The organism is Nocardia sp. NPDC049526, assembly GCF_044465765.1.
Lineage (GTDB): Bacteria > Actinomycetota > Actinomycetes > Mycobacteriales > Mycobacteriaceae > Nocardia.
The window spans coordinates 797,597-853,236 of the sequence record NZ_JBITMA010000003.1; the positions used below are offsets into that span (position 1 = coordinate 797,597).

55 protein-coding genes and 1 pseudogene are annotated in these 55,640 nt (G+C 65.1%); 36 read left to right on the forward strand and 20 right to left on the reverse strand.

The features are described from left to right. The 3 genes and pseudogenes from ACIBW7_RS13230 to ACIBW7_RS13240 form a co-directional block, all read left to right on the forward strand. Positions 1-210, forward strand: a pseudogene (locus ACIBW7_RS13230) (hypothetical protein); the annotation flags it as partial. 61 nt (positions 211-271) lie between these two features. Continuing rightward, the gene (locus tag ACIBW7_RS13235) at positions 272-1,654 is read left to right on the forward strand and encodes an MFS transporter (protein WP_397046478.1); all 1,383 of its coding nucleotides are present in this window, start codon (positions 272-274) and stop codon (positions 1,652-1,654) included. Between the two features lie 551 nt (positions 1,655-2,205). Next, a complete protein-coding gene (locus tag ACIBW7_RS13240; protein ID WP_397046479.1) occupies positions 2,206-3,018 on the forward strand; it encodes an SDR family NAD(P)-dependent oxidoreductase in 813 nt (270 codons plus the stop codon). Positions 3,019-3,171: 153 nt separating this feature from the next. On the opposite strand, the gene ACIBW7_RS13245 is transcribed toward ACIBW7_RS13240, so the two are convergent. The 8 genes from ACIBW7_RS13245 to ACIBW7_RS13280 are packed head-to-tail and all read right to left on the reverse strand — an operon-like array spanning position 3,172 to position 10,894. After that, positions 3,172-3,984 carry a carbohydrate ABC transporter permease gene (locus ACIBW7_RS13245; RefSeq protein WP_397046480.1) on the reverse strand — a complete coding sequence of 271 codons (813 nt, stop codon included), beginning with the start codon at positions 3,982-3,984 and terminating at the stop codon, positions 3,172-3,174. Next, complete coding sequence (locus tag ACIBW7_RS13250; RefSeq protein WP_397046481.1) at positions 3,974-4,915, reverse strand: carbohydrate ABC transporter permease; 942 nt, start codon at positions 4,913-4,915, stop codon at positions 3,974-3,976. Before ACIBW7_RS13250 ends, ACIBW7_RS13245 begins: the two co-directional genes overlap by 11 nt. Continuing rightward, positions 4,916-5,767 carry a metallophosphoesterase gene (locus ACIBW7_RS13255; protein WP_397046482.1) on the reverse strand — a complete coding sequence of 284 codons (852 nt, stop codon included), beginning with the start codon at positions 5,765-5,767 and terminating at the stop codon, positions 4,916-4,918. Beyond that, positions 5,764-7,137 (reverse strand): ABC transporter substrate-binding protein, encoded by a 1,374-nt coding sequence (locus tag ACIBW7_RS13260; RefSeq protein ID WP_397046483.1) that lies wholly within the window; start codon positions 7,135-7,137, stop codon positions 5,764-5,766. Before ACIBW7_RS13260 ends, ACIBW7_RS13255 begins: the two co-directional genes overlap by 4 nt. A 38-nt stretch (positions 7,138-7,175) precedes the next feature. Beyond that, positions 7,176-8,303, reverse strand: coding sequence for an ABC transporter ATP-binding protein (locus ACIBW7_RS13265; protein ID WP_397046484.1), 1,128 nt, complete (start codon positions 8,301-8,303; stop codon positions 7,176-7,178). Positions 8,304-8,311: 8 nt separating this feature from the next. Continuing rightward, positions 8,312-9,205 carry an alpha/beta fold hydrolase gene (locus ACIBW7_RS13270; protein WP_397046485.1) on the reverse strand — a complete coding sequence of 298 codons (894 nt, stop codon included), beginning with the start codon at positions 9,203-9,205 and terminating at the stop codon, positions 8,312-8,314. Next, entirely contained in the window at positions 9,202-9,726 is a 525-nt protein-coding gene (locus ACIBW7_RS13275; protein ID WP_397046486.1) for a YiiD C-terminal domain-containing protein, read from the reverse strand. Before ACIBW7_RS13275 ends, ACIBW7_RS13270 begins: the two co-directional genes overlap by 4 nt. Before the next feature lie 10 nt (positions 9,727-9,736). Then, complete coding sequence (locus ACIBW7_RS13280) at positions 9,737-10,894, reverse strand: acyl-CoA dehydrogenase family protein (protein WP_063046787.1); 1,158 nt, start codon at positions 10,892-10,894, stop codon at positions 9,737-9,739. Positions 10,895-11,038: 144 nt separating this feature from the next. On the opposite strand from ACIBW7_RS13280, the gene ACIBW7_RS13285 reads away from it, so the two are divergent. The 6 genes from ACIBW7_RS13285 (at position 11,039) to ACIBW7_RS13310 (ending at position 16,158) form a co-directional block, all read left to right on the forward strand. Beyond that, a complete protein-coding gene (locus tag ACIBW7_RS13285; protein ID WP_397046487.1) occupies positions 11,039-11,965 on the forward strand; it encodes a PDR/VanB family oxidoreductase in 927 nt (308 codons plus the stop codon). A gap of 94 nt (positions 11,966-12,059) precedes the next feature. Beyond that, on the forward strand, positions 12,060-12,758 hold the full coding sequence (locus tag ACIBW7_RS13290) for a hypothetical protein (RefSeq protein WP_397046488.1): 699 nt from the start codon (positions 12,060-12,062) through the stop codon (positions 12,756-12,758). Between the two features lie 265 nt (positions 12,759-13,023). Continuing rightward, complete coding sequence (locus ACIBW7_RS13295) at positions 13,024-13,623, forward strand: DUF4232 domain-containing protein (protein ID WP_397046489.1); 600 nt, start codon at positions 13,024-13,026, stop codon at positions 13,621-13,623. A gap of 155 nt (positions 13,624-13,778) precedes the next feature. Further along, positions 13,779-14,729, forward strand: a complete 951-nt coding sequence (locus tag ACIBW7_RS13300; protein WP_397046490.1) for a hypothetical protein — start codon at positions 13,779-13,781, stop codon at positions 14,727-14,729. Positions 14,730-14,749: 20 nt separating this feature from the next. Continuing rightward, complete coding sequence (locus tag ACIBW7_RS13305; RefSeq protein ID WP_397046491.1) at positions 14,750-15,085, forward strand: hypothetical protein; 336 nt, start codon at positions 14,750-14,752, stop codon at positions 15,083-15,085. A gap of 17 nt (positions 15,086-15,102) precedes the next feature. Continuing rightward, positions 15,103-16,158, forward strand: coding sequence for a DUF4185 domain-containing protein (locus ACIBW7_RS13310; RefSeq protein WP_397046492.1), 1,056 nt, complete (start codon positions 15,103-15,105; stop codon positions 16,156-16,158). A gap of 130 nt (positions 16,159-16,288) precedes the next feature. On the opposite strand, the gene ACIBW7_RS13315 is transcribed toward ACIBW7_RS13310, so the two are convergent. Beyond that, entirely contained in the window at positions 16,289-17,509 is a 1,221-nt protein-coding gene (locus ACIBW7_RS13315; protein WP_397046493.1) for an ROK family protein, read from the reverse strand. Positions 17,510-17,656: 147 nt separating this feature from the next. On the opposite strand from ACIBW7_RS13315, the gene ACIBW7_RS13320 reads away from it, so the two are divergent. From ACIBW7_RS13320 to ACIBW7_RS13360, 9 genes are all read left to right on the forward strand, one after another. Continuing rightward, positions 17,657-18,706 (forward strand): substrate-binding domain-containing protein, encoded by a 1,050-nt coding sequence (locus ACIBW7_RS13320; RefSeq protein WP_397046494.1) that lies wholly within the window; start codon positions 17,657-17,659, stop codon positions 18,704-18,706. After that, on the forward strand, positions 18,697-20,217 hold the full coding sequence (locus tag ACIBW7_RS13325; RefSeq protein WP_397046495.1) for a sugar ABC transporter ATP-binding protein: 1,521 nt from the start codon (positions 18,697-18,699) through the stop codon (positions 20,215-20,217). The genes ACIBW7_RS13320 and ACIBW7_RS13325 overlap by 10 nt, the downstream gene beginning before the upstream one ends. Continuing rightward, a complete protein-coding gene (locus tag ACIBW7_RS13330) occupies positions 20,214-21,254 on the forward strand; it encodes an ABC transporter permease (protein ID WP_397046496.1) in 1,041 nt (346 codons plus the stop codon). Before ACIBW7_RS13325 ends, ACIBW7_RS13330 begins: the two co-directional genes overlap by 4 nt. Before the next feature lie 19 nt (positions 21,255-21,273). Continuing rightward, positions 21,274-22,158: an SMP-30/gluconolactonase/LRE family protein gene (locus tag ACIBW7_RS13335; protein WP_397046497.1), complete on the forward strand. Its 885-nt coding sequence runs from the start codon at positions 21,274-21,276 to the stop codon at positions 22,156-22,158. After that, positions 22,155-22,766, forward strand: coding sequence for a bifunctional 4-hydroxy-2-oxoglutarate aldolase/2-dehydro-3-deoxy-phosphogluconate aldolase (locus ACIBW7_RS13340; RefSeq protein ID WP_397046498.1), 612 nt, complete (start codon positions 22,155-22,157; stop codon positions 22,764-22,766). Before ACIBW7_RS13335 ends, ACIBW7_RS13340 begins: the two co-directional genes overlap by 4 nt. A gap of 38 nt (positions 22,767-22,804) precedes the next feature. After that, positions 22,805-23,749, forward strand: a complete 945-nt coding sequence (locus tag ACIBW7_RS13345; protein WP_397046499.1) for a sugar kinase — start codon at positions 22,805-22,807, stop codon at positions 23,747-23,749. 10 nt (positions 23,750-23,759) lie between these two features. After that, a complete protein-coding gene (locus tag ACIBW7_RS13350; protein ID WP_397046500.1) occupies positions 23,760-24,515 on the forward strand; it encodes an SDR family NAD(P)-dependent oxidoreductase in 756 nt (251 codons plus the stop codon). After that, positions 24,512-25,657: a galactonate dehydratase gene (gene dgoD, locus ACIBW7_RS13355; RefSeq protein ID WP_397046501.1), complete on the forward strand. Its 1,146-nt coding sequence runs from the start codon at positions 24,512-24,514 to the stop codon at positions 25,655-25,657. The genes ACIBW7_RS13350 and dgoD overlap by 4 nt, the downstream gene beginning before the upstream one ends. A 186-nt stretch (positions 25,658-25,843) precedes the next feature. Next, entirely contained in the window at positions 25,844-27,706 is a 1,863-nt protein-coding gene (locus ACIBW7_RS13360; RefSeq protein WP_397046561.1) for an amino acid transporter, read from the forward strand. Between the two features lie 275 nt (positions 27,707-27,981). Here the strand turns inward: ACIBW7_RS13360 and ACIBW7_RS13365 are convergent, their stop codons facing one another. After that, positions 27,982-28,512, reverse strand: a complete 531-nt coding sequence (locus tag ACIBW7_RS13365; protein ID WP_397046502.1) for a CGNR zinc finger domain-containing protein — start codon at positions 28,510-28,512, stop codon at positions 27,982-27,984. Positions 28,513-28,550: 38 nt separating this feature from the next. On the opposite strand from ACIBW7_RS13365, the gene ACIBW7_RS13370 reads away from it, so the two are divergent. The 4 genes from ACIBW7_RS13370 to ACIBW7_RS13385 all read left to right on the forward strand — a co-directional run bounded on the left by ACIBW7_RS13370 (position 28,551) and on the right by ACIBW7_RS13385 (position 31,397). Further along, complete coding sequence (locus ACIBW7_RS13370) at positions 28,551-29,528, forward strand: EamA family transporter (RefSeq protein WP_397046503.1); 978 nt, start codon at positions 28,551-28,553, stop codon at positions 29,526-29,528. 113 nt (positions 29,529-29,641) lie between these two features. Then, complete coding sequence (locus ACIBW7_RS13375; protein ID WP_397046504.1) at positions 29,642-30,658, forward strand: NADP-dependent oxidoreductase; 1,017 nt, start codon at positions 29,642-29,644, stop codon at positions 30,656-30,658. After that, positions 30,655-31,095, forward strand: a complete 441-nt coding sequence (locus ACIBW7_RS13380; RefSeq protein WP_397046505.1) for a MerR family transcriptional regulator — start codon at positions 30,655-30,657, stop codon at positions 31,093-31,095. Before ACIBW7_RS13375 ends, ACIBW7_RS13380 begins: the two co-directional genes overlap by 4 nt. Before the next feature lie 95 nt (positions 31,096-31,190). Continuing rightward, positions 31,191-31,397 (forward strand): hypothetical protein, encoded by a 207-nt coding sequence (locus tag ACIBW7_RS13385; protein ID WP_397046506.1) that lies wholly within the window; start codon positions 31,191-31,193, stop codon positions 31,395-31,397. Here ACIBW7_RS13385 and ACIBW7_RS13390 read toward each other — a convergent pair. Beyond that, positions 31,377-32,270, reverse strand: a complete 894-nt coding sequence (locus ACIBW7_RS13390) for a LysR family transcriptional regulator ArgP (RefSeq protein ID WP_397046507.1) — start codon at positions 32,268-32,270, stop codon at positions 31,377-31,379. The two genes, ACIBW7_RS13385 and ACIBW7_RS13390, sit on opposite strands and share 21 nt — an antisense overlap. Positions 32,271-32,335: 65 nt before the next feature. On the opposite strand from ACIBW7_RS13390, the gene ACIBW7_RS13395 reads away from it, so the two are divergent. The 6 genes from ACIBW7_RS13395 to ACIBW7_RS13420 all read left to right on the forward strand — a co-directional run bounded on the left by ACIBW7_RS13395 (position 32,336) and on the right by ACIBW7_RS13420 (position 40,302). Continuing rightward, positions 32,336-32,965: a LysE/ArgO family amino acid transporter gene (locus tag ACIBW7_RS13395; RefSeq protein WP_387290526.1), complete on the forward strand. Its 630-nt coding sequence runs from the start codon at positions 32,336-32,338 to the stop codon at positions 32,963-32,965. 105 nt (positions 32,966-33,070) lie between these two features. After that, on the forward strand, positions 33,071-33,865 hold the full coding sequence (locus tag ACIBW7_RS13400) for a hypothetical protein (RefSeq protein WP_397046508.1): 795 nt from the start codon (positions 33,071-33,073) through the stop codon (positions 33,863-33,865). Positions 33,866-33,915: 50 nt separating this feature from the next. After that, positions 33,916-34,713: an N-acetylmuramoyl-L-alanine amidase gene (locus ACIBW7_RS13405; RefSeq protein WP_397046509.1), complete on the forward strand. Its 798-nt coding sequence runs from the start codon at positions 33,916-33,918 to the stop codon at positions 34,711-34,713. 116 nt (positions 34,714-34,829) lie between these two features. Further along, complete coding sequence (locus ACIBW7_RS13410) at positions 34,830-37,094, forward strand: MMPL family transporter (protein WP_397046510.1); 2,265 nt, start codon at positions 34,830-34,832, stop codon at positions 37,092-37,094. Continuing rightward, the gene (locus tag ACIBW7_RS13415) at positions 37,091-37,771 is read left to right on the forward strand and encodes a TetR/AcrR family transcriptional regulator (protein WP_397046511.1); all 681 of its coding nucleotides are present in this window, start codon (positions 37,091-37,093) and stop codon (positions 37,769-37,771) included. Before ACIBW7_RS13410 ends, ACIBW7_RS13415 begins: the two co-directional genes overlap by 4 nt. A gap of 173 nt (positions 37,772-37,944) precedes the next feature. Beyond that, positions 37,945-40,302, forward strand: coding sequence for an arylsulfatase (locus ACIBW7_RS13420; protein ID WP_397046512.1), 2,358 nt, complete (start codon positions 37,945-37,947; stop codon positions 40,300-40,302). A 75-nt stretch (positions 40,303-40,377) separates the two neighbouring features. On the opposite strand, the gene ACIBW7_RS13425 is transcribed toward ACIBW7_RS13420, so the two are convergent. From ACIBW7_RS13425 to ACIBW7_RS13435, 3 genes are all read right to left on the reverse strand, one after another. Further along, the gene (locus ACIBW7_RS13425; protein WP_397046513.1) at positions 40,378-41,316 is read right to left on the reverse strand and encodes a formylglycine-generating enzyme family protein; all 939 of its coding nucleotides are present in this window, start codon (positions 41,314-41,316) and stop codon (positions 40,378-40,380) included. Positions 41,317-41,530: 214 nt separating this feature from the next. Next, the gene (locus tag ACIBW7_RS13430; RefSeq protein ID WP_397046514.1) at positions 41,531-42,007 is read right to left on the reverse strand and encodes an anthrone oxygenase family protein; all 477 of its coding nucleotides are present in this window, start codon (positions 42,005-42,007) and stop codon (positions 41,531-41,533) included. Between the two features lie 9 nt (positions 42,008-42,016). Further along, positions 42,017-42,898 (reverse strand): SDR family oxidoreductase, encoded by an 882-nt coding sequence (locus ACIBW7_RS13435; RefSeq protein WP_397046515.1) that lies wholly within the window; start codon positions 42,896-42,898, stop codon positions 42,017-42,019. A 347-nt stretch (positions 42,899-43,245) separates the two neighbouring features. Between ACIBW7_RS13435 and ACIBW7_RS13440 the strand changes: the two genes are divergently transcribed. Beyond that, positions 43,246-44,199: a hypothetical protein gene (locus tag ACIBW7_RS13440; protein WP_397046516.1), complete on the forward strand. Its 954-nt coding sequence runs from the start codon at positions 43,246-43,248 to the stop codon at positions 44,197-44,199. 493 nt (positions 44,200-44,692) lie between these two features. Here the strand turns inward: ACIBW7_RS13440 and ACIBW7_RS13445 are convergent, their stop codons facing one another. Together ACIBW7_RS13445 and ACIBW7_RS13450 are read right to left on the reverse strand one after the other, a co-directional pair. Beyond that, positions 44,693-44,902 carry a DUF397 domain-containing protein gene (locus ACIBW7_RS13445; protein WP_397046517.1) on the reverse strand — a complete coding sequence of 70 codons (210 nt, stop codon included), beginning with the start codon at positions 44,900-44,902 and terminating at the stop codon, positions 44,693-44,695. Beyond that, positions 44,899-45,789 carry a helix-turn-helix domain-containing protein gene (locus ACIBW7_RS13450; protein ID WP_397046518.1) on the reverse strand — a complete coding sequence of 297 codons (891 nt, stop codon included), beginning with the start codon at positions 45,787-45,789 and terminating at the stop codon, positions 44,899-44,901. Before ACIBW7_RS13450 ends, ACIBW7_RS13445 begins: the two co-directional genes overlap by 4 nt. Before the next feature lie 326 nt (positions 45,790-46,115). Here ACIBW7_RS13450 and ACIBW7_RS13455 point away from each other — a divergent pair, with 326 nt between their 5' ends. From ACIBW7_RS13455 to ACIBW7_RS13465, 3 genes are read left to right on the forward strand one after another with little or no spacing between them, the layout of a single operon-like run. After that, the gene (locus ACIBW7_RS13455) at positions 46,116-46,469 is read left to right on the forward strand and encodes a hypothetical protein (protein WP_397046519.1); all 354 of its coding nucleotides are present in this window, start codon (positions 46,116-46,118) and stop codon (positions 46,467-46,469) included. Continuing rightward, positions 46,469-46,807 (forward strand): hypothetical protein, encoded by a 339-nt coding sequence (locus ACIBW7_RS13460; RefSeq protein ID WP_397046520.1) that lies wholly within the window; start codon positions 46,469-46,471, stop codon positions 46,805-46,807. The genes ACIBW7_RS13455 and ACIBW7_RS13460 overlap by 1 nt, the downstream gene beginning before the upstream one ends. A 6-nt stretch (positions 46,808-46,813) precedes the next feature. Continuing rightward, positions 46,814-47,149: a hypothetical protein gene (locus tag ACIBW7_RS13465; protein WP_397046521.1), complete on the forward strand. Its 336-nt coding sequence runs from the start codon at positions 46,814-46,816 to the stop codon at positions 47,147-47,149. A 243-nt stretch (positions 47,150-47,392) separates the two neighbouring features. Here ACIBW7_RS13465 and ACIBW7_RS13470 read toward each other — a convergent pair whose 3' ends face one another. Next, on the reverse strand, positions 47,393-48,136 hold the full coding sequence (locus ACIBW7_RS13470; protein WP_397046522.1) for a glucose 1-dehydrogenase: 744 nt from the start codon (positions 48,134-48,136) through the stop codon (positions 47,393-47,395). A 176-nt stretch (positions 48,137-48,312) separates the two neighbouring features. Here ACIBW7_RS13470 and ACIBW7_RS13475 point away from each other — a divergent pair, with 176 nt between their 5' ends. Beyond that, the gene (locus ACIBW7_RS13475; protein ID WP_397046523.1) at positions 48,313-49,278 is read left to right on the forward strand and encodes an alpha/beta fold hydrolase; all 966 of its coding nucleotides are present in this window, start codon (positions 48,313-48,315) and stop codon (positions 49,276-49,278) included. Here the strand turns inward: ACIBW7_RS13475 and ACIBW7_RS13480 are convergent. After that, complete coding sequence (locus ACIBW7_RS13480) at positions 49,275-50,672, reverse strand: wax ester/triacylglycerol synthase family O-acyltransferase (protein WP_397046524.1); 1,398 nt, start codon at positions 50,670-50,672, stop codon at positions 49,275-49,277. The two genes, ACIBW7_RS13475 and ACIBW7_RS13480, sit on opposite strands and share 4 nt — an antisense overlap. A gap of 231 nt (positions 50,673-50,903) precedes the next feature. On the opposite strand from ACIBW7_RS13480, the gene ACIBW7_RS13485 reads away from it, so the two are divergent. The 3 genes from ACIBW7_RS13485 to ACIBW7_RS13495 are packed head-to-tail and all read left to right on the forward strand — an operon-like array spanning position 50,904 to position 54,707. Beyond that, positions 50,904-51,806, forward strand: a complete 903-nt coding sequence (locus ACIBW7_RS13485) for a metal-dependent hydrolase (protein ID WP_397046525.1) — start codon at positions 50,904-50,906, stop codon at positions 51,804-51,806. 11 nt (positions 51,807-51,817) lie between these two features. Beyond that, entirely contained in the window at positions 51,818-52,909 is a 1,092-nt protein-coding gene (locus ACIBW7_RS13490) for a PDR/VanB family oxidoreductase (protein ID WP_397046526.1), read from the forward strand. Positions 52,910-52,934: 25 nt separating this feature from the next. Next, positions 52,935-54,707, forward strand: coding sequence for an SDR family oxidoreductase (locus ACIBW7_RS13495; RefSeq protein WP_397046527.1), 1,773 nt, complete (start codon positions 52,935-52,937; stop codon positions 54,705-54,707). Here ACIBW7_RS13495 and ACIBW7_RS13500 read toward each other — a convergent pair. Then, a complete protein-coding gene (locus tag ACIBW7_RS13500) occupies positions 54,700-55,215 on the reverse strand; it encodes a hypothetical protein (protein WP_397046528.1) in 516 nt (171 codons plus the stop codon). The genes ACIBW7_RS13495 and ACIBW7_RS13500 overlap by 8 nt on opposite strands. Before the next feature lie 74 nt (positions 55,216-55,289). Beyond that, positions 55,290-55,565 carry a hypothetical protein gene (locus ACIBW7_RS13505; protein ID WP_397046529.1) on the reverse strand — a complete coding sequence of 92 codons (276 nt, stop codon included), beginning with the start codon at positions 55,563-55,565 and terminating at the stop codon, positions 55,290-55,292. Positions 55,566-55,640: the final 75 nt, after the last annotated feature.

Consider the following 55,640-nt stretch of genomic DNA (forward strand, 5'->3'; position numbering starts at 1 on the left):
AACGAGATCGTGCGCGGGCTGGCTTCCGAATACGACGCCATCGTCGTGGACATGTGGGATCACCCGGTCAACGACCGCGACAACCTGCTCAGTGCGGATGGTATCCACTTCTCGACCTCGGGTCAGGCTGTCATGGCGGCCGAGGTGGTCAAGAAGCTGGCTATCTCCCTGGGACGCACGAATAAGGGGGTCTCGTACCGTGGCAAGTAGTCGGCAATCAGTTGGCCGGCCGGTAGTGGCCGCGGAGGTTGACGGCATCCCGTGGATGACGATGTCGGTTGTCTTGTCCGCGATGTTCATGGCGGTTCTCGACTCGTTCATCGTCGTGGTCGCCGACCCCTCGATCGTGGCGGACCTGCATGCCTCCGCCGGCGATGTCCAGTGGGTTCTGGCGGGTTATCAGCTCAGTTACGCGGTCTTCATCATTACCGCCACTCGCCTGGCCGACTTGTACGGCCGCAAGCGGATTTTCCTGCTCGGGGTGGCCCTGTTCACGCTGTCATCAGTCGCTTGCGCGCTATCGCCGACCGCGGGCAGCCTTATCGCCGCGCGTGTCATCCAGGGCCTAGGAGCCGCCCTGATGGTTCCCCAGGTGTTCGCGTACGTCACGGTGCTGGTGCCGGAGGCGAAGCGGCACAGCGTATACGGCGTAGTCGGCATCGTCATGGGTATGGCCACCATCGGCGGACAGGTCGTCGGCGGACTGCTGATCGGCGCCGATCTGTTCGACTCCGGCTGGCGCCTGGTGTTCTGGGTGAACGTGCCGATCGGAATTGTCATGTTCCTGCTCGCCGTGCGATATGTGCCGCAGACAGGCTCAGCCGCTACCCGCAAGCTGGACGTGCCCGGCGTCCTGGCGCTCAGCGCGGCACTCTTCCTCCTGGTGCTCCCGCTGATCCAGGGGCAGCAGGCAGGCTGGCCATGGTGGGTCTGGGCTTGCTTCGCAGGCAGCGCGGTCGCGTTCGGTTTGTTCGTCGCGATCGAGCGGGGCCTGGAACAGCGGGGCGAGGATCCGCTGGTACCGCTGACGCTGTTCGGACAGCGGTCGTTCTCGCTCGGGATCATTCTCGTCCTCGCCCTGTACGCGCTGATCTACTCGTATTACCTGGCCTTGTCGGTGACGCTGCAGCAAGGCCTCGATATGTCGGCGCTCGGCGCGGGCCTGGTCTACACGCCGGCAGCCACCGCGTTCTTCGTGTTCAGCATGGTCGCGAGCCGGATCATCCCGAAATATGGACGACGTGTCCTCGAGGTCGGGGCGATCATCCTGGCGAGCGGTTACCTGGCGACCGGCCTCTTGCTGGTGTCCGGCCCGCGGATCACTCCGCTGCTCGTGATCCCCACCCTCATCCTGCAGAGCGTCGGCGGCGGGCTGGTTATCACCCCGGCGCTCAACACGGTGCTGAGCCGCGTCGAGCCGCAGTCGGTCGGTGTCGCATCAGGGGCGTTGTCCACGGCCCAGCAGTGTGGCGGAGCGCTAGGCGTTGCCGTTATCGGAGCGGTCTACTTCAGCTCGTTCCATCCCGCGGAAGTCGGCAGGGCCGCCGCCGCCGGCCACGCCTTTGCCGTCGCGTCCCTCGGGACGTTCGTAATCGCTGTCATAGCGGGCATTGTCGTGTTCCTCCTGCCGAAGCGGCCGGTGGCCCAGGGCTGAGTGCGAGGATCACCCGTCATGGACTGGGCCCAGACCTGGTTCCGGCGAGCCCGAACCGACGCCCTAGGCCTCGCGTTTACGGCTGAAACTCGCCAGGGCGGGTGTCGACTCAGATGCCCGCTTCTCGGCAGGCGAGTGAGATGCACTGTGGCTCAGTACATCCCGCAACGGTGGGATCTACGCAGACCCTGGCTGCGCTGGTGAATGGCCAACTCGCCGTCACACCATCCGCCTTTCCGTGCCGTCTACCGCCAGTTCCCCGGTCGTGAACGTTGCGTCGAAGGACTGGAACGCCGTCTCCCGGCTCCGGTTGCACATCACAGCGCCGGCAATGCGCCTCGCCACTACTGCGCAACAAAAGGTTGCGCGTTTCTGATGCTCCTGGCAGAGTAATACGCAACCGATGGTTGCTTATTGGAGGTCTGGAGTGGAGTCCAGCGTGAGCCACCACGACTGACGGACAGGTTGCTGGAAGAGATCTCTGGAGACCTCCTCGACCGATGTCGGCGCCCTGCCGACGTCGCACTTGATGAAATGGAGTCTGATCGGATATGAGTGGATTGCTGCTCGCGGACAAGAGTGCTGTGATCTATGGCGGCGGGGGCGCTATCGGCGGCGCTATCGCACGGGTATTCGCCCGGGAAGGCGCGCGGGTCTTCATCGCCGGGCGGACGCAGGCGAAGCTCGACGCCGTGGCGCGTGATATCGCCGCCACGGGCGGAACAGTCGAGACCGCACAAGTTGACGTTTTCGATCAACCGGCGGTCGAAAAGCACGTCGATGCGGTCGCGGCGACCGCAGGCAACATCGACATCGCCCTCAACGCCGTGAGTGTCATGCACGACCAGGGGACTTTGCTGGCGGACCTCTCGCTCGAGGAGTTCATGCGGCCGATCGACGGCTTTCTGCGGACGCTGTTCATCACGAGCAAGGCTGTGGCGCGGCATATGGGTCGCGAGCGTCCTGGCGTTATCCTGACCTTGTCCGAGCCGGGTTCCAAACTGGCTGTAGGCGGCATCTTGGGGCACAGCGTGAGCGCGGCAGGCAAGGAAGCCTTCACGCGGAACCTGGCCGCGGAGCTGGCGCCCAGCAACATCCGGGTCATCGGCATCCGTCCACACGCCGTCGTCGATGCGCCGGCAGCGGGTTCCTACACCAAGGACCTCTTCGAGCAAATCGCGGCAGCGGCGGGGCAGTCGGTCCAGGAATTGCTCGAAGGCGGGGCGATGGCGCAGGGGACGCTGCTGAAAAGGCTGCCTACGCTGTCCGAAATAGCGGAGACGGCCGCATTTTTGGCTTCCGATCGAGCTGGAGCCATGACGGGAGCAATCGCCAATCTGTCCGGCGGCGCACTCGTCGACTGAGTTCCGGTTTGCACGACTGACCGACCGGTTGCCGGAGAAATCTCTGGTGACCTCCTCGACCGATGTCGGCACCCTGTCGACGTCGCACTCCAGCGTCCGGACGAATGCACGGGGCCGTGACGTTCTTCACCGCGGTGTCGACCCCGGATCTCGCTACTTCAACCCCGACCGCACGAACGCGTTGACGATGTGGCGCTGCAGCAACAGGTACATCAGCAACACCGGCAGGCAGGCCAGGCTGGCCAGCGCCATCATCGGCCCCCACTGATCACCTTCGGTGCCCATGAAACTGCGCAACCCCAGTTGGAGCACGCTATTGGATTGGCGGAGAACGACTGCGGGCCAGAAGTATTCGTTCCAGGCATTGATGAACAGCAGGATGGCCAGGGCGGCGAGGGCGGGGCGGAGGTTGGGGACGACGACGGTCCAGAGGATGGACCAGGAGGAGCGGCCGTCGATTTTGGCGGCGGCGACGAGTTCCTTCGGAAAGCCGGCCATGTGCTGGCGCAGTAGCAATACCGCGAGTGCCGAGCACAGAGTCGGCAGGACCACGCCGATCAGGGAGTTGACCAGTCCGAGCCGGGTGAGCAGCACGTAGTTCGGCAGCATCGTCACCTGGAACGGAACCAGCCAGGTGCCGACGAACGCGAGGTACAGGATCCGCTGGAACGGGAAGGTGTACATCGCGAACGCGTAGGAGGCCAGCAGCGCGACCAGCAGCTGTCCGGCCGCGGACTGTGCCGCGACGAAGAAGGTATTGCCGATCAAGCCGACTACATCGACCTTTTCGGCGGCATCGGTGTAGTTGGCGAAGGAGATCGGCCAGGGGAACGGCGCGAGCGAGGTGACATCCTCGGGGCGCCGCAACGAGGTGGCGAACAGCCAATAGATCGGGAATATGCACACCACGGCGGTGACCGCGAGCAGCAGATGGCTGCCCGCGGTCCGCAGACGGTCAATCATCATGGAAGGCAACCCTTTCCGAGATCCACACCAGAATCCCGGCGATCACACCGAATCCGGCGAACAGCAGCACACCGGCCGCCGCACTGAGTCCGGCATCGAAGCTGTGGAAGGCGTAGTCCCACAGCAGGTAATAGATATTGGTGGTGGCCTGTGCGGGCCCGCCCTGTGTCATCGAGTCGATGAGCGGGAAGGTCAGTGTGGGACTGAGCAGTACGGTGGTCAGCACCAGGAACAGCAGCGTTGGGGAGAGCAGCGGCAGGGTGATCCAACGCCGGATCTGTCCCGAACTCGCGCCGTCCACCTGCGCGGCCTCGTCGTAATCGCCGCTGATGCCGGCCAATCCGGCCCACACCACCAGCACCGCGAAACCGAGCAGCTGCCAGCCGGTGATCCCGATGATGACGGCGTGCGCGGTGCCCGCGTCGTACACCCAGTTGCGATCCGAGCCGAGCACTTGGTCGACGAAGCCACTGCCGGGATGCAACAGCCACCGCCAAACCGCCGCTGCCGCAACAGGAGCCACCAGGAACGGCACGAATATGAAGGCGTGGTAGATAGTCCGGCCCTGCACCCGCCTGCTGGCCAATGCAATCAACACCGGCAGCACAACGGTGAACGGCAGCATGCCCAGAATCAGCACCCCCGTCCGCCCTACCGAATCCCAGAACGCCGGAAGTTCCACCAGCCGTTCGTAATTGCCGGTCCCGACTGGCTTCATCGGCGAGGTCGGCAAGAGATTCCACGAGTAGGTGGACAACTCGAATGCCTGTACCAGCGGCCGATAAATCCATACCACGAGCAGGAACAGGGCAGGCGCGAGATAGAGGTAGGGCACCACGAACCGCCCCGCCCGGCGGAACCGGGCGAGGCGGCGGGTCTGCGGCACCGGCACGATATCCGGTGCCGCAGTGGGTGTTTCGACTACGAACATCTACCTGGCCTCGGCGGCCAGTGCGGCCAACTGCTCGAGCACATCCGATTCGGCCCGGTCGTAGACGGTTTCGGCGGGCGTCGCCTCGATCGCGGTGGCCACCAATGTCGTACCGAGCAGATCGATCCGGCTGTAGCCGAATCCGGTCAGACCCCGGTGCCGTCCGAGCGGTGCGATCGTATCGATTCGGTAAGCCAGCGCGGGCCCGATCCACACCGGAATGCCGCCGAGCGCGCCCGCGCCCGTCAGGTGGTTGTGCCCGCAGATGATCAGTCGCACATCCGATCCCGCAAGCACTTCCTCGAGTAACTCCGGCTGCTCGAGCCGCAGATATTCGGTCGCGGCGACCGGCGACGGAATCGGCGGATGGTGCAGCACCAGCAGCGTGCCGTGCGGTGCGGGTTCGCGCAGCTGATCGGTCAGCCAGTCCAGCTGTTCCGGCTCGAGCCGCCCGTCGTGCCTGTGCGGTGTGCTGCTGTCCAGCGCGATGATCCGGAGCCCGGCGATGTCGAACACCTGGTCGTGGGTGACGTCCGGGTCGACCGAATCCAGACCGAGCAACTCGATGCCGAACGCCGTGCGCTCGTCGTGATTGCCCATCGTGTACACCGTCCGCGCGCCGAGTTCGGCGGCTACCGGCTCCACCGCATCACGCAGCCGCCGATATGCCTCCGGCGACCCGTTGTCGGTCAGATCCCCGGACAACACCAGCGCGTCGATGCGCTGCTGCGAGGCCCGCAGCTGCTGCAGCACCTGGGTGAGATTGGCGTAGGTGTCGATCATGCCGTGTACCCGTTCCCCGGTGGCCCGGATGTGGGTATCGGTCAGCTGAACGACGGTCACCGTGCTCATGACGCGGGCAGGAGTTTGGCGCCCTGTTCCCGGGCGGTGGTCAACGTGGGCTGGGGATCCTTGCCCTGGAACACGATCGACTCGACCGCGTCCATCATGCCGTCCCGGATCTGCAGATAGTTGGTGCCCGGCATGGAGATCCACGGCTCCATAATCGCCAGCTGCGCGACATTCGGCTTCAGCAGGGGATTCTGCTCCGACCAGGTCTTCAGCCCGTTCGGATCGTCCATCAAACCGGTACGCAGCGGCAGATACCCGATGCCCTGCGAAATCTTGGTGTAGGCATCCTCACTGGTGAGGAATTTGATGAGTTCCCACGACGCCCGTTGCTTGGCCGGGTCATTGGACAGAATGTGCAGCGAGGCACCGGAATTCGTCGGCACGGTCGGCTTGCTGCCGAAGCTCGGCATCGGTGCCGCGCGCAGATCCCACTTGTCCTTGGCGCCGGTGACGAAGGTGCCCTGGATCGCGCTGGTCTCCAGGATCATGCCGATCTCACCGCGCGCGAACGCTTCATAGCCCTGCTTCTGGTTGAACTTCGGCATACTGCCCGAATCGACCAGCTGCTTGCTCATCTGGGTGACCTCTACCGCGGGCGCGTCCGCGAACGACAGCGCCTTGCGATCCTCGGAGATGACCCGGCCGCCATTGGAGCGCACCATCGACTGGAAGCACCAGTCCTTGGCGGTCTTGGTCAGGCAATCGATGTACACACCGCCCTTCCCGGTCTTGCCGGTGATCGCGGCGGCCGCATCGGAGACCTGCTGCCAGGTGGCCGGCGGCTTGGCCGGATCGAGTCCGGCCTCGTTGAACAGCGAGGCGTTGAAATACAGGACGGGCGTGGAGAATACGAACGGGACACCGTAGGTATGGCCGTCCCAATCCGCGAGCGTGCGCGCCTTCGGGGCGTACGGGTACTTGGCGCCGTCGAAGTTGTGCTGCACTTCCTGCTTGGAAACCAGCGTGTCCAGCGGCTTGGCGCCGAGCTGGTGGATGGTGTAGTCCAGATCGCTGAAGCCGAGCTGCGCGACATCCGGCGGGGTGCCCGCGACCATCTGGTTCTGAATGCTGGAGATGGTGTCGGTGGCCGGATTCGGGCTATTGCCCTGCGGCTTCTGCGCGGTCACCTTGATATTCGGGTACTTCTTGCTGAAATCGGCGATCAGCGCGTTGAAGGTGTCGGTCCACGCGCCGGCGAGTCCGTAGTTATAGGACTCGAACACAATGGACACCTGCTGATCCGGCTTCAGTTCCGGGATCTGGGCGGTGTCGGCATTCGAGTCGGTGGTGGTGCTCCCGAGTCCGCCGCAAGCGCTGAGCGCGACGGTGGTTGCGAACACCAGGCCCAATATGGGCAAGGTGCGTTTCACGGTGGTTCTCCTCATCGATGAAGGGTGGTTGTTACGAATCAGGCGACGGCGACGACGGCGCTATCGGTTACCGAATCCTGTTGCGGCTCCTGCCAAGCCAGGCGCAGTCCGGATTCGGGGTGGAAAAGGTGCAGGTGTGCGGGATCGACGCGCAACCCGATCGGTTCGTCGGCGCGCACTCCGGCCGGGCGCGGTGCGCGGGCGCACAGTGTCTGCTCGCCGGTACTGAAGTGGATCAGTTCCTCACTGCCGAGGTTCTCGACCATCCGCACGTGCCCGCGGATGGCGGGGTCGGCCGAGTCGATGCGCAGTTGTTCGGGGCGGATTCCGGCGACGACCTCGATGTCGGCATCGAAATCGACTGCGGTTATGGCCAATTCGGTGTCTATGCCATCGGCCACCAGGAACAGGCGGCCGTCGCGCTCGGTGACGACCGCGGGGAAAAGATTCATCGGCGGGGCACCGAGGAATCCGGCGACGAAGGTCGAGCGTGGCCGGTCATAGAGTTCGGTCGGGGCGCCGACCTGCTCCACCTGACCGTCATTGAGCAGTGCGATCCGATCGGCCATGGTCATTGCCTCGACCTGGTCGTGGGTGACGTAGAGGAACGTCGCTCCCAACCCGCGATGCAGCGAAATCAATTCGGCCCGAGTGGCGCTGCGCAATTTTGCATCCAGATTGGACAACGGCTCGTCCATCAGGAACGCACCCGGATCGCGAACCATGGCGCGGGCCAAGGCGACTCGCTGTCGCTGCCCGCCGGACAAGGCGGCGGGCTTGCGGCGCAACAACTCGTCCAACCCGAGCGCTGCCGCCACCTCTGCAACCCGCGTAGCGATTTTCGCGCGCGGTGTGCGCCGCGCCCGCAATGGAAAGCCGATATTCTTCGCCACTGTCAAATGCGGATACAGCGCGTAACTCTGGAACACCATGGCCAGGTCCCGCTGCTGCGGCGCCCGATAGGTGATATCGGTGTCGTCCAACAGGATTCGGCCACCGGTCGGATCCTCCAGACCCGCGATCATCCGCAGCAGGGTGGATTTGCCGCAGCCGCTCGGTCCGAGCAACACCATGAACTCACCGTCGGCGATATCCAGGCTCACCTCCCGCACCGCATAGGTCGTGCCGAAGTGCTTGGATACCTGCTCGATGCGCAGTCGTGCCACCAGATCTCCTAGACCGGCAGCTCGCCCGCGACGACCCAGGTCGCCACCCGGGCCGCGATCGCCGGTGCATCCTTGACCCACTGGAAGTGGTCACGATGGTCGACCGGCGCATTCTCGTCGATATGCCACTGGGTGACCCGGGCCTTCGGCATCCGGGAGACCAGGAAGTCGACATTGGACTTCGGGCCGAGCACATCCTCGGACAGCGAGATGACCAGCACCGGCGCCGTCATCTGGCGCAACAGTGTGTTGTATTGCCGTGCTGTGCCTTTCGGGCGGTAGTAACTGGTCAGCGAGTGCATCGACCAGTCCCGCATCACCCGGCCGGGCATCGGTGCGGGGATCAGCACGCCACCGGGCCAGTGCCCCTTCCAGCGCGATACCAAGCCGATCCACTGGATCTGGCTCAGTGCCTCGAACCAGCGGCGCGGTCCGAACGCCCACCAGAACACGGTGCCGGTCCCGATGACCGTCACACCGGCGACCTGGTCGGGTTCGGCGGCGGCGAACAGCAGCGCGAGCTGGCCGCCGAGGCTGTGGCCGAACAGGTGGATCGGGGCCTCCGGAAAGCGTGTGCGCACCGCGGAAACTATCGCGGGCAGATCGATTTCCAGCATCTCGCGATAGCCGAAATCGCTGTGCAGCCCGAATTCCGGCTTCGCCTCACCGTGCGCGCGCAGATCGCAGGTGGCGACCGAAAGCCCCTGGGCGTTGAGTTCTTTGGCGAGGGCCAGATAGTTCTTCGCCTTCATCGCCATGGCAGGCAGGATCAGCACCACCGGCGCATCGGCCTTTTTGGCGGGCAGGAAGCGGACGGTGAATTCGACGCCATCGGCGGTCGATACCGTGGCCGACTCCAAAGTCTGGAATTCCGAACTTTTCTGGGGTGCGGCGCTGGTCACCGGTCCACCTCCGTGATCGCGATATCGCAGATGTAGTCGAAGGTGAATTTGGCGACGACCACATCGGCGTCGTCGAGCAGCACCGCCTTGCCGGACAATTCGAACCGGTTCGAGGCGGTGGCGGCCAGTACCTCGGCGAGTTCACGCTGGTCGACGGTGGCGATGGCGCGGATCCGCCCGACCGCCGGTTTGCGATAGGACGCTGTGCCCGCGCGCAGCACCAGTCGCTCGACGGTGTTCAGGCGAGTGGCAGCCGCGCCGACGAAGGCCGCCGCACCACCGATATCGGCGGCGGTGAACAGCGCACCGGCATGCACGGTGCCCATGTGGTTGCGCACGGTGTCCACGGCGGGAATCTCCACGACCGCACGTTCCGGCGAGATCTCGGTGATCAGCGTGCCGACGTGTCGTCCGAACGGCACCATATCCTGCGATACCGCCCGCAGATATTCGTAATCGACCGCATCGCAATCGAGTTCGGGATACGCGGCGGCGAATCCGACGATTTCACGCGTTGTCATTCTGTCTCCTTCAGCGATTGCGCAGTGCGCGACGGGCGATGGACCAGCGCAGTACCTCGGATGGCCCCTCATAGATGCGGAAGGCCCTGGCCTCCACCAGGAATCGGGCGACCAGATAGTCCTCGCAGACACCGAGTCCGCCGTGCAGCTGAACCGCCCGGTCGAGCACCCGCCAGACTGCCTCGGAGACAAAGGTTTTCGCGATCGACGCATCGTGGCGCGCCTGCGAGGATGTCGGCCCCTGCTCGTCGATGGTCTCGGCCGCCGTGCGGATCACGCCACGGGCCGCGGCGATATCGATCTCGCTATCGGCGACGAGCCCCTGTGCCAGACCGTGATCGGCAATCGGCACACCGAAAGCCTTTCGGGTGCTGATGTGTTCGATGGCGAGGTGGTGCGCACGCACGGCCAGCCCGAGCCAGTTCATGCAGAACACCAGACGCGAGGGCGCGAGCCGGACCTGGGCCAGTACCAGTCCCTGACCGACCGCGCCCAGCACGGCGGAATCCGGCACCGCACAGTCGACGAAGGCGATCTCGCAGTGTCCGCCCGGCGCACTGGAATGGTCGAGCGTCGGCATCCGGCGACCGACCTTCAGACCCGGATTGTCCTGGTCCACCAGGAACATGGTGGGTCCGTCACTGGTCTGCGCGACACAGATGGTGAACGCGGCGCCCTGCGCGCCGGTGGTGAAATGCTTGGCGCCGTTGATGATCCAGCCGTCGTCGGTCTCCTCGGCGACGGTCTGCAGCATGCCGGGATCGGATCCCGCGCCCGGTGCCGGTTCGGTCATCGCGATAGCCGAACGCACCTCGCCGGCGGCCAGCGGTGCCAGATAGCGCTGCTGCTGTTCGGCATCGGCCACGTGGGCGAGCAGGTGGATGTTTCCGTCATCGGGCGCCCAGGCGTTCACCGCGATCGGACCGAGCAGACTGGCTCCGGCTGCTTCCAGCACGCGCGCCTGGGCCCTGGTGTCCAGGCCGAGTCCGCCGTACTCCGGGGCGGACAGCGGACCGAATACGCCCGCCTCTTTCGCCTTCTTCTGTAATTCGAGCCGCAGCGCGTCGTCCATTACGCGCCCGTCGACAACGACCTCGCGTTCCACTGGAATTACCTGGTCACGTATGAACTGGGTGGTCTTGTCCACCAAATGCGCCACAGTGGTCATGGCGTCAGTTTCGGTGGGCGGGCGGCGTCTGAGTCGGGTCGATAGTCAACGTCGATTGTGCGAATCGACTGCGCATTCGTCCGGTGCGGATCGGCGGTTCCTCGGCGACGGTAGTCGCGAAGACGAGATAGCCGAGGGGACCAGATGACGGACATTCCGGTACGGGTGTCGGCCCGCCGTGACGAGGCCGAGGGTGTGTTCTCGCTCGAGCTGACCCCGGTTGCGGGCGGGCAGCTGCCGTCGTGGGAGCCGGGCGCGCATATCGACGTGGCGGTCGGCGCCGCCGGGGTGCGGCAGTACTCGCTCTGCGGTGATCCGGCGGATCGCCTGCACTGGCGGATCGCGGTGCTGCGCGAGCCGGAGGGGCGCGGCGGGTCCGAATATCTGTACCGGACGGCGCTGGTGGACTCGGAGCTGCGTATTTCGGCTCCCCGCAACAATTTCGAGCTCGTCGAGCGGGTAAGTTACGTGTTCATCGCGGGCGGTATCGGAATCACTCCGATCCTGCCGATGGTGGCCGCCGCGCAGGCCGGTGGCGCTGAGTGGGAGCTGTACTACGGCGGGCGGACCCTCGCGCATATGGCCTTCGCCGAGGAGATCGTGCGCTCCCCGCAGGCCCGACTGCTGCCACAGGACGAGCACGGACTACTGCCGATCGCCGACATCGTCGCCGAACACCCTGATTCCGCGATCTACTGCTGCGGACCCGAACCACTGCTCGTGGCCGTGGAAAGCGAAGGAGCTCTGCACGATTCGGCTGTTTTCGTAGAACGCTTCGTGCCCCGACCGGTTACCGCGGCGCGCGGCTCGTTCGAGATCCGATTGGCCAGTAGCGGAACAACCTTCCACATCGGCGCGGACGAGTCCATTGCCGATGTGCTCGACGCCGCCGGACTCGGCATCATCACCTCCTGCCGCGAGGGCACCTGCGGCAGTTGCGAAACCACCGTGCTCGCCGGCGATATCGACCACCGCGATTCGGTGCTCACGGCCGAAGAGCAGGCCTGCGGCAACACGATGATGCTGTGCGTTTCGCGGGCCAGATCGGACGTGCTCGTCCTCGACCTGTGACCGGCGAACCCCGAGCTGTCGGCGCTATCGGCGACCGGCATGCGGCGCGCTCGCGCGCCCGACCTCCCCGAAAATCGAGAGGAAAGAAGTAAGGATGAGGAAAATCGTTGCGGTGGCCGCTGGCTTGGTCGCCGCAGTCGGGATCGCCGCCGGTACCGCCGGCGCCCAGCCCGACGGTGACGAAGCGGTCGGATTCACGGCCTACGCCACCGACACCCAGTCCATTGTCAAGACCGATGGCGGCTCCATGGTCGTCGAGGACGGCGTCTTCAAGATCAAGGCGAGCAACGGCACCGTGCTCACCGGCATGCCGCTGAAGTTCCGCGTCGACGACTTCGAATTCCCGATCGTGGCCGATATCGCCGACCACTCCGCCACCCTCACCCCGCAGTTCGATACCGCGCACGCGACCTACAAGCCGGTCGCGCTGCCGTTCGAGGACAAGGCGCCGTGGAAGAACGAATACGACCGTGAGCAGGCCGCCTGGTCCCGCATGACCAGCACCATCACCATGGGCGCCACCCTCGGCACCCTGATCGGCGGCCTCAGCGGCGGCGCCGTCGGTTGCGTCCTGGGCGGTATCGCCGGTGCGACCGTCGCCTCGGCCGCCATCGTCGGCCTCTTCGGCGCCTTCATCCCGGCCGCGGCCATCGGCTGCCTCGGCGGCATCGTCGCGGTCGGTGCCCTCGGCACCCTCGCGGGCCAGATCCTGATCACCGCTCCGGTAGCCATCGGCGCTGCCATCCAGTACTTCTCCACTATCAACCAGCCGCCGTTCCCGCCGGCGAAGTAGATAGCGAAGAAGAACCCAACGGCGTTCGTTGGGGGACACCCGACCCCGCCCGGTTCCTCACCCCGGGCGGGGTCTTTGTTGTCCCGCAACGGGATTCGGCTACGGAGCAGCTTGTGCGGGCGTGTGATCGGGGCCGGGAGATCGGGGCCGTTCGCGCCGTCGACGGTGACCGAGCGTTCGTGGCGTATCCGGTTGTGGTGATTGCGTTTCCGCCGCACAGTGGCTCGCTCGCGGAGTACGGTGAGCTGTTGTGAGGAGATGGCGGATGGCGTGGTGGCTGCTCACCGCGGCTACCGTCGCGACGGTCAGCGGTTGCGGTTCCGAACCCTCGACGCCGGATACGACGAGCAACAGCGCGGGCCCAGCACCGCAGGTGGTTTCGGGATCGTCGGCCGCCCCGGTGCCGGCGCGCGATTCGAACGCCGCCGCACCGCAATGTCGGACATCCGATCTGGCGGCCGGTCTCGGACCGGAAACCGCGGCTGCCGGAACTGTCGCCTTCCCGATCGTGTTCACCAACAACGGGTCCGGCCCGTGTGTGCTCGAAGGTTTCCCGGGCGTCTCCTATGCCACCGGTTCCGATAGCGCACCCATCGGTGCGGCCGCCGCCCACGAGGGCACTTCGTCCGGTCCGGTCCAGTTGGCTTCCGGCGGCCAGGCGTCGGCGCTTGTGTTCGCGGTCAATGTGCACAACATTCCGCCCGAGCAATGTCAGCCGGTGGCGGCGCCGGGGTTGCGGATCTACCCGCCCGACAACACCGCATCGCTGTATCTCGAGCGTGCCGCGACGGCGTGCGGTAACGGGCGAGTGACTACGACCCAGCTGAGGGTCCGCGCCGTCGTGGCGGGCGACGCCGGCCAGTAGCTCGAACGGCGACGGGTTTCGTTGCGGCGTCACCGATTACGACGTGGTCACGAGAAGTGCGTTATCGATGACGTAACAGGCCGCGGCCCTGGAGAATTGGTGGCAACACCCAGATCCGGTCCGCTCGAGGGCCGGTCGACCTCTTGGAGGGGATTATGGTTGATTCCCTTTTCGCCGATGTGTCCGAGTTCCAAGTCCTGGTCGATGACTCCTATCCGTATCAGATCTTTTCGTGCCGCTCCAACGACGGGACATACCGGGACCACAACTTCTACACGAACTATGCCTGGGCTGCTCGAGCCGCCGACGCCGGGCGAATAGCGTGTTTCATCGTCTATTTGTATTGGCGGCCGAACTGGCTCGACACCGTCGACACCCACCGGAGCATGGTCGGTCAGGCGGGCGGCCCGCATCCGAAGATGATCTCGATGCTCGATGTGGAATCGGGCGGCAATCCCGGCGGGGACCAGTCGGACGGTATCAATCGCGCCTATTGGCGGCTGGTCGACTGGCTGGGCTCCACCCGCCGGGTCATCGGCTATGCGAACCGGCCCGATTTCGACAGCATGTGGCCGGTGCGCCCGGATGGGCTCAATATGATCGGCGCCGGCTACGGCAGCAATCCCAACCTGCCCGGTCAGATCGCACACCAATACACCGACGGCCAGGGATATGGTGGTGGCTTGCCCGAGGGCGCCCCGCCCTTCGGGAACTGCGATATGAACTCCGCCGACGGATTCTCGCCGGAGGACTTCGCCAACCAGGTCGGTGTCGGAGTCGTCGCGCCGGATCCGGTGACCGATATATGGATTCAATTCATGGGAATCGGCGGCAACGGCTGGCCGCAGCTTGCCGGTCACACTCTCGTCGACGGTGTCGCTACCGTCGGGCAGGCTCTCGGCCTGCCCGGGTTCGCACCGCCGCCTGGGCCGACGCAGGTACCACTGCCGCGTGACCTCGACGGCCGCATTCGCGACGAGTGGATTCAGATGCGGGGTGTACAAGGCAGCGGCTGGCCACAACTCGGCGGCTGGTCGCTCGTCGACGCGATCGCGGCGATCGGACAGAAGCTCGATATCGCAGGCTTCCAGCCACCCACCCGATAGTCCCTCGAGGGAGTATTCGCATGTCGACCATCGCCAGCACGAACGGCCGCTTCTTCGTGATCACCGACTGCGTCCCACAGGTAAAGGCGGCGGCGAAGGCCGCAGCTGCGGGCGGCACCCTGGCCGGCCTCACGACCGCCACCGTCGCCGAGATCACGTTCCCGGAAGGTGCGTTTGCCGACGTACCAGCCTGCGGCACACGACAAGCCGGACCAACCGCATGGTTCGCAACCTTCAACGGCGGCGTCCGCGAGGGCTGTGTCTACGCCATCGACCTGACTACCGGGCAGGTCTCGACCGAGAACGCCAACCGAGCCGCGGCATGGACCCGATTCGTCCTCGCCGCTGCCGCATGAGCCCGAATTGAGATTCTATGTCGAAACATTGGGGCACCGCGATCACCGGGTACGCCGGAAGTACGGCCAAGCAGTTCGGAGTGGGAGGCGCCGACCTCGGGATCCCATATGACCGGAGCCATTTCCAGCCGGGCCGGTCGGGATTCGTCTTCGGCGACACCTTCACCGGCGACAGTCAAGGCTCCGGCACGTGGCTCGGCTCGCCGATTCTGCTGTTCAGCCCAGACCTTCCGGATGCCACCACGACCTTCACCGCAACCCCCGGCGGGGCGCAGGCAAGGCAGGCCCTGACTTACATCCACGATGCCGACAACGGCCATGGGGTCGAGGTCACCCGGATTCCCAACGACGCGTTCGTCGACCCGAACGGGCGAACGTGGTTGACCTACACCAGCGTGCACGACTGGAACGCACCGAATGATCGATACGGCGCGCTGTTCTGCGGGCTCGCCTACTCCGACGACGACGGCGCCACGTGGACGGACTACACGACCGTGTGGCCCAACGACGGCAGCGACGGCTACAGCGGTTGGAGCCCGTTCATGATGCAGTCCTTCGCCGGCATCGGGAACAACAACGGTGACGGCTACCTGTATGTCGTATCGAAAGAATGGGGGCGCATCCACAATCGAGGAGGTCCCATCCTGATGCGCGTACCGTGGCGAAAGATCGCCAGCCGCGCCGACTACGAGTATTGGGGCTACAACGGCTCGATCTGGCAGTGGGGCAACCCGACACCCACCCCGTTGTTCGCGGGGATGGGGCCCATCGGGGAATTGAGCGTGAAAAATATAGCCGGTACGTGGGTTATGTCTTACTTCGATGTCGCCGGTTACTGCATTTCCACCCGCACCGCACCGGCAATCGACCGGGTGTGGACCGGCTCGAGACCACAGATCTATGGTGCCGTCCCGTGGTGGCAGTTCTGGGTCCGCTCCTTCCCCCAGCTCTACGGCGGCTACATCCACCCCCGCTCCACCTCGCCCACCGACGTGACTCTGTATGTCTCGCAATGGAACACCACCACGAACAACCCTTACTGGGTGATGCAATTCGACGGCATTACGCCATAGTCACCACTGCTCCGACGGCTGCGGGCCGCTCAGATAGTCGGGCGTCCAACGCATACCACGATCGTGGAACCGGTCACGGCCGCCCGCGCCGACGAGCTTTTCCGCGACCTCTGCGCTCTATACCAACGAATTATGTACTCGAGCGGATGGCGCGGCGGGCGGCTATGGAGCCGAAGGTTTCGCGGTCGGCGAGGAAGCCTTCGAGGGCGAAGGTGGCGGCGCCGAGGCTGACGGGGTTGTGGGGCAGGGTGCACAGTTGCAGGGTTACTGCGGCGAAGGGGTCGGACATGGCGTGGTGGGCGGCTACGCGGCGGGTTGCGTCGAGGAGGCGGTCGCCGAGGACGTTCGCGACGAGGTCGCCGAAGACCATGGTGCGGGGGTTGAAGAGGTTCACCAGGTTCGCGACGGCGACACCCAGGTAATTGCCGGTCTTTTCGATGACTTCGCTCGCGATGGGGTCGTCGCCGGCGCTTATGGCCGCGATGGTGGCGGCATCGTCGGCCGCGAGTAGCGGGCTGGCCGGGGCGATTTCGCGCAGGGTCTGCACGATGCCGCGCGCGCTCACATAGGCCTCGACGCAGCCGTGACGTCCGCAACGGCATTCGCGTCCGTCGATGACGAGGTTGGTGTGTCCCCATTCGCCCGCACTATTGGTCACGCCGCGATAGAGCGTGCCATCGATGACGACGCCGATGCCCACTCCGGCACGCAGCGTGACGACGATCAGATCGTCCACATCCCGCCCCGCGCCGAACCAAAGATGCGCTGCCGTACTGGCTTTCAGCGGATTGTCGAGATACAGCGGATGCGGCACCCGCGGTTGCAGCAGCGATTTCAACGACACGTCGTGCCAGTCCCAGTACGGCGAGAACACCGAAACACCGTCCTCGGGCTCCACCAGTCCCGGCACGCTCAACCCGACCCCGAGTACTCGCTCCGCATCGTCGGCGGTCAGCTCGCCGATGCCGCGAACGATCAGCTCGGTGACGTCCTCGGGCCGGGTGGCCGCGGGGTCGACCGGAATCTCCACCGACCGCAGCACGGTCATCGCCAGGTCGAAAAGGTCGAAATGAATACTGGTTTCCGCGATATCGACCCCGACCAGGGTGCCGCGCGCCGGATTGATCGCCAGCTGTGCACGCGGCCGCCCGATGCCGGGTGCGTCGTAGCCGAGTTCGGCGAGCACCCCCACATCGAGTAGCTCGGCGATCATATTGCCCACCGTCGCGAACGAGAGCCCGGTGGCGCGGGCGATCTCCTGACGGCTGGTGTGGCCCTCGGCGGCATAGACCGCCTGCAGTACATAGAACCGATTCCGGCGTCGGATATCGCGCGCGGTCAGCTGGTACACGGTCGGGCCATCTCCTTCCGATTGATATTCGCAGACGCTACCCGAGCACTTCGGCCAACAGTATTTACAACCATTAGCAGAAGTCCTACTGTAACCCAGGTCACCACCAGACGCCGAGTGCGCGGCAGATCACACAAGGAGCACCCCATGTCCTGGACCCACCAAAGCCGTTGGACCAGAGCCGTTTTCTGCGGGGTATCGCTCGCATTAGCCGCGTCGGCCTGCTCATCCGGCAAGGACGACAACTCGAAGGCGGCCGGGCCGCAACACACCAGCGGCTCGATCAGCCTGGTTTACGCCCAGAAGCAGGGCGATCAGGAGTACTTCATCGGCGAGGCCGAGGGCGCCAAGGCCAAGGCGAAGGAGTTGGGCATCGATCTGAAGGTGGTGAACCTCGGCAATGACGCGAACAAAGCGGTCACCGAGGTGCAGAACGCGGTGAACCAGAAGGCCAGCGGTGTGATCGTAGTGGTGCCCGATCCGTCGGTCGGTCCGCAGGTCGCCCAACTTGCGAAGGCCGGTGGTGTGGCGCTGCTGACCTCCGATGATCAGGTTTGCACGAACGGGCCGGATCCATCGTCCTGCGCGAAAGACAATCTCGTGCCCCGGGTCGGCTTCAGCGGCACCCAGATGGGCACCGAGGTCGGCACGCGCGCCGGTCAGGACTTCAAGAAGGCCGGGTGGAAGCCGGAGGAGACCGCGATCATCGACGCCTGGAAACAGGACGTGACCGTGTGCACCGACCGGGTCAAGGCCAACCAGAAAGCGTTCAAGGATGCCGCCGGTGTGGACGTCAAGGTGATCGAGGTCGGCACCGACAACACTCCGTCGGATGCGCAGAACAAGATCTCGGCGACGGTGTCGGGCAATCGGTCGGTGAAGAACTGGATTGTCATGGGCTGTAATGACGAGAACGTCAGCGGCGGCGTCGCGGCGATCCAGAACGCCGGATACTCCGCCGACAATGTGCTCGGGGTCGGCCTCGGCGCATACCTGGCCTGCAAGGAATGGCGCGGCGGCAAGCCGACCGGCTTCAAGGCGGCGCTGTTCATCAATGGCAAAGACGTTGGCGCACTGTCGGTTCAGACGATCTACGACTACCTGAAGAACGGCAAGCAGATGCCGCCCGAGGCCTACGCACCGACCAAGATGGTCGACTCGACCAATTGGCAGCAGGCGGGCGTCACATGCAGCTGACCGGACTGCGGGTATCCGGGCTGAGCAAGAGCTTCGCCGGGGTGCCGGCCCTGCGCGAAGTGAGCCTGGATTTCCCCGCTGGTGCGGTGACTGCCCTGATGGGTGAGAACGGGGCGGGTAAATCCACCCTGATCCGCATCCTCGGTGGCGATCACCGCCCGGACGGTGGCCGGCTCGAGTTGGATGGTGTGCGACTCGAGCTGGCCACCCCCGCCGACGCGCGGTCGGCCGGAATCCGGGTGATCGGCCAGGAACCGGAGATCGTGCCGCACGTTTCCGTCGCCGAGAACGTCTATCTCGGATCGCTGCCGCGGCGCTCGGGCCGACTGCTCGATCGGGCCGCCCTGCGCGAACGGATGCGCGCCGACCTCACCCGACTCGGCTTCGACCGTGACCTCGACCCGAATACCATCGGGTCGAAACTCACCGCGGCGCAACGGCAATTGGTGGAGATCATGCGCGCGTTGACCACCGATGCCAAGGTGATCGCCTTCGACGAGCCGACCTCGTCGCTGTCGGACCATGAGACCGAATCGCTGTTCGCGCTGATCGGCCGGTTGCGTGAGCAGGGCCTCGCGGTGATCTATGTGTCGCATCGAATGCGGGAGATCTTCCGGCTGGCCGATCGGGTCGCGGTGCTGCGCGATGGCGCGCTCGTCGGTGAGCGCGCGACCGCCGACACCACCGATCGCGAGATCGTCCGGATGATGGTCGGCCGGGATCTGTCGACGTTGTTCGCGCGCAAGCACAACACGCCGGGCCGGGTGGTGCTCGACGCGGATGCGGTGACCACCGACGACGTTACGGACGTGACGCTGCAGGTGCGCGCCGGTGAAGTGGTCGCGCTGGCCGGGCTGGTCGGCGCGGGTCGCTCGGAGCTGGCCGGTGCGCTGGCCGGTGATCTGCCGATCCGTTCCGGCGAGGTGCGGGTGGACGGTAGGAAACTGCGTCTGCGGCAACCGCGGGACGCGGTGCGGGCCGGGATGGGATATGCGCCCGAGGAGCGTAAGGCGCAAGCCCTGCTGCTGCATCGCGGTGTGCGCGACAATATTTCGCTCGCGATGCTCGACCGCTTACGGCGGCTACGGTTCGTCCGGGGCGGCGAGGAGCGGCGGCTCGCTCGTCAGTATGTCGAATCACTAAGGGTGCGAACACCTTCCATCGAGCAGGAGGTACGCAAGCTCTCCGGCGGCAATCAGCAGAAGGTGGTGCTGGCCCGCTGGCTCGCCCGAAAGCCCAAGGTGCTCATCCTGGATGAGCCGACCCGTGGCGTCGATGTCGGCGCCAAAATCGAGATCTACCACATCATCGAGGAACTGGCCGAATCCGGTGTCGCGGTGCTGGTGATCTCCTCGGAGCTGCCCGAAGTGCTCGGCCTGGCCGACCGGATCGTGGTCATGCAGCACGGCCGGGTCACCGGCGAACTGGACCGCGAAGAGGCCAGCGAGGAGGCGATTCTCGCGCTGGCCATGGCCGCCGACCTGTCGCATACATCGCGAGGAAACCCATGACAGACCAACAACTTTCGATCCCGGTGAAGACCGCCGCGCCCTCGATGTCGGCTCTCGGCGCGGCCACGCGTCGGCTGGTGCAGGCGATCGGCACCGGCAATCTCAGTCTGATCGGCGCGCTCGCGGTGGTCGTCGCGATCTTCGCCTGGCTCAACGACGGCTATCTGGATCCGGCAAATCTGGCCGGAATCGGTGAAGCGGTAACGGTTTTCGGTCTGCTCGCCGTGGTCCAGACGGTCGTGATCATCTGTGGTGCGCTCGATATTTCGGTCGGCTCGCAGGCCGGTGTCGCCTCGGTGATCAGCGCGATGGCATTTACCGCGACCGCAGGCAATGCCTGGTTGGGCATTCTGGCCGCGATCGGTGTCGGGCTGGTGCTCGGGGCGATCAATGGGCTGATCATCGTCTACGGACGCGTCAATCCGGTGATCGCGACACTGGCCACCCTGGCCGCATTCAAGGGCGTCGCGCAGTTGATATCCGGCGGTAAGGCACAGGGTTTCGTACTGGGCGACGATGTGTTCATCTTCATTGCTCGCGGCAAGATTCTGGGTCTGCCGGTGCCGGTGGTGATTCTCGCGGTGGTCGCGATCGGTATGCATGTGCTGCTGAAGTACACCGATATCGGCCGCAATATCTATGCCATCGGCGGAAATGACACGGCCGCACGGCTTTCCGGAATCAATATCAACAAGTACCTGATCGCGGTGTTCGTGCTCGCTGGTGCGGTGGCGGCGATCGCCGGAATCATCCTGACCGCGCGGACCGGCTCCGGGCAGCCGGTCTCGGGTAGCGAGGGGCTCGAGCTGAAGGCCATTACCGCGGCGGCCTTGGGCGGGTGTGCGCTGAAGGGCGGTAAGGGCACGATCGGCGGGACGCTGCTGGCTGTCGTGCTGCTCGGTGCGTTGGACAACGGGCTGAATGTTGTTGGCGTGAATACGTTCTGGCAGAACGTCGCTCAGGGTTCGTTGCTGGTGGCGGCGGTTGTTATTCAGCAGCGGCGCAGCGGGGAACGTGCGGTCGGGTTGCCGACCTAGAACCCGTCAGGAGCGAATGATGATCGAACTGAAAGCCGACCGATGCTCGCCGAGACCGGGCAGGTTGTGCGAGGGACCGGTCTGGGATGACCGCACTGATGAGGTGCTGTGGGTGGACATTCCGGCGGGTCGTATCCATCGCGCGACACTGCGCGACGGCGACCTTGTACAGCGGTCCACCGTGGCGGTGGGGAAGCGGGTCAGCGCGGTGGTGCCGTGCGCATCGGGCGGGCTGATCGCGACTGCCGTCGATACCTTCCTGCATATCGCTGACGGCACAATGACCGAGTTCGCGACGCTATCGCAGCCCGATGACGGGGTTCGGCGGCGCATGAACGATGCCAAGGCCGACCCGTGGGGGAGACTATTCGCCGGGACCATGTCGGAAGACGAAATCCAGGGCACCGCAGCGCTGTACCGACTCGATCCCGATGGCGAGCTGAGCACCGTGCGGCAGCAGGTGACGATCTCCAACGGGCTCGGCTGGAGTCCGGACGGTGCCACGCTGTACTACGCGGACAGCCCGACGCATCGAGTCGAGGCGTTCGACTACGACTCGGCCACCGGTACCTTCAGCGGTGGGCGCACGTTCGCGGAATTTCCGGACGGTCTGCCCGATGGATTGACCGTGGACACACGGGGTTTCGTCTGGGTCGCGGTGTGGGGTGCCGGGCAGGTCCGGGCATTCGATCCATCGGGTCGGCCGCAGGCGCTGATCGATGTCGGCCCGGCGCAGGTCTCCAGTTGCGCCTTTGCGGGTCCGGACCTGGATGTCCTCGTAATTACCACGGCCGCAGAAGGTTCCGCCGATCCGGATGCCGGGCGGCTGTTCACCTGTAGGCCGGGTGTGACCGGTCTTCCGACGAATACCTACTCCGATGCGAGGGTGGTGAGCAACCCATGACCGACCACGGCCTGATCCTGGATCCGCCGGTAATCGCAATCCTGCGCGCCCCGACGGCCGCTCGGTTCGCCGAGGTGGCCGCCGTACTGCACGAGTCGGGCATCACCGCGGTGGAGTTCACACTCAACTCGCCGGGGGCACTGGACGCATTGCGCGACTGCGCCGGATCGGCCCACCCGGTCGGTGCGGGCACGGTGCTCACTGCCGTCGATGCCGCACGAGCCGTGGATGCGGGCGCGGCATATCTGATCACCCCGACGGTATGTCCCGAGGTGATCGCTGAGGGCCGCCGCATGGGTGTCCCGGTGATCTGCGGCGCGTTCACGCCCACCGAGATCCACAGTGCGTGGCAGGCGGGCGCGACCATGGTGAAGGTCTTTCCGGCGTCGGTCGGCGGTCCCGGCTATCTGAAGGCGATCCGGGGTCCGCTGAACGCGATCCCGCTGGTGCCGACGGGCGGTATCGGTCTCGCAGATGCCAGAGCGTATCTGGATGCGGGTGCCGAAGCGCTCGGCATGGGGTCGCCGCTCGTCGGTGATGCGTGTACCGGCGGTGATCTGGATGCGTTGCGTGAGCGTGCGTCCGCTGTGCGGAAGGCATTGCTGTGAGCGTTGTTTCGCGAGCTCAGCACACGGAGGTCGTGGCCATGACAGGCGGATTGATAACCCTGGGCGAAGCACTCGGTGTAGTCGCTGCCACTGAGCCCGGTCCGTTGGCCCCCGGTGCGGCAATGCAGATGGACTTCGCGGGCGCGGAAGCAACAGTCGCCATCGGTGTTCGCAGGCTCGGGCACGAGAGCGCGTGGGTGGGCAGCGTCGGTGCCGATGCGGTCGGCACCATGGTGCTCGACCGGCTCCGCGCCGAACAGGTCGACATCTCGCGGTGCCGAATCGATCCAGAACTGCCGAGCGGTCTGATGCTGCGCGAGCGACGAACCGCCGCCCATATGCGAGTCACCTACTACCGCAAGGGTTTCGCGGGCTCTCGACTGTCGCCCGCCGATATCGACACCGCCCAGATCGCCGCCGCGCGGGTGCTGCATCTCACCGGCATCACCCCGGCGCTGAGCCCATCGGCCCGCGACGCCGTCCACACCGCACTCGACGCCGCCGTAGATGCCGGGGCGATCGTCTCCCTCGATATCAATTACCGCCGCGCGTTGTGGTCGGAATCGGATGCGGCCGTGGAACTTTCGAAGCTGGTGTCCCGCGCCGATATCGTCTTCGCCGGTACTGAGGAAGCGGCCGTTCTCGTACCGGCCGCGCCCCCCGCCGCGATGGCGGAATCTCTTGCCGCACTGGGCCCTTCGCAAGTCGTGATCAAACTTGGAGCCGAAGGCGCGCTCGCACTGCACAACGGCGCGCTGATCCGGCAGCCTGCGGTGGACATCCGCAGCGTCGACCCGGTCGGTGCGGGCGATGCGTTCGTCGCGGGCTATCTCGCCGGTGTGCTCGACGACGGGTCCGCGCGGCACAGCCTGCAATTGGCCGCCGCCTGCGGCGCATTCGCCGTATCCGTACCCGGTGATTGGGCTGGTCTGCCGTTCAGGCACGAACTCGGTCTGCTCACCGGTGCCGACATCAACCGATGAAGGGAACAGCATGAGTCGTCTGGCAGACCGGGTCGCGGTCGTCACCGGAGGTGCATCCGGCATCGGTGCGGCCACCGCACACCGGCTCGCCGCCGACGGCGCCGCGGTCGTCATCGCCGATATCGCCGAGGTGAGTGGGCGTGAGGTCGCCTCCAAGATCCGTGCGGCGGGTCATCGAGCCGAATTCGTCCGCTGCGATGTGTCTTCGGAGGATTCTTGGATCGAGCTACGCAATAGCGTCAACGAGCTGTTCGGACCGCTGGACTTTCTGTGCAGCAACGCGTCCCGGCAGGCCACCATCCCCGCGCATGAATTGAGCAGGCAGGCATGGGATGACGGCCTCGCGGTCAACTTGACTCCGCTGTTCCTCGGCCTGCACACCTTCATCGACGATCTGCGCAGCCGCAGCGGCAATGTGGTCGCGGTGTCGAGTGTGCACGCGCAATTCGGGCTACCCGGCTATCCGGTCTATGCCGCCGCCAAGGGTGGGTTGACCGCATTGGTCCGGCAACTGGCCGTGGAGTACGGGCGCTCTCGCGTGCGGGTCAATGCCGTACTGCCCGGCCCGATCCTCACCCCGGTATGGGACGACGTCGACGAGGCCGGTCGGCGGCTATCCGCCCAGGCCACTGCCTTGGACCGGATGGGCGCGCCCGAGGAGGTCGCCGCCGCGGTCGCCTTCCTCGCCTCCGACGACGCGTCCTTCATCACCGGCGCCAACCTCGTCGTAGACGGCGGCTGGAGCGTGCGAAAGGAGTCCCGGTGAAGATCACCGCACTCACCACCTACCTGGTCGCACCGCGCTGGTGCTTCCTGAAGATCGAGACCGACGAGGGCATCACCGGCTGGGGTGAACCGGTACTCGAGGGCCGGGCCCACACCGTCGCCGCCGCGGTCGACGAACTGGCCGACTATCTCATCGGCAAGGACCCGATGAGTATCGAAGCGCACTGGCAGGTGCTCACCAAGGGCGGCTTCTATCGAGGCGGACCGATCCTGTCCAGTGCGGTCGCCGGCATCGACCAGGCGCTGTGGGATATCACCGGAAAGGCGCTGGGCGTGCCGGTTTGGCAGTTGCTCGGCGGTGCGGTGCGCGATCGTGTCCGGGTATACAGCTGGATCGGTGGCGATCGTCCCGACGATGTCGCGCGTGCCGCAGTGGAGCGAAAAGAACAGGGCTTCACCGCGATCAAGATGAACGGCTCCGCCGAATTGGAGCTGATCGATACGCCGCGTGCGACCCGAGGCATTGTCGATCGAGTAGCGGCGGTGCGCGAGGCAACCGGCGACGATTTCGATATCGCCGTCGATTTCCATGGCCGCCTGTCCATTCCGATGGCGCGGCGGGTGCTGCCGCTACTGGAACCGTATCTGCCGTTCTTCGTCGAGGAGCCGCTCGTTCCGGAGTGCAGCAGCCAGATCGGCGAGATCACCCGTGCGACAAGCATTCCGATTGCCACCGGTGAACGGCTCTATTCGCGTTGGGATTTCAATGCTGTCCTCGATCAGGGCATCGCCGTCGTACAGCCCGATCTCTCGCACGCGGGTGGCATCTCCGAGGTCCGCCGCATCGCCGCCCTCGCCGAGGCCCGCGATATCGCCCTCGCCCCACACTGCCCCCTCGGCCCCATCGCCCTTGCCGCCAGCCTCCAAGTCGGCTTCGCCACACCCAACCTGCTCATCCAGGAACAAAGCCTCGGCATCCACTACAACACCGGCTCGGACTTGCTCGACTACCTCGCCGACCCGACGGTCTTCGCCTACCGCGACGGCTACGTCGACCTGCTCCAAGCCCCCGGCCTCGGCATCCAGATAGACGAAGCTGCGGTGACTCGTGCCGCCGAATACGGGCATCGCTGGCGAAATCCGATCTGGCGCCGAAAGGACGGTTCCTTCGCCGAGTGGTGATGCCCCAGGGCTTCGTTATCCGTCTCGTGTTTCCCGTAGATTTGCCCGGGTCGGCGACAATCCGGCACCGGACAAACCTCGCAAGGGAATATCGTGACCACAACCGACGAGCGCACGCGCTCACCCTTCTCGGCCTGGCTACTGCAGGGCGCGACCGATGAGCGCTATTCGCAGCATGCGGGCCCGATGCGCAAGCCGGGTGCTGCCGAACACGAGCGGTCCTGGTGGCAGGTGATGTGCCTGACCGGTGTCGACTACTTCTCGACCCTCGGCTATCAGCCGGGTATCGCAGCGGTCGCGGCCGGTGTGCTGTCGCCGCTGGCCACGCTGGTGCTCGTCGCGCTGACGCTGTTCGGTGCGCTACCGGTGTATCGGCGGGTGGCGCGGGAGAGCCCGCACGGTGGCGGTTCGCTGGCCATGTTCACCGAACACCTACCGCGCTGGACCGGCAAGATCTTCATTCTGGTGCTGCTCGGTTTCGCGGCAACCGATTTCGTCATCACCATGACGCTGTCGGCCGCCGACGGTGCCGCTCATATCGTCGAAAACCCTTATGTGCCTGCGGCTCTGCACGATCACAACCTGCTCATCACGCTCGCCCTGCTGGCATTGCTCGCGGCGATCTTCCTGAAGGGTTTCGCCGAGGCGATCAAGATCGCGGTCGCGTTGGTCGGAGCGTACCTCTCGCTGAATGTCGTTGTCGCCGTCGTCGGTTTGTATCACGTGCTCACTGCCGGTGATCTGGTCGTCGACTGGACGCATGCGCTGACCGCCGAGCACGGCAACGTCGCGGCGATGATCGGTGTCTCGCTGCTGGTTTTCCCCAAGCTGGCGCTCGGCTTGTCCGGATTCGAGACCGGTGTCGCCGTGATGCCGCAAATCAAGGGTGCGCCAGGGGATTCCGAGGAGAACCCGACCGCTCGCATCGCCGGGGCGCGCAAGCTGTTGACCACCTCCGCCCTGATCATGAGCAGCTTCCTCATCGTGACCAGTTTCATTACGGTTGTGCTGATTCCGGAACGGGAGTTCGAAGCGGGTGGGTCCGCGAACGGTCGAGCGCTGGCCTGGCTGGCGCACGAATACCTCGGCGATATGTTCGGCACGGTGTACGACGTGAGCACCATCGCGATCCTCTGGTTCGCGGGCGCGTCGGCCATGGCAGGACTGCTGAATCTGGTGCCGCGCTACCTGCCTCGGTACGGCATGGCGCCGGAGTGGGCCCGTGCGGTGCGGCCACTGGTGCTGGTATTCGCGGTCATCGCCTTCGGTATCACCTGGTACTTCAACGCCGATGTCGATGCACAGGGCGGTGCGTACGCGACCGGTGTGCTCGTGCTCATCACCTCCGCCGCGGTCGCGGTGACCCTGTCGGCCGCGCGGAAGGGCGAGCGCAACAAGGTAATCGGCTTCGGCGCGATATCTGCGGTCTTCGTCTACACGACTATCACCAACATCTTCGAACGCCCCGAGGGCGTGCAACTGGCATCGCTGTTCATCTTGACGATCATCGTCATGTCTTTCGTCTCGCGCGCCCGGCGCTCCTTCGAATTGCGCGCCATCGAGGTGACTTTCGACGAAACCGCCGCGCGCATGATCGATCAGGCCGCGGCCGAGGGCATGATTCGCATCGTCACCCACGACATCGACCAGCGCAGGCCCGAGGAGTACCGGGAGAAGGAAGCCGATCAACGCCTGGAGAGCCACATCCCCGCGGACGCCCCGATCCTGTTCCTCGAGGTCATCGTCCGCGACGCCTCCGACTTCAGCACCGACCTGCGCGTCACCGGACTCGACCTCGAGGGCTACCGCATCCTCAGCGTCGAAGCCACCGCCATCCCCAACTCCATCGCCGCCATCCTGCTCGCCATCCGCGACCGCACCGGCCTGGAACCGCACGTGTATTTCGAATGGACAGAAGGCAACCCGCTGGTCAACCTCCTGAAGTTCCTCTTCGTCGGCGAGGGCGAGGTCGCCCCCGTAACCCGGGAAATCATCCGCCGCGCCGTCCCGAACCCCGCCGACCGCCCCCACGTCCACGTCGACAGCTAGGGCCGGCCGATTGCGCCGGGTGTGAATGCCGACAGCGACGCGGGCGCTCGGTAGAACGAGTCCTGCTGCGGACCAGTCGATTCGGATGTGGCTGGTTCCGCATGCACCGTTGGCGAGCCCGCGAGTGCGCAGATGATCCCGACGATGAGCACCAGAAACCGCATGACACACCTTCTCTGGGGAGAATCATGACACACCTTCTCTGGGGAGAATTCGGTGCCAGCAAGGTAGTACGAGACTCTCGCGCCGACGATTGCGCTTCCACAGACCGGGATTCACTTCTTCCTGGCGCGGTAGGCGGCGACAGCGTTGCGATTCCCGCATGCGGTACTGCAATAGCGGCGCGATCTGTTGCGGGACAGGTCGAGAACCAGGCCCTCGCAGTCCTCGTCGGCGCAGAGGGATAGCCGGCTCAGCTCGTCGGAGCGGACCAGATCGACCATTGCCATCGCGGTCTCGACGGCGATGCGGACGGGCAGCGGAGCCTGTGCGGGCACCGCGTGGATGTGGTAGTCGACATCACCGTGTCGGACCAATTGCGGCAGGGCGCGATGCTTCGACAGCGTTTCGTTGATCAGTCGCACCGTCGTATCGCGATCGCTGGTCAGCATGCGGCGTAGCGGCGCGCGCATGGCGCGCACCGCCGCGAGTTCGGCGGCGTCGCCGGAGTGCACGCCGGTGTAGACGTGTTTGACGAAGAACTCGTCGAGCTGGCCGAGCTCGGTCAACGTATCCGGCTCCTCCGCCGAATTCACCAGCTCCACCGCGGCTACCAACGCCGCCTCAGTGTCATGAGCAAAGACCATGTTGACATATTACCCGGCCGACCTTAGCGTCATTAGTCATGGTTACGATGACTCATGACAACACTGCGCAGCGGCTGCGTACCGGACTGCTGTGCGCGGTGGTGTCCGCGTCCTCGTTCGGGCTCTCGGGATCACTGGCTCGCGGCTTGATGAATGCGGGCTGGAGCTCCGCGTCCGTGGTGGCGGTCCGCGTGCTGGTCGCCGCCGCGGTACTGGTGCCGATTGCGTTGGTCCAATTGCGCGGTAACTGGGATCTGTTGCGTCGCAACGCATCTTTGATCACCGCGTACGGACTGCTCGCCGTGGCCGGTACCCAACTCGCCTACTTCAACGCCGTCGCCCATATGCAGGTCGGCGTGGCACTGCTCATCGAATACACCGCGCCGGTCGCCGTGGTCGGCTGGCTATGGCTGCGTCAAAGCCAACGACCCAGCGCGGCAACGGTTCTCGGCGCACTACTCGGAATGACCGGCCTGGTCCTGGTCATCGACCTGCGCTCGGGCCCGGCCGCCGGCGGCATCGGCATCGCCTGGGCCCTCGCCGCCATGATCGGCGCCGCCGCCTACTTCCTGCTCTCCGCCCACGGCGACGGCACTCTGCCCGGCACCGTACTTGCCGCCGGCGGCCTCCTCCTCGGCGGACTCGCCCTCCTCGCGGCAGGCGCGATCGGCATCGTCCCCCTCCGTGCCACCACCAATCCCGTTGTCTTCCAACACCTCACCGTCTCCTGGTGGCTCCCGGTCCTCGCGCTCGGCACGATAACCGCCGCCCTCGCCTACGTCTCCGGCATCGCCGCCACCCGGCTCCTGGGCTCCCGCCTCGCCTCCTTCGTAGCCCTCTTCGAAGTCTTGGCCGCTCTGGCCTTCGCCTGGGTACTGCTCGGCGAATCTCCCCGCCCGCTCCAACTCCTCGGCGGCGCCTTGATCCTCATAGGAGTAATCACGGTCCGCCAAGGCGAAACCACCCCCGCCACGCAGACCCCCGCATCAAGCCGACGGTTTCGCCTGGAACGGTGATGCGGCACATTGGGCTCGAGCTGTGACCGGTACCGCACCTGCTGCAACCGGCGAGGTCAACCCGCGGGCGTGGCTTGACCTTCACGTATACGTCAATCCTTAGCGTCGCTCCCATGACTGTTATGACGCGAACCGCACGGGCCGTCCAGCTTCCCGCACGGCCGGTCGGATTTCCGGAACTGTCCGACTTCCGACTGGTCGAGCAGCCGGTGCCCGATCCGGCGCCGGGGCAGGTGCTGGTGCGGAATCTGTACATGTCGATTGATCCCGGAATGCTCATGCAGATCGGCGCCTATCCGGGAATTCCCATGCCGCCGTTCGCTGTTGGCGCCACGATGTTCGGCGACGCGATCGGCGAGGTCGTCGCCTCCGCGGATCCGGATGTTCCGGAAGGCGCGCTGGTGCTGCATCGGTTGGGTTGGCGCGAGTACTCGGTGGCCGAGGCGAGCGCGATCCGGATCGTGGATCCGGACGCGTACCCATCGCCGTCCAGCTATCTCGGATTCGGGCTGGTCGCCTACGCGGGCCTATCGGCCGTGGCGGGCCTGCGTGCCGGCGATACCGTTTTCGTTTCCAGCGCGGCGGGTGCCACCGGTGGCATGGCCGGCCAGATCGCGCGGCTGCTCGGCGCGGGTCGGGTCGTCGGTAGCGTCGGCTCGGCGCGAAAGGTGCGCCATGTCATCGACGAGCTCGGCTTCGACGCGGCGTTCGATTACCACGACGCACCCCTGGTCGAGCAGTTGCGAGCGGTCGCGCCGGACGGAATCGACGTGTATTTCGACAATGTGGGTGGTGCTCAGTTGCGGGCGGCGATCGAGGTGATGAACGTGGGCGGACGCATCGCACTCTGCGGCGCTCTCGCTCGGCAGCGCTCCGGTGGTCTGCCCGATGAAGGTCCCGGAGATCTGCTGCCGGTGATCGGTAAGCGGATCACGCTGCGGGGCTTCACCATGCTCGACCATCTGGATCTGGCGGCGGAATTCGGGCAACGGTTACGTCGCTGGATTGCCGATGGGCAACTCGTCCGAACCGAGACCATCGTCGACGGGCTGGAGAACGCGCCGCGCGCATTGCTCGATCTGGTCCGCGGCCACTACACCGGGAAGGTGGTAATACGTCTCGCGCGTTGACCGTACCGACGGAAGGGAAAGAGATGCTGATCGGTGAACTCGCGGCGTGCACCGGAACGACCACCCGCGCCCTGCGCTTCTACGAAGAGCAGGGCCTGCTCACCTGCGAGCGGACCACCTCGGGGTACCGCACCTATGACGAAAACGCGATCAAACAGGTGAACAACATCCGCGAACTGCTCGACATCGGTTTCACCATCGACGATGTCCGGGCCTTCCTGCCCTACCTGGACCACGACCTGCCCGCCGTATTTCCCTTCGAACCGCGCTGCGTCACCGGATACGCGGCCGTCGGACCGCCACGAGTTGCCGAGCTGAACGAGCGCATCACTCGGTTGACGGAACTGCGGGACCGGCTGCTCGACCGCATGCCCTGGCTCGCAGCCGACGCCCCAACCGCTCAGCGCGACGAAATCCCGTCCACCGACCAGGTATAGGGCGGGCGGGAATCGATTGTGACTGTGAAGGGGAAGTGTTCCGAATTCGCCCGCCGACGGGGTCCGCGTGGCAGGATCGGGGGCTACGGATGGGGATGGCTGAAACTGATGCGACAGCAACGGCATTCACCACGATCGCAGACGCGCGGGCGGGGCTCAGACGCGGGGAAGTCAGTGCGGCCGAGCTAGTGGAAGCGGCGCTGGCGGCCGCGGATGCGCACGACGAGACCTTCGGTGTGTATCGAGTACGCCGCAGGGGTGGGGCGGCGACATTCCCGAAGTCACCGCCGTGGACCATCTGACAGCGCCTCGGCCGCAGCGGCCGCGATAGCACTCGCAACCCCACTGAGCGCGGGTGAATCAACCTTCCACTGCTGCCAATAAAGCGGCACATCGATATACGAATCCCCGTCGATGGGCACGAGATTCCGGCCACCCCGAGTCTGCAGATCCGGCAACATCCCCCATCCCAGCCCGATCCGAATCGCCTCCGCGAATCCGGCCGATGACGGCACATAATGCCGCGGCGGATCCACCGGCTGCCCACACCGCCGCCGCAGATGCCGATCCTGCAGATCGTCCTTGCGATCGAAAAGCACCACCGGCGCAACGGAATACGCTTGCGCAGTCGGCCCATCCGCGAACCAGGTCCGCGCGAACCGCGGATTCGCCATGGGCCGATAGCGCATGGCGCCGAGCCGCTCCACCCGGCATCCCTGCACTGCCGCTGCGGTGGCGGTGATCGCGGCCATCACCGTCCCGTCGCGCAGCAGTCGAGTCGTATGCTCCTCGTCCTCGCGATGTATCTCGAAACACACACCGGCGGGCGCCTGCCGCAGCGCGGGCATCACCCACGTTTCCAGCGAATCGGCATTGACCGCGATCGGCACCCGGATCGGCCGATCCGCGGGTCGATCGGTACCGCCGAGTTCGCGTGCGGCATCGCCGGCGAGCAGTTCGATCTGCCGGGCCAACCGCAGCACCGCGAGCCCGGATTCGGTGGGCCGCACCGGTTTTGTGCGCTGCAACAATATGCGACCGGCCGCATCCTCGAGCGCCTTGATGCGTTGACTGATCGCCGACGGCGTCACACGCAGACTGCGCGCGGCCGCATCGAAGGTGCCCTCGGTGACCGCCGCGTTGAGCGCGCGGAGCTGATCGAGCTGCAGGTCCATTAAGAAATCATAAAGGTACTTCAGAATCTTTAGCTGGTCTGGTTAGAGCTGCGGATCTAGCGTCGATGCATGTGACGGCATCATCGGCGGCCCTGGCGGCCATCTCGGGACTCGGTTTCGGACTCTCCTTGATCGTGGCGATCGGCGCGCAGAACGCCTTCGTCCTGCGACAAGGTCTGCGCGGTCAGCATGTGCTCGCGGTGGTCGCGGTCTGCACCGTGTCGGACATCGTGCTGATCGCCGCGGGAGTCGGCGGGTTGGGCGTCGTGGTCGAATCCGCACCCGTGCTGTTGACGGTGATCCGCTACGCCGGAGCCGCATTTCTACTCGGCTACGGCATTCTCGCCGCCCGCCGCGCCTTCGCGGCATCGAGCCTGACCGCCGAGTCCACCGGAGCCACCGTCGCACTCGGCGCGACCGTCCTCACCTGCCTGGCCCTGACCTGGCTCAACCCGCACGTCTACCTGGACACGGTGCTGCTGCTCGGCTCCTTCGCCAATACCTACACCAGTCCGGACCGCTGGTTCCTCGGTGCGGGCGCGATGGTCGCCAGCATCATCTGGTTCACCTCGCTCGGCTACGGCGCCCGCAAACTCGGCCCGCTGTTCGCCCGCCCGATCGCCTGGCGCGTGCTCGATTCGGTGATCGCGGCCGTCATGTTCTGCCTTGCGCTGGGCCTATTGCTCACCGGCTAAGCTGGCGTAACTGCAACGCCGGGGGATCGGCTCGCGATCAGTACCTGACTGGTTCGGCCGAAGCAGGGTGGGGGTCGCCGCCCCGGCGGGAGAGGTGGGCAGGCAGTGAATTATCCGTATGGCTATGGGGAGCAGCCGCGGCAGGACCCGGCGCCGTGGGGACAGCCGGTGGACTATCCGGCGCAGCAGGGCTGGGCGCAGACGGGCTACCCGATGGGGTACCCCAGCGCGCCGGCACCCGGCCCGCCGCCGAAATCGAAGACCGGTGTGATCGTCGCGGTGGTGCTCGGACTGGTCGCGGTACTCGCCGTGGTCGGCGTCGGCCTGGTTGTGATCACCGCGCGAGATAACGACCAACCGCAGGCATCGGACGCCACCGCCACCGTCGTCCCGGCGACGAGCGCGCCGCGGACGAGCACGACAACGCCGCGCCCGGGCCAGCCGTCCTCGGGCAAGCTCACCTACAACGACTTCGCCGGCGACTGGAATTTCAAATTCGACAGTGTGGAACTGCACGCCGACTGGGTCGAGGGTCGCGACCACGCCAACTGCCGTGATTTCGAGGTGAACGGCAAGCTCAGCGGACTGGGCTGCGAGTACGCCGCCGAAATGGTGTACCGGGCCGAGGGTGGCGGGCTGAAGATCACCCAATTCGTCATGGCGATGTCGAGCGAGGGCCAGGCCACCGCCGCGCTCGGCAAGTTCACCGACGAGGACGTGCACCTGCGACCGGGCACCTATATCGACAATTTCGTCACCGGCAAATGGCGCGACGGGACCGAGAAGGAGTTCGTCGTGGTCACCGTGGCCACTGCGAACGCTGCTGTTGCCGCGGACACGGTGAAGAAGTATCTGCAGTACCGGCACGCGGATATGCTCGGCGCACTGGCCTTCCGTTAGCTATCACTGTCTCGATGAACCGGCCGCAAGCCTGTGGCAGTGTCGATGTCATGCGATTGCGAAGCTGGAAGACGACCGCCGCGATCTGCGCGTGGGGCATGTTGCTCGGCGGATGCGCGCACGACGCATCGGGTTCATCGGCGCGTACCACGGCACCGCACGTCGGCGACGAACCGGCGACAGCCCCGCCGCGCTTCATCGCCGATGACCGCGTGGTCGTCATCGACCCCGGCCACAATGGCGGCAATGCCGCACAGCCCGGCGAGATCAACCGTCAGGTGCCGGACGGTCGCGGAAAAACCAAGGCGTGCAACACTACCGGCACGTCGGCCACCGACGGCTACACCGAGCACGAATTCACTTGGGATGTGGCTATCCGTGTTCGGGATGCCTTGGCCGCCCGTGGAATTCGGGTCGTGCTGACCCGCGACGACGATGCGGGCGTCGGCCCGTGTGTCGACGAACGCGCCGCCATCGGAAACCGCAGTGGCGCAGCGGCTGTCGTCTCGATCCATGCCGACGGTGCCGCCGCGGGCGCGCACGGCTTCCACGTCGCGTATTCCTCGCCGCCCCTGAACCCGGCACAGGACGAGCCGTCGCAGCGACTGGCAACGACTTTGCGCGACACCATGATCGGGTCCGGCTTCGTCCCGTCGACCTATGTCGGCTCCAACGGCATGAACCCGCGCGCGGATCTGGCGGGTCTCAACCTCTCCGAACGCCCGGTCGCATTGGTCGAGTGTGGAAATATGCGCGATCCGGGTGACGCGGCGCTGATCGAATCGCCCGACGGTCGGGCGAGGTATGCGGACGCCATCGCCAATGCGATCGTCGCCTTCCTGGGGTAGTCGCCTAAACCATGATCGAGATCACTATTTGTTAGCTGCGCACTCCTATCGCCACTGAGTTAACGGCGTTACGCTAACGCTGTTACCTGGGGGCAGTCGAACTAGGGGAGTTGCTCATGCTCGTACGGATCGCACATCTGGCCACCAGGCATCCGCGGACGATCCTGCTCGCCGCCGCACTATTGGCCGTACTCTGCGGCGCATTCGGCGCCACGGTGACCTCGCATATGAAGACCGGGGGTTTCACCCCGGGCGATGCCGAGTCGTCGCAGGTCGCCAAGCTGATCGCCGATAACTTCGGCGGCGCGGAACCCAACCTCATCCTGCTGGTTCGCGATGATGCCGGTGCGGACAGTCCGGCCGCCAAGGCCGCGGGCGCGAAGGTGGTCGACACCCTGCGCTCGCGTGGCGATGTGATCGGCATCCAGTCCTATTGGAACGCTCCGCAGTCGGTGTCGTCCGCATTGCGCAGCAAGGACGGTAAGAGCGCGCTGGTGCTCGGCTACATCACCGGCGAAGAGTCCGTGGCCCAGAAGACAGCCGGTGTGATCGCCGAAGAGGTCACCGGCACCAATGACGGCGTCAGCGTCTATCAGGGCGGCCTCAGCACCATCTATCAGGACTCGAACGAGCAGATCACCCACGATCTCGCGGTCGCCGAGAGCGTGGCCATCCCGCTGTCGTTCATCGTGCTGATCCTGGTGTTCGGCAGCCTGGTCGCGGCCTTCCTACCGCTGGCCGTCGGCATCTTCGCGATCTTGACCACCCTGGCGATCCTGCGCACCCTCACGGTCTTCACCGATGTGTCGATCTACGCGCTGAACTTGACCACGGCACTCGGTCTAGCCCTCGCGATCGACTACAGCCTGTTCATTGTCAGCCGCTACCGCGAAGAACTCGGCAATGGACTCGAGGTCGAGGCGGCCGTGGTGCGCGCGGTGCAGACCGCGGGACGCACGGTGCTGTATTCCGCGCTGACCGTCGCGCTGTCGGTGGCCGCGCTGGGCGTCTTCAATCTGTACTTCCTGAAATCCTTTGCCTACTCCGGCGTTGCGGTGGTCGCGGCGGCCGCCGCCGCATCGATCCTGATCCTGCCCGCGGTATTGATGGTGCTCGGACACCGAGTAAATGCCTTGGATCTGCGAAAGCCGTTGGGGCGCTTGCTCGGCCGGGATCTGCACGCCCAGCGCGCGCTCGAGCAGACCTTCTGGTATCGCACAGTCCAGCGGGTGATGCGTCATGCCGCACCGGTCGCCATCGCGATCATCGTCCTGATGCTGGCGATCGGATCCCCGTTCCTCGGCGTGAAATTCGGCTATCCGGACGATCGGGTGCTCAATACGGGCGCTTCCAGCACCAGCCGCACGGTCGGCGATGCACTGCGTTCGGACTTCCAATCCAATGCCGCGACCAATGCCACCGTGGTGCTCGACGATTACCGCGGAAACCCGGCCGCCATCGGCGATTACGCCGCCGCGCTGTCGAAGGTGGAAGGCGTGTCCGGAGTGCTTTCGGGTCCTGGCCTGTACGCCGGCGGCATGAAGGTGGCGGCGGGATCGCCACAGATGACGAACGACACCGGCGCATTCCTCACTGTCGCGACGACAGTCGATCCCTTCACCTCGGCGGGCAAGACTCAGCTGGACCGGCTTCGCGATGTCCCGAGCCCCGGACCGGCGCTCTTCGGTGGCAGCGCCGCGATCAACCGCGACTCCCTCGACGCGCTGAGTGCGCGACTGCCATTGGCCGGTGGACTGATCGTGCTCGCCTCTTTCATCGTCCTGTTCCTGTTCACCGGCAGTGTGTTGCTGCCGCTGAAAGCTCTTGCCCTCAACACGCTTTCGCTGACCGCCGCGTTCGGTGCGATGGTCTGGATCTTCCAGGACGGTCACCTGTCCAGCGTTTTCGGCAACGACGCGACCGGATATCTGGTCCCGACGATGCCGATCCTGATGTTCTGTCTCGCTTTCGGAATGTCCATGGACTACGAGGTATTCCTGCTCTCGCGTATCCGTGAGGAGTGGCTGGCCTCGGGACGCACCGCCGCGGACAACACTCGCGCGGTCGCGCTGGGTGTCGCGCGCACCGGCCGGATCTTCACCGCGGCCGCGCTACTGATGGCCATCGTGATGGCCGCCATGGTCACCTCGAAGGTATCGTTCATCCAGATGATGGGCCTGGGGCTGACTTTGACGGTGCTCGCGGACGCAACGTTGATCCGTGGCCTGCTCGCACCCGCACTCATGCGGTTGCTCGGCACCGCGAACTGGTGGGCGCCCGCGCCACTCGCCCGGCTGCACGCCAAGATCGGCTTGAGTGAGGGCGAAACCGCACCGGGCACAACCGAATCCGATAAACATCTACTAGCCGGACGAACGTGAATTTCACCCGCAGGCAGCGTTCGGCACGCGGCTCCGGTGCGGAGCTGCGCGCCGAAATCCTCGATGCCACAAAGAAACTGCTGGCCGATGCCGGTCACGTCGACGCGGTTTCCATTCGGGAGATCGCCAAGATCGTCGGTGTCACCCCGCCATCGATCTACCGCCATTTCGCGGATAAGGATCAGCTGTTCGAGTCGGTGGTGGCCCAGGTCTTCGAAGATCTGGACGCGGAAATGCTGGCCGCGTCCGATCCGAACGATTCGCCTATGGAGCGTCTGCGTCAGCAGGGCCTGGCGTATGTCCGCTTCGCCAGAGAACATCCGGAGCAGTACCGCTTGGCCATGACGCCCGGTGAGACGGCGGGTGCGGTAGACCAGGTGCTGACCAGCAGTGCCTTCGCCCATCTCGCGGCGACCGTCACCGAGTGTATGAACCTCGGTGTGGTCGCGCCGGGTGACCCGGTGCCGGTCGTTTTGGAGCTGTGGTCGAGTGCGCACGGCATCGCCTCGCTGCTGATCGCGAAACCCTATCTGCCGTGGGGAGATGTGGAGGCGTTCGCCGATCGCGTACTGCGCTCGACCTGTGTCGGGCGCGTTGTCATCGACAATGTCCTCGGCGACGACGTGACCCCTGATGGCGTCGCGCAGTGGCTGCGGGAAAACCGTCGGCAACTCTGATCGCTCGGACTTCGACGCCTGCTTTCGGCCTGTGCCGAACCGTCCGGAGTCGCCTCCTTCAGGGTTTCGAGCGGCTCCCGGTGCGCACGTTTACCTGTGCTAACGGCCCTGTCAAAGGGTGGTCGGTGGTGGTGTAGTGGATGAAGGGGGGATCCCCGTACGAGGAGCAGGCAATGGCCAAGCCATTCAGAGGACTCGTCAATCTCGACATTCGCGACTCGATTCCGGACTGGGGTCCGTACGCGCAACCGAAGGCGCCGCCGGGGTCGCCGAACGTGCTTTACATCGTGCTCGACGACGTAGGATTCGGGGCCGTGGGCTGCTACGGCGGCCCGATCGACACCCCGAACATCGACCGGATCGCGGCCAACGGGCTGCGCTACAGCCAGTGGCACACCACCGCGCTGTGTTCCCCGACCCGATCCTGCTTGCTGACCGGCCGCAACCACACCACCAACGGCATGGCGTGCATCAGTGAGGCGGCGGTCGGCTTCCCCGGCGCGAACGGGCACATCCCGCCGGAATGCGCCACCCTCGCCGAGGTCCTGGTCGAGCAGGGCTTTTCCACCGCGATGGTCGGCAAATGGCATCTGTGTGCCGAGGACGAGATGAATTTGGCGTCCACCAAACGGAATTGGCCGGTCGGCCGTGGATTCGAGCGCTTCTACGGCTTTCTCGGCGCCGAGACGAACCAGTGGTACCCCGACCTGGTACACGACAACCATCCCGTGGAGCAGCCCGCCACCCCGGAGCAGGGCTACCACTTCAGTGTCGACATCACCGACAGGGCCCTCGACTTCATCGGAGACGTCAAGGCGATCGCGCCCGACCGGCCGGTGTTCCTGTACTACGCGCCGGGCTGCGCCCACGCCCCGCACCAGGTGCCACGCGAATGGGCAGACCGCTACCGCGGACGGTTCGACGCCGGCTACGAGGCGATGCGGGAGCAGACCCTGGCCCGGCAGAAGGAGATGGGTCTGGTCCCCGCGAACACCGAGTTGCCGCCGCTGAACCCGATCGGCACCCCCGAGACCCGCACCGGCCCCGATGGGCAACCCTTCCCGGAATTGGATTACACCAAACCGTGGGACACCCTCTCCGACGACGAGAAACGTCTGTTTGCCCGGATGGCCGAGGTGTACGCGGGATTCGTCTCGCACTGCGACGATCAGATCGGTCGGCTGCTGGACTATCTCGAGGACATCGAGCAGCTCGACAACACCATCATCGTGGTGGTCTCCGACAATGGCGCCAGCGGCGAAGGCGGCCCCAACGGGTCGGTCAACGAGAACAAGTTCGCCAACGGTGTACCAGACGATCTGGCCGAAAATCTCGCCAAACTGGACGAGCTGGGTGGTACCAAGACCTACAACCACTACCCGAACGGGTGGGCGATGGCCTTCAACACCCCGTACAAGATGTGGAAGCGCTACTCGTTCAACGGCGGCACCTGCGACCCGTGCATCCTCTCGTGGCCCGCAGGGATCGAAGCGCGGGGTGAGACCCGGGACCAGTACCACCACGCGGTCGACGTGGTCCCGACGTTGTTGGACTGCATCGGCATCGAACTTCCGGAGACGGTGAAGGGATACACGCAGCACCCCTTGCAGGGGGTGAGCATGCGCTACAGCTTCGACGCCGCCAACATCCCCACTGCCAAGCGCACCCAGTTCTATTCGATGCTCGGCACTCGGGGTATCTGGCACGACGGCTGGAAGGCCGTCACCACCCATCCCGCGATCAGCGGCTGGGGAAACTTCTCGCAGGACACCTGGGAGCTCTACCACTGCCAGGAGGACCGATCGGAGCTTCGCGATCTCGCTGCCGAGGAGCCCGTGCGGCTCGCCGAGCTGGTTGGGTTGTGGTTCCACGAGGCAGGTGCGAATCAAGCGTTGCCGCTCGACGATCGCGCCGCCGTCGAGATCGTCACCACCCCGCGTCCGCAGCTCGCGCCGCCCCGCAACCGCTACGTCTACCGTCCCGGTGGAGCCGAGGTGCCCGAGTCCGTCGCGGTCAACATCCGCAACCGCTCGTACTCGATCGGCGCGCTTGTCGACATCCCCGAACCGGGCGCGGCCGGGGTGCTGTTCTCCCATGGCGGCCGGTTCGGCGGGCACGCCCTCTACATCAAGGACAACCGGCTGCAGTATGTCTACAACTTCCTCGGCAGCGAGGAACAGAAGATCAGCGCGTCCGAGGACCTACCGACCGGGGAGAACCTGATCCTGGCGGCCTCGTTCGAGAAGGACGGTGAGGATCCGCCCGGCACTGCGCACGGCGTCGTGAGCCTGTATTACGGTGACCGCAAGGTCGGTGAGGGACGGATCAGAACCCAGGCAGGCAAGTTCAGTCTCGCCGGCGAGGGTTTGCACGCCGGCCGTGACAGCGGGGAATCGGTCACCGACGACTACCCCGGATCCGCCCCGTGGGCGTTCACCGGTGGCACCTTGAACCGGGTGGCCGTGGATGTCAGCGGCGAACCCTACGTCGACCTCGAACGCGAAGCCGTCGCCATGCTCTCCCGCGAATAACCGCTGCTGATCGCGGATTATCAGCAGCCTACGAAACGGAAGCCGGACTGAACCTGTGTAGAACGGTTCCGGTCATCACGGTCTGACGATGCACCGGAAGCCGATGTGACATGTGGAGGTCTCCTCGGTCTGGCCCTGACGCGCCGCAGGTCGATATCGCAGGCAGTAGTTCGGCGCACACAGGTATGAGCCGCCCTTGATCACCCGGCGTGCGTACGCCTCGCCGGGCTCGGGCGTGGGCGCAACAGCCTTGCGTGGGTTGGCGGGAATGCAGCAGGCAGCTGCCGGTGCCTCGGTTTTCCCCGCCTCGGAGTGGTCGGCGGTGTAGTAGTCCACCGTCCACTCCCACACATTGCCCGCCATATCGCTGAGTCGATAGCCGTTCGGCGGGAAACGGCCCACCGGCAACGTGCCGGCGATGCCGTCCCCATCGAGGTTCTCCCAGGGAAACCGGCCCTGCCAGACGTTGGCGGCGCGCCGCCCGCCGGGTTCGTGCGTTGCGCCCCACACGAACGGTTGCCGGTCCAGGCCACCCCGGGCGGCGAATTCCCATTCTGCTTCGGTCGGTAGTTCCTTGTCGGCCCACTGGACGTAGGCCGAGGCGTCGAACCAGGACACCTGGGTGACCGGATGATGTTGCCGTCCATCGAGATTGCTGCCGGGTCCCTGCGGATGGCGCCAATCCGCCCCCGGCGTAAACGACCACCAGCGCCAGTAGTCGTCGAGCGGCACAGGCCCCGGGGTCGGGGTGAACACCAAGGCGCCGGGCACCAGCAACGACGGGTCCGCTTCCGGGTGTTGCGCCGGTTCCGGCGGTGTTTCGGCGGTGGTGACGTATCCGGTGTCCTTGATGAACCGCCGGAACTCGGCCACTGTTACCGGATGGATGTCCATCCAGAAGCCATCCACGGTGACCTGATGAACGGGACCTTCTTCCGGATAGAAGTCTCCAGATCCCATCCAGAATGTCCCGCCGGGGATCCACTCCATGTTCTTCGGACCCGTACCTGTCATGGAATTCAGCGTTTCATAGTTGGCCCCGGTACAGGACGGATCGACGCGGTCGGTCGGCGTGGCGATGCATGCCAGAAGTCGGTCGACTCGGCGATCTCGGGAGCTGTGCGACGCCGTCGGCAGCCTCGCCGATCCGGTCGATGCCGTTGGCCATGACGCCCGGCGAAACGGCAGGGGCGATCGACCAGGTGCTGTCCAGCAGTGCCTTCGCCCCTCACCGAGTCCATGAAGATTTCGAAGCTGACGGTGCCGCCGCGCTCAGGGCTGCGAAGGCGAGGGTGGCGGCTACCGTGCGCACCGCATGGGAGAGCTGCCAATGGTCACGGATGGTTGTCCAGTCGTCGGGCGGCATGGTGACGATCCAGTCGCGTTGGTCGGCATTGATCGGCAGGTTGACGATGACCGTCAGGATCAGGACGCCCGCGAGCAGTGCGAACGCGATGATCGGGAGCCAGCGGGTCGGGCCGCGGTCACGAAAACGGGCCGCGATGACGAGGGCCGTGGCGATCAGGGCGGGCAGCAGGGTGACGCTGGCGAGGACGTCGAGCCATTCCAGTTCGATCTGCCGGACCTGGGTATAGACGGAGGCGGTGGCGTCACGCATCGATAGTTCGAGAACGAGGACGGCGATCAGGAATCCGGCGAAGATGCCGCTGAAAATCTGGGCGGCGAAATAGGCGATTGTGCGCATGATTGGCACTCAATTCCGGAACGCGGCAGCGTTATCGGCGGCCCACTCGGCGAAAGTTCTTGTGCGACCGAGGATTTTCTCGACCTGGCTGGTGACCGGCGCGGTCCGGCCGACACCATCGGCGTAGCGGGTCAGCAGGGAGTCGACGAAATCCTCGGGAAAGCCGCGCGCCACCATGCCTTGCCGCACCAGGGCGGCGGGGACTTCCTCATAGCGCAGCGGCCTATCGATGACCTCGCCGATGATCCGAACCATATCCGCGTGCGTAAGTGATTGGGGCCCGGTCAGTTCCACTCGTTCACCCAGCAGATCGTCGGTCAGGAAGGCATGTGCCGCGACCGCCGCGATATCGTCTTCGTGTAGCGGACTTTCGGCGAATTCGGCATAGGGCCCGCGCACCACATCACCCGCGCGAATCTGGGCATTCCAGCCGCTCTGCACCACATTGTTCGCAAAGCTGCTGGCACGCAGGCTCACCCACTCCAGACCGCTGTCGACCACCGCCTGCTCGGCCTCCCTGTTCCGGTCGCCGCGGAAGCGGGACGGCTGTGCGTCGAGCGGGTCTTCGATATTGATGGCCGAGAGGGCGACAAGTCGGCCCACGCCACGCTCAGCAGCCAGTTCCGCGAACTCGAAGGCCGCATCGCCCACTGCGCGCGGATGCAGGAATGCCGCGGACGCACCGTCGAGAGCGTCGGCAAGGGTGTCCGGCCGGGCCGGATCGCCGCCCACCACCTCGACACCGGCGGGCAGCACGGCACTTTCAGGGGACCGGGTGACGGCTCGTACTCGAACCCCTTGTGCGGCAAGCAGTTCGACGATCGGTCGGCCGACAGTTCCGGTTGCTCCGGTGACAACAATCATGACATTTCCGATCTCTTCGAGAATCATATCGTATGAATCTCATATTAGATTACCGGGGGTGTCATGAGATATGACTTCCGTAACATCGGAACGTCGGCAACCGTCCGCTCAACGCAGCGGCGGGCACCGCCACGCGCAAGGGCGATCGCCGGTGCGGTCGGCGGCAGGGGCGTGCTCGCCGGGTCCTACCGCGTGTTCGTGTGCCGTATAGTTGCCCCGGGACCTGCGGGAAGGGCGTGATGGGGTTCGTATGGCGTTGTGTGCCTGCGCTATTGGTGGTGGCGCTCTGTGGGTGTTCGCAGGCGCAGTCTGGTGTGCCGCAGGCGGCTGAGTCGATTTCGACGAGTCCAGCGCCCAAAACGTTCGGGGTCACGGTGTCTACCGATGATCGGCAAAAGCTCGAAGTTGCTCAGAAGATCAGGGCAGTCGATCCGTGTGCCTTCTTCAACGAGGACACGATCTCGGCCCACGGGGTAATCGCCACCCTCGGACCTGATAGCACGGTCGGGGATTGCGAGATCAGTTTCTGGCAGAGCGAGCAGCGACTGCTCAGCTCGAAGATCACTGTCGATCTGGATGGTCCGGGTCTCGCGCCGAGCTCGGAGGACACCAGCAAACAGATCGCGGGTGAGACCGTCGCGGTCGATACGCACCGCGACTCCAACGGAAACTGCGCTTATAAAGTGCCACTGCGGTTTCCAGCGCAAGACAGTGGATCGTCAGGCAACCCTGGCGCGACCGGAGCAGCTCCGCTCGCCTACGCCTCGGTCAGTTCGTGGTCGGTGGAGCCGGCGGCGTTGGGATGTGAGCTGGTGGAGGCCGCTGTCACCAACATGGTGACCGCTTTCCGGGAGAACCGGATTCCGCGCCGCGATAACGCGCTACTCGATGTGCCTTTGGCCCGACGCAGTCCGTGCGAGCTGTTGCAGCACTTGCCCTTGGGGTACGAGTTCCAGCGAATCGACGCCAAGACAGACCCCTACTCCTGCACGTCCTTCCTGGTCTCACCCGATACCAAAGGGTTCAGCAGGGCACTCTCCGTCGAGTTCGACGTAGCCCAGCACGACAGGGCAATGACACCGAACTCGGATTGGAAAGCCGCTCAGGTCAATGGAAGGGCTGCCCTTGTCAGCCGTGATAGCGGCAAGGAACCGACCTGCACGGTGATATTCCCGGTAGGACCGGTCGTCGACGGCTACCGCCCAGGCGCTCCGGAAGTATCTCAGATCCTCGGCCGCAAACAGGTTCTGGTGCAGGTCATGGCACGGTGTGAGTTCACAGACGATCTCGTGCCCGTCGCGATGGATCTGTTCGGCGCCAATGGATGACGTGTCGTCACGCACCCGCCTTGATCGCCTCGAGCAACGCATCGAACTGCCGACTCGGATCATTTGGCGCCAGGGCCGAACTCAGAGATGTGTCCTGCGGATCATCGCCGTCCGCTTCCCCACCTCCTCGTTGCGACCAGCCGCGTGACTGGAACCATCGTTCGCTGGCGTCGGATTTCGTATCGATCTGAGTCGAAGCGCTCTGCGGCCAATGATCAGTGGGCAACCGTCTCCGAGCGGATTCCTGAGGACCAAGAGATATGTATTGCGGGCATACCGTGACTCGGGATGTCCTTCCGATATCAGAGTGCGTCAGGCTTGCACGGGTTATGTCGGTGTCGGACTTGTGACCGTCGCTCTGATGGCGTCCGCAGTGTCCGGAATCCCTGAACCTGTTGTATACGAGGGTCTTTCAACGGAGGCAGCAGACGGCCCCGTCACGACGTGGGCTCGTCGAGCGGGGCCGCTTGGTGGTGTTCGATGTTTGCCTGGCTCAGGCGGGGCGGTTGAACTCTCCGTCGGTGACGCCAGCTGTGAAGGCATCCCATTCGCCGGGCGTGAAGATCAGCGCTGGGCCGGTCGGGTTCTTCGAGTCACGAACGCCGACGCTGCCTGCGTCGAGCCAAGCTACCTCGACGCACGAAGTCTGGCCGCTGCTGTGGCTGCTCTTGAACCAATTCACGCCGGATAGGTCAGTTTTCACGCTCTATAACTCCTTGCTGCCCGCCTGAGCAGTTCTCGCGTTTGTGTCTCATCCAGTGCAGTACTCCGTACGGCCGAAGCAATGTCATGGTAGCGCCGTACGTCATCGGCATGTTCCAGGTACAAGTCGGGCTTCCCGGCCCCTTCGAGATAGACCAGCGGGGGTTCTACCAGGCGGCCTCTGGCGTCGGTACCGAAGTCGAGGATCTCGAACGGGCCGTGCAACAGACCCGAAGCGCATCCACTTGCGAACGGATGTATGCGTAGCGAGACACTCGGCAGCTTGCTGACCTCGGCCAGATGATTCAGCTGCGCAGCCATCACCTTTGGCCCGCCGACAACGCGGTGCAGCGCCGATTCATGAAGTAGCAGCTCGAGTTTTACCGGATCGGCTTTGCGGGTGACGATCGTTTGCCGCTTGAGGCGCAACTCGACGCGGCGTTCGATGTCTTCCGGGTCGCTGTCACGATAGAATGCGCTGATCAGTGCCCGCGCATAGTCTGCGGTCTGTAATAGCCCGTGAACAATCTCGTGGTACGCGATCAGTTGGCGCGCGGCGGCTGCCAGTTCGACGTACATGTTGAATGTCGCATCGCTGTACAGCCCGCCGAATGCGGTGTACCACGAGGTGACCCGTGCTTGCTTGGCGAGTTCGACCGCGCGGTCGATGTCGGCCGGTTTGACTTCGTACAGCTCGCACAGCGCTTGAATGTCGCGGATGCGGGACTTCTTCACACCGCCGGTCTCGATGCGATGAAGCGCGGTCTTACTCAGTTCCACAAGGTGGGAGGCTCGTTCGAGAGATAGCCCGGTGCCTTCGCGCGCCTCGCGCAGAAAACGTCCCAGTTGTCGGCGGGGCAGGGTCGAGGGTTCATCGTCGCTGGTCATGTTGTTTGCATCCTTTGCAGAAGCGGAACGAAACGAAACCCGAACGCGGGACGGACTTTACGCGGGCAATGGACCTTTTCTCGGTGATTCGGGCCAATTGAATCCGGAACGTCCGAATTTGCGTATTTCACTCCAAGTTCGTGGTGTGCTTGGCCCCGACGTTCGGATGACACCGCAGGTTGGAGACCCGAGAACAGCGCCAATCTGCCGCAACCACAACAACTTCAACTGTCCGCCTCGCGGCTCGAAGTTCCCGCGAGCGGATACCGCGATCGTTGTCGCCGGACGCCCGACATCCAGCACACCGACCAGGTTCCGGGGGAGCCATGACACATACGCAAACCATCACCAGCGCCAAACCGAAGGCCATCGGGTTCGTCCGCGATGACGTGTCCGGCCCGGATGCGTCACGTCACGCCACCGACGTACAGCGGCACGCGAACATGGCTGGCTACCAATACATTTACACTCTTCGGCCACCGGTCGATATCGACGATCCGATCGGGTACGCGCTCGCGATCGCGGCCGGTCTCGAAATCGAGGTGATCGTCGTCTTCGACCTCGAGCATGTCGGCTGTCGGCCCGCACTGATCTGCGACGCGGGCTTCGATCTGGAAACCGTATGCCCGCAAGGTATCTGGATGCGCTCCAGGCCCGGCGTCGAATGGGGAGCCGCGTGATGACCGACGACACGATCCTCAGCCCGCCCACCATCTGCGGCCGCGCCGAGGTGGAGTTGGCGCACCAGCAGATGCGGCAACACCGCGCATGCCGGATCGAACGGTGCGCGTGGAAATGGGCGGCCTACTACACGCTCGTGCGGCACGGCCGGATCGCGCCGCAGGCGTTGAGCCCGCGCGAGCGCGCCCACCAGCGCGGCATCGGTTTCCCGGCCGAGACCATCGAGCGCTGTCTGCCCATCGGTACGCCTGGACTCCAGACGTTCCAACAGGTGCTCGACGGGCTCACGCAACTAGCACTACCGCCGACCCGCCCGGGCGAGGATTGCGGGCGGTGAACGACCGTGGGCGCATGGCAAGTGGTGCATAGCGTGCTCGCGGTCATCGGGGGCGGCGCGTTCGCGATGGTCGGGGTGGCGTGCGTGTGGCCGGTCGATCGGCCGCGACGCCACCGGCCCGCCGCAGGGCGCTGTCGCCTGCTTCCTATCGAATGGCCGAAGGCATGGACGTGCGGCCCGCCCGACCCACCGTTCACCCTGACCGACGCCCATCTCGCGATGCAACTGCACCGCGACCACGACTGCGCCCGCAAGCACGCCGCGTTCGACGCGCTGGTGGCGGCCGGGCGCATCCACCCCGATTCCGCACGGCGACACCGACTGTGGGGCAAGCCGTGGTGAGTATTCGACCGGACATCCGGTTCAGCGGTACACGGCGCCAGCGGGACTCCGGCTCGGTGCATGACCCAGGCACGCCGCGGGGACCAATCGAACCGACGGCCATATGCGCGACGGCGGCAGACGCCGACGGGAACTCGGTGTCGACGCCATCTTGCCCGCAGCCGAGACGAGCCGGTCCCGGTACCCGTCCAATCGCTTGTCGGGCAAAGCCGGGGTCGGTATCGGGAACTTTCTCGCGAACTATCAGGAGAACGTCTTGTGCGGAACTCCTACGGTCAGACCGCCATCGATGACGAATTCAGCCCCCGTCGAATAGGACGATTCGTCGCTGGCCAGATAGGTCACCAGTGCCGACACCTCGGACGGATCAGCGGCGCGTCCCAGCGGGATCTGCAGGAAATCCTCCGGAATGCCGTCGGTCATCGGGGTGCGGATCAGCCCGGGATGGATCGAATTCACCCGGATTCCGTACTGCGCCAACTCGAGTGCGGTCGATTTGGTGAGTCCGCGGACCGCGAATTTGGTAGCGGTGTACCCGTGCAGGCCGGGGCTGCCGCGCATGCCCTCGACCGAGGAAATATTGATGACCGATCCGCCGCCCGCCTCGATCATCGCCGATGTGGCGGCCTGCATGCCGAGGAAGGTGCCGGTCAGATTGATATCGATGATCTTCTGCCACTCGGACAATTCGAAGTCGACGAGCAGGTTGCCATTGACGATCCCGGCATTGTTCACCAGGACATTCAGCGAACCGAAACGCTGCACGGCCTCGGCGACCGCATCCTGCCACTGCTGCTTGTCGCGCACGTCGAGGTGGACGTAGGCGGCATTGTCGCCGATTTCCTTGGCCAGGGCCGCGCCCTCGTCGTCGAGGATGTCGCCGAGCACTACCCGCGCGTCCTCGGCCACCAACGCCCGCGCGTGCGCGGCGCCCATGCCCCGCGCACCGCCGCTGATCAGTGCCACCTTGCCGGTCAACCGCCCCATCGCGGCCTCCTCTCGATCCCGTCGACTTACTGAAACACGTTACAGATAGTTGCCGGTCCAATCTCGCCTCGGTATCGACCAGTGGAACTCGGCATCGTGCGCGCCCCCGCCTGAACTGGGTCGTATGGCATCATCGATATAGAACGTGTTCTAGTAGAACCGCGAGGAGGCCGACGATGACGAATCCGAATCCCGCGGTGGTGGCCATGCGGCGGTTCTCCCGGCGTTCGGGGGTGCCCGATATCGCGGAGGTGCCCGGCGGTCGGCTCGTCGAGCTGCCGGGGCGCGGGCGCACCTACGTCGTCGATATTCCGGGCCCCGAGGGCGCACCGACCCTGATCCTGCTGCACGCCACCGCCTGCACCGGCTACCTGACCTGGTTTCCGGCGCTCGACGCGCTGGCCGAGCGTTACCGGGTGATCGTCTTCGATCAGCGCTGGCACGGCCGCGGTATCCGCTCGGAGCGGTTCTCGGTACTGGACTGTGCCGACGACGTCGTCGCGGTGGCGGACGCGCTCGGCATCGAGCGGGCGATCCTGGCCGGATACTCTCTCGGCGGTGTCGTGGCATTGCTTGCCGCACACCGGCATTCGGATCGGGTGAGTGGTCTGGTGCTGTGCGCGACGCCGTATCGGTTCCAGGAGAAGTTGCGCGAGCGCGCATTTCATCTGACCTTCGGCGCACTGGCCGGAGCCATCGGCCCCTATTCGTACCGCCGTGCCGCAGAGTACCTGGGCCGGTTACCCGAATTGCCGGAGCACACCTGGGCTCCGGGAGAGCTGAATCGCTGGGCGCTCACCGAATTTCGTAGCAGCAGTGGTTGGGCCATGGCACAGGTCATCGCCGAGGTCGGCCGATTCGATGCGACCGCTTGGCTTTCCACGCTGCGGATGCCGACCGCCGTCGTGATCACGACACGGGACCGTGCGATTCCGGTCTATCGGCAATTGGAGATGGCGACCATGATTCCCGGTGCGAGCATTCATCTGGTCAAGGCCGGTCACGCATCCTGCGTGCTCCAGGCCGACCGCTTCGTGCCGGTACTGCTGGAGGCCTGCGCCGCCGTTGCCGCAAGGCAGCAAGAGACTTCGAATGCGGCCCTGTCCGGCGGCGATGGCGAACAGGGCAGCGGTGGGCATTAGCCCAGATCGCGTGCCGCGGTCAGCAATTCATCGACAACGCCGGGGACCGCATCGGCGATCACCTGAAGGTCGGGCACCATTTCCCGGCAGGCGATGAATCCGAAGTCCAGATCACCGTTATTGGACAGCACGGTGACGGTCAGTCCCGCGCCGTGGAAAACCGGCCCGAACGGATACATGCCCTCGACCCGATGACCGAGGAAATACAACGGCATCGCCGGGCCCGGCACATTCGACACCACCAGGTTGTGCACCACCGGATGCAGCTCGGCCAGTTTCAGCGACGAGTAGACGCGCGCGGCCAGCTGAAAGGTGTTCGGCGGAGCGTACTTCGACCAGTCCATCAGGAAATCCGCGCCGACGAATTCGTGTTCCTGCTTGGCGTCGCGGTTGGCCTCGGCCACCTGCCGCAGGCGCTCCACCGGGTCGGCGATATCGGTGCCGAGCTGGGAGAACAGCGAGGAGACCTTATTGATGCCCGCGGTGTGGCGGGAAGTGTCGTGCACCGACACCGGCACCGAGGCGATCAGGGATTTGTCGGGCAGCTCTTCGTGCTTCTCCAGATAGGTGCGCAGCACGCCCGCCACGATGGTCAGGACGACATCGTTGACCTTCACGTCGAAGGCGGCCTTGATCTCCTTGATCGCGCCGAGCTCGGTCTCGGCGCAGGCCACCACGCGATCCGGGCTGATCGCGCCGTTGAACGGGGTTCGCGGTGCGGTCAACGGTAAAGCCATGCCCGCCTCGTTGTTTCGGCGTCGCTGCGCAAAACCGGCAACCATGCCAAGAGTTTTCGGCACCATGCCGACCAAACCGAGCTTATTCGGCAGGTTGAGCACGGCCTCGGCCGCCAGCTTCAAATCACTCGGCTGGGCTTCGGGTGTCCACTCCTCGGCCGGTTCGGGCTCGCTCAGCCCGGGTTCCAGATCGCACAGATGCATCATCATGTTGGTGCCGGTGATGCCGTCGACGGCGGCGTGGTGGTACTTGCAGATCACCGCCACTTTGCCGTCCGCCAGGTGCTCCACCACGCTCATCTCCCACAGCGGACGGCTGCGATCCATCGGCACGCTGGCGATTTCGCCGACCAGGTCCGCGAGTTCCCGGCGTTCCAGCGGGCGCGGTGTTTCGATGCGTCGGATGTGGTGGTCCAGATCGAAATCCGGGTCTTCCACCCAGACCGGATGATCGAGGTTGAACGGCACCTCGTGGACTCGTCGCCGCATCTGCGGGATCAGCGGCAGCCTGCGGCCGAGTTCTGCTTTGAAATTTTCGAAGGTGTAGTGCGCGCCCCCTGCGGCGGGATCCAGGATCAGCAGTGCACAGACGTGCAGATGCTGGGTCCCGGTCTCGAGGTACAGGAAGCTGGCATCCAATCCGGTGAGTCGCTCCATAGCCAAAGCCTACTAGAACGTGTTCTAGTTTACTGCTGGATCGCGGGGATCTCGGTCACAGTGGACCGCTCTATCGTCAAGCGGGCTTTCCTGTCTCATTCGCGCTGGCCAGACATGTGTGTAACCGAGGGTTTCATATATGTGTATGATCATTGCTACGGCCTTGAAGGAAGGTACGCAATGCCGCGGTCTTTCAGGTTGAGGCGCGGCGGATGAGATCGAGGAGTATCGATGAAGCTACTTCGTAGGGTGCAGCGGCGGGTGGACGTCGACCCCGGTGAGGTCGCCCTCAACGCGCGCAATGTGCGGTTCGACTGGGCGGATACTCCCTTGCACTGGATGCCCGCGGAACCCATCGCCTCGCATCTGATCAATGCGCTGAACCTGTTGCTGCCCGAAGGCGAGCGGATGTTCTGCGCCGCGTATTCGGAGGCGCTGCGGTACGTCAAGGACGAGAAACTGCGCGAGGCCATGCTCGGCTTCATCGGTCAGGAATCCATGCACGCGGAGACGCATGACAAGGTGCTGCACGAGGTGCTCGCCGCGAACGGCATCGATCCGGAACCGTATGTGCGGCAGGCAGAATACCTCTTCCGCAAGTCGCTCGGGCCCAAGGATGTCGATGGCGTCGCGCAGCGGCAGGTCATGGTGGAGCGATTGGCATTCATCGCCTGCCTGGAGCATTTCTTCGCCTATCTCGGCGATTGGGTGCTCAATGCCGATCTGGAAAAGTTCGGCGCCGACCCGCGAGTGGCCGACCTGTTCCGCTGGCACGGAGCCGAGGAGGTCGAACACCGGCACGTCGCCCATGATGTGGCCGTCTACTTCGGCGCAGGCTACGTGCGGCGGGCGGCGATCATGACGATCGTCTTCCCGATCTTCATCACGCTGGTGGTGCGCGGCACCAAATTCATGGTGCACCAGGATCCCGCGCTGCCGGACCTCGGTTATCCGCGCCTGATCACGCGCGTCTTCGGCTCGATGTGGCGCGGCGCGCTGCCCGGTGTGCCCTCGCTGCTGTGGAGTGCGCTGACGACATTCAAGCCCGGCTACAACCCGGAATCCGTCGGTTCGACCGCGCAGGCGGTGGCATATCTGGCCAAATCGCCCGCGGCCCAGGCGGTTGCGTCTTGACCTGGCGACCGATGCCGGAGCAGCGGCCGGCCGATCTGTTCGGTAAGCGCGAGCAGGATCGGGCGGTGCGGGTGCTCGACGCGGTCGCCTCGGCGCGGCTGCGGTGGACCACGATCATCAACCGCCGGGATCTGTCACCGCGCGCCGATGATCGCCGGCTGTCGCTGGTGGTGACCGGTCGACGCATCGAGGCGCACGACCAGGATGTAGTGAGCCTGCGGCTGGAAGCGCCGGATGCGCGCGAGCTTCCGCCGTGGCGACCGGGCGCGCATCTCGATCTGGAATTGCCTTCCGGTCGGTTGCGGCAGTACTCGCTGTGCGGTGATCCGGCCGATATCCGGGCATATCGGATTGCGGTGCGCCGCATTCCCGATGGCGGCGGCGGTTCGCTGGAGATACACGACGAGCTGCCGGTCGGATCGCGCATTGTGGTTCGCGGTCCGCGCAATGCGTTCCCGTTCGCGGTACCCGGTCACGGATCGCCCGCCGCCCGTTTGCATTTCATCGCGGGCGGGATCGGGATCACGCCGATTCTGCCGATGGCGCGGCTGGCGATGCGCCTCGGGATCGACTGGTCGATGGTGTACACCGGGCGCAATCGCGACACGATTCCGTTTCTCGACGAGATCGCCGGATTCGGGGATCGGGTCACCGTGCGCACCGATGACGAGCACGGATTGCCCGACGCCGCAACGCTGCTCGCTGCTGTCACCTCCGATACCGCGGTGTACTGCTGCGGCCCGGTCCCGATGACGACCGCCGTCGCGGATGCGGTGCGCGAAATGCCCGGCGTCGAACTGCATTCCGAGCGATTTTCACCGCCGCCGATCGTCGACGGTGTCGCATTCGAGATCGAATTCGCCTCCACCGGTGAAGTTGTCGAGGTGCCTGCGGATGAGTCGGCGCTGGAGACGATTCTGCGGAGTCGCCCGGATCGGCCGTATTCGTGTCGTCAGGGCTTCTGCCGGACCTGCAAGGTGCGGGTGCTGTCCGGTGAACCGGAGCATCGCGAAAGCGTGCTCACCGCTGCCGATCACGAGGCGGGGGAGATGCTCGTCTGCGTCTCGCGTTCGCGGAGTGGGCGATTGGTTTTGGACCTGTGAGTAGGAACCTCGAGGAGACACGTCAATGACGACGACCGACCTGGACTCGGCCGCGACGCGGCGAATCGTGCGCAGCGGCGAATTCGATATCGCAGTCTTCGAATACGGCGATCCGAGCGCGGAAACCATTGTGCTGGTGCATGGTTGGCCGGACACCCATCATCTCTGGAATGCGGTGGTGCCACTGCTGACCGACCGCTTCCACGTCGTCACCTACGACACCCGCGGCCACGGGGAGTCCACCCACACCCGGCGCGCTCGAGACTTCCGCCTGGATGCGCTGGCCGGTGACTTCTTCGCCGTCGCCGACGCGGTCAGCCCGGATCGGCCGGTGCACGTCCTCGCGCACGACTGGGGATCGGTGCAGGTATGGGAGGCGGTGTGCGAACCGCGGGCCGCGGCCCGGGTCGCCTCGTTCACCTCGGTCTCCGGGCCGAACCTGGACCATCTCGCGAAATGGGTGCGCGCCAGGCTGTCCCGGCCGACGCCGCGCAATCTGTGGCAGCCACTCACCCAGGCATTGTCATCGGGATACACGGTGTTCTCCATGACACCGGGGCTCAATCAGGTCTTCCGGGTTATCGCGCACGAAAAACGTTGGCAGCGCATCGTTTCGATCATGAACGACACCGCACCGTCGAATATCGTTCTCGGCCCGACGTTCCGTCGCGACGCCGTAGCAGGTCTGCTCATCTACCGTGCCAATATCCTGCCGCGAATGCTCGCGCCGCGAGAGCGCCACACCGAGGTACCGGTGCAGTTGATCGTCGCCGGTCGCGATGTCGCGGTGCGGCCCGCGGGCTATGACGATGGGCACAAATGGGTTTCGCGGCTGTGGCGCCGCGATGTGCCCGCAGGCCATTGGATGCCGTTCTCCCATCCGGAATTGCTCGCCACCGCGACCACCGAACTCATCGACGCGGTCAACAGCGGGGTGGCGCCGCGCGGCCTGCGTCGTGCCGAAATCGGACGCAGCCGAAAGCCATTCGAGGATCAGCTCGTGGTGATCACCGGCGGCGGCAGTGGTATCGGTCGCGCGACGGGCCTGGCATTCGCGCGCCTGGGTGCGGAAATCGTGCTGTCGGATATCAATCTGGACGCGGCCAAAGAGACGCGGGAGCTGATTGCCGCCGAAGGCGGTGTGGCGCGTGCCTATCAGCTCGACGTCTCCGATGAGGAAGCGGTGCACCTGCACGCGGTCGAGGTGCTCGCCGCGCACGGCGTGCCCGACATACTGATCAACAATGCCGGAATCGGGCAGGCCGGTGGGTTCTTCGATACGCCGTCGGCGGAATTCGATCGGGTCATGCGAATCAATCTCGGCGGCGTGGTCAATGGCTGCCGCGCCTTCGGTTCGGCGATGGCCGAGCGCGGACTCGGCGGACACATCGTCAACCTGTCCAGCATGGCGGCCTACAGTCCGCAGCAGGGGTTCAGCGCATACTCCACCAGTAAGTCGGCGGTATTCATGTTCTCCGACTGCCTGCGCGCGGAACTGGCCGGGCGCGGCATCTCCGTGCACACCATCTGCCCCGGCATCGTGCACACCAATATCGTTGCCACCACCAGGTTTTCGGGTGTCAGCGCGGAGGAGGAGCAGCGTAAGCAGGAGCGGTACGACAAGCTGTACCAGGCGCGGCGCTACGGACCGGAGAAGGTGGCCGCGCAGATCGTGCGGGCGGTCGAACGGGATCGCAGCATCGTGCCGGTCACCCCGGAGGCGCGGCTGCAGTACCAGTTCAACAAGTTCGCCCCGGCAGTGGTGCGGTTCTTCGCCGCGCGGGTGAAGCTCACCTGAGCGTCTGAGGTGTGCCTGCGAGTTCGGCCTCGATGGCCGCAACTCGCTCGGCACCGATACCCCACGGGTGCTCGACGCCCACCTTGCTGTCGAGATCCCAGAGCACGCACGCCTCTCCTGGCTTTGCCACCATCGACCAGGCAACCACCGTGCGGCCGAGCTGTTCGCCCATGGATCCGTGCGAAATACCCTTCGTCGCAACGCCTTCCGGAAAGTGATGGAGGAAACGGCCGTATGCCGCGGTGCAGAATGCGGCATACATCTCCGTGCACAGAATGAATCCGTGCCAGGCCTCGTCGACCGCATGGGACGGCATACCGATGACCTGACCGTCGCGCATGGCCGCACCACAGCAGCGCAGCCACTGCCGTAGCCCGGTTTCCACCAGTTCCCGCGGCTGCCAAGGACTGGTTTTGAAAACCGCGTCGGGAAATTCGAGTGCGGCCACCACCCGGCCGACATCGCTCAGGTCGATTCGGCGCTGGGGACGGTTTCGTAAGAAAGCCACGATTCACTCTACGGCGAATGGGTGATTGTTCGGCGAGCCGTTGCTTTTTGTGGGTTCAGTGTGGGGGAGTGGGCCTATACCATTTCGGAATGGCGGTTTTCTTCGTTGTACTGCTGCTGATCATCCTTCTGGTCGGTGGTGGCATCACGGCGCTGGTCGTGTTTCTGATCACGCGGTCGACCAACAGGCCGGTGCACCGTGGGCAGATGGGGTATGGGGGCTCCAGTGACTCGCCGTGGGTTTACGGGGCCGCCGGGTTCGAGTCGGGGGTGGGTTTCGATCCGGGCAGTGGTGGAGGTTATGGCCACGGTCATGGACATGGACATGGTCACGGTCATGGTCATGGTCATGGTCACGATGGTGGAAGCGGCAGCAGCTGTAGTGGTGGTAGCAGCTGCGGCGGCGGGAGTAGTAGTAGCTGCGGT

Excerpts from the sequence above, each read along its gene's own strand:
- ACIBW7_RS13470 (WP_397046522.1), bottom strand. The coding sequence starts at position 48,136 with ATGGGGCGGTTGACCGGCAAGGTGGCACTGATCAGCGGCGGTGCGCGG.
- ACIBW7_RS13245 (WP_397046480.1), bottom strand. The coding sequence starts at position 3,984 with ATGATGATTGACCGTCTGCGGACCGCGGGCAGCCATCTGCTGCTCGCG.
- ACIBW7_RS13325 (WP_397046495.1), top strand. The coding sequence starts at position 18,697 with ATGCAGCTGACCGGACTGCGGGTATCCGGGCTGAGCAAGAGCTTCGCC.
- ACIBW7_RS13485 (WP_397046525.1), top strand. The coding sequence starts at position 50,904 with ATGAAGCTACTTCGTAGGGTGCAGCGGCGGGTGGACGTCGACCCCGGT.
- ACIBW7_RS13280 (WP_063046787.1), bottom strand. The coding sequence starts at position 10,894 with ATGACCACTGTGGCGCATTTGGTGGACAAGACCACCCAGTTCATACGT.
- ACIBW7_RS13275 (WP_397046486.1), bottom strand. The coding sequence starts at position 9,726 with ATGACAACGCGTGAAATCGTCGGATTCGCCGCCGCGTATCCCGAACTC.
- ACIBW7_RS13450 (WP_397046518.1), bottom strand. The coding sequence starts at position 45,789 with ATGACCAGCGACGATGAACCCTCGACCCTGCCCCGCCGACAACTGGGA.
- ACIBW7_RS13480 (WP_397046524.1), bottom strand. The coding sequence starts at position 50,672 with ATGGAGCGACTCACCGGATTGGATGCCAGCTTCCTGTACCTCGAGACC.
- ACIBW7_RS13250 (WP_397046481.1), bottom strand. The coding sequence starts at position 4,915 with ATGTTCGTAGTCGAAACACCCACTGCGGCACCGGATATCGTGCCGGTG.
- ACIBW7_RS13345 (WP_397046499.1), top strand. The coding sequence starts at position 22,805 with ATGACAGGCGGATTGATAACCCTGGGCGAAGCACTCGGTGTAGTCGCT.
- ACIBW7_RS13365 (WP_397046502.1), bottom strand. The coding sequence starts at position 28,512 with ATGGTCTTTGCTCATGACACTGAGGCGGCGTTGGTAGCCGCGGTGGAG.
- ACIBW7_RS13255 (WP_397046482.1), bottom strand. The coding sequence starts at position 5,767 with ATGAGCACGGTGACCGTCGTTCAGCTGACCGATACCCACATCCGGGCC.
- ACIBW7_RS13340 (WP_397046498.1), top strand. The coding sequence starts at position 22,155 with ATGACCGACCACGGCCTGATCCTGGATCCGCCGGTAATCGCAATCCTG.
- ACIBW7_RS13435 (WP_397046515.1), bottom strand. The coding sequence starts at position 42,898 with ATGATTCTCGAAGAGATCGGAAATGTCATGATTGTTGTCACCGGAGCA.
- ACIBW7_RS13235 (WP_397046478.1), top strand. The coding sequence starts at position 272 with ATGTCGGTTGTCTTGTCCGCGATGTTCATGGCGGTTCTCGACTCGTTC.
- ACIBW7_RS13460 (WP_397046520.1), top strand. The coding sequence starts at position 46,469 with ATGACCGACGACACGATCCTCAGCCCGCCCACCATCTGCGGCCGCGCC.
- ACIBW7_RS13505 (WP_397046529.1), bottom strand. The coding sequence starts at position 55,565 with ATGACCATGACCATGACCGTGACCATGTCCATGTCCATGACCGTGGCC.
- ACIBW7_RS13305 (WP_397046491.1), top strand. The coding sequence starts at position 14,750 with ATGTCGACCATCGCCAGCACGAACGGCCGCTTCTTCGTGATCACCGAC.
- ACIBW7_RS13405 (WP_397046509.1), top strand. The coding sequence starts at position 33,916 with ATGCGATTGCGAAGCTGGAAGACGACCGCCGCGATCTGCGCGTGGGGC.
- ACIBW7_RS13455 (WP_397046519.1), top strand. The coding sequence starts at position 46,116 with ATGACACATACGCAAACCATCACCAGCGCCAAACCGAAGGCCATCGGG.
- ACIBW7_RS13410 (WP_397046510.1), top strand. The coding sequence starts at position 34,830 with ATGCTCGTACGGATCGCACATCTGGCCACCAGGCATCCGCGGACGATC.
- ACIBW7_RS13390 (WP_397046507.1), bottom strand. The coding sequence starts at position 32,270 with ATGGACCTGCAGCTCGATCAGCTCCGCGCGCTCAACGCGGCGGTCACC.
- ACIBW7_RS13320 (WP_397046494.1), top strand. The coding sequence starts at position 17,657 with ATGTCCTGGACCCACCAAAGCCGTTGGACCAGAGCCGTTTTCTGCGGG.
- ACIBW7_RS13370 (WP_397046503.1), top strand. The coding sequence starts at position 28,551 with ATGGTTACGATGACTCATGACAACACTGCGCAGCGGCTGCGTACCGGA.
- ACIBW7_RS13335 (WP_397046497.1), top strand. The coding sequence starts at position 21,274 with ATGATCGAACTGAAAGCCGACCGATGCTCGCCGAGACCGGGCAGGTTG.
- ACIBW7_RS13385 (WP_397046506.1), top strand. The coding sequence starts at position 31,191 with ATGGCTGAAACTGATGCGACAGCAACGGCATTCACCACGATCGCAGAC.
- ACIBW7_RS13295 (WP_397046489.1), top strand. The coding sequence starts at position 13,024 with ATGGCGTGGTGGCTGCTCACCGCGGCTACCGTCGCGACGGTCAGCGGT.
- ACIBW7_RS13490 (WP_397046526.1), top strand. The coding sequence starts at position 51,818 with ATGCCGGAGCAGCGGCCGGCCGATCTGTTCGGTAAGCGCGAGCAGGAT.
- ACIBW7_RS13430 (WP_397046514.1), bottom strand. The coding sequence starts at position 42,007 with ATGCGCACAATCGCCTATTTCGCCGCCCAGATTTTCAGCGGCATCTTC.
- ACIBW7_RS13300 (WP_397046490.1), top strand. The coding sequence starts at position 13,779 with ATGGTTGATTCCCTTTTCGCCGATGTGTCCGAGTTCCAAGTCCTGGTC.
- ACIBW7_RS13350 (WP_397046500.1), top strand. The coding sequence starts at position 23,760 with ATGAGTCGTCTGGCAGACCGGGTCGCGGTCGTCACCGGAGGTGCATCC.
- ACIBW7_RS13285 (WP_397046487.1), top strand. The coding sequence starts at position 11,039 with ATGACGGACATTCCGGTACGGGTGTCGGCCCGCCGTGACGAGGCCGAG.
- ACIBW7_RS13475 (WP_397046523.1), top strand. The coding sequence starts at position 48,313 with ATGACGAATCCGAATCCCGCGGTGGTGGCCATGCGGCGGTTCTCCCGG.
- ACIBW7_RS13395 (WP_387290526.1), top strand. The coding sequence starts at position 32,336 with ATGCATGTGACGGCATCATCGGCGGCCCTGGCGGCCATCTCGGGACTC.
- ACIBW7_RS13290 (WP_397046488.1), top strand. The coding sequence starts at position 12,060 with ATGAGGAAAATCGTTGCGGTGGCCGCTGGCTTGGTCGCCGCAGTCGGG.
- ACIBW7_RS13360 (WP_397046561.1), top strand. The coding sequence starts at position 25,844 with ATGCGCAAGCCGGGTGCTGCCGAACACGAGCGGTCCTGGTGGCAGGTG.
- ACIBW7_RS13425 (WP_397046513.1), bottom strand. The coding sequence starts at position 41,316 with ATGACAGGTACGGGTCCGAAGAACATGGAGTGGATCCCCGGCGGGACA.
- ACIBW7_RS13375 (WP_397046504.1), top strand. The coding sequence starts at position 29,642 with ATGACTGTTATGACGCGAACCGCACGGGCCGTCCAGCTTCCCGCACGG.
- ACIBW7_RS13330 (WP_397046496.1), top strand. The coding sequence starts at position 20,214 with ATGACAGACCAACAACTTTCGATCCCGGTGAAGACCGCCGCGCCCTCG.
- ACIBW7_RS13310 (WP_397046492.1), top strand. The coding sequence starts at position 15,103 with ATGTCGAAACATTGGGGCACCGCGATCACCGGGTACGCCGGAAGTACG.
- ACIBW7_RS13240 (WP_397046479.1), top strand. The coding sequence starts at position 2,206 with ATGAGTGGATTGCTGCTCGCGGACAAGAGTGCTGTGATCTATGGCGGC.
- ACIBW7_RS13420 (WP_397046512.1), top strand. The coding sequence starts at position 37,945 with ATGGCCAAGCCATTCAGAGGACTCGTCAATCTCGACATTCGCGACTCG.
- ACIBW7_RS13495 (WP_397046527.1), top strand. The coding sequence starts at position 52,935 with ATGACGACGACCGACCTGGACTCGGCCGCGACGCGGCGAATCGTGCGC.